Source organism: Geodermatophilus maliterrae, from assembly GCF_041018925.1.
Taxonomy (GTDB): Bacteria; Actinomycetota; Actinomycetes; order Mycobacteriales; family Geodermatophilaceae; genus Geodermatophilus; species Geodermatophilus maliterrae.
Genome location: NZ_JBFNXQ010000001.1, coordinates 1 through 56885, shown reverse-complemented (window position 1 = coordinate 56885; position 56885 = coordinate 1). Strand labels below are relative to the sequence as shown.

At 74.1% G+C, this 56885-nt stretch carries 55 protein-coding genes, 1 tRNA gene and 3 pseudogenes (1 of these 59 running past the window's edge); 37 read left to right on the top strand and 22 right to left on the bottom strand.

Translation table 11 applies throughout. The features are described from left to right. The 4 genes from ABQ292_RS00295 to ABQ292_RS00280 form a co-directional block, all read right to left on the bottom strand. Positions 1-2333: the 5' portion of a multifunctional oxoglutarate decarboxylase/oxoglutarate dehydrogenase thiamine pyrophosphate-binding subunit/dihydrolipoyllysine-residue succinyltransferase subunit gene (locus ABQ292_RS00295; RefSeq protein WP_369202040.1), read on the bottom strand. 1579 nt of this gene lie to the left of the window's left edge; only the first 2333 of its 3912 coding nucleotides appear in the window; it begins with the start codon at positions 2331-2333; its stop codon lies off the left edge, out of view. A gap of 150 nt (positions 2334-2483) precedes the next feature. After that, entirely contained in the window at positions 2484-3281 is a 798-nt protein-coding gene (locus ABQ292_RS00290) for an ankyrin repeat domain-containing protein (RefSeq protein ID WP_369202039.1), read from the bottom strand. A 66-nt stretch (positions 3282-3347) separates the two neighbouring features. Beyond that, positions 3348-4112 carry an ABC transporter permease gene (locus ABQ292_RS00285; RefSeq protein ID WP_369202037.1) on the bottom strand — a complete coding sequence of 255 codons (765 nt, stop codon included), beginning with the start codon at positions 4110-4112 and terminating at the stop codon, positions 3348-3350. After that, on the bottom strand, positions 4109-5050 hold the full coding sequence (locus ABQ292_RS00280) for an ABC transporter ATP-binding protein (protein WP_369202035.1): 942 nt from the start codon (positions 5048-5050) through the stop codon (positions 4109-4111). Before ABQ292_RS00280 ends, ABQ292_RS00285 begins: the two co-directional genes overlap by 4 nt. A 321-nt stretch (positions 5051-5371) precedes the next feature. Between ABQ292_RS00280 and ABQ292_RS00275 the strand changes: the two genes are divergently transcribed. Then, positions 5372-6523 (top strand): adenylate/guanylate cyclase domain-containing protein, encoded by a 1152-nt coding sequence (locus ABQ292_RS00275; RefSeq protein WP_369202033.1) that lies wholly within the window; start codon positions 5372-5374, stop codon positions 6521-6523. A gap of 82 nt (positions 6524-6605) precedes the next feature. Beyond that, positions 6606-8240, top strand: a complete 1635-nt coding sequence (locus tag ABQ292_RS00270; protein WP_369202031.1) for an ABC-F family ATP-binding cassette domain-containing protein — start codon at positions 6606-6608, stop codon at positions 8238-8240. Positions 8241-8270: 30 nt separating this feature from the next. On the opposite strand, the gene ABQ292_RS00265 is transcribed toward ABQ292_RS00270, so the two are convergent. Genes ABQ292_RS00265 through ABQ292_RS00255 form a run of 3 tightly spaced genes read right to left on the bottom strand, consistent with a single transcriptional unit; the run spans position 8271 to position 10289 of the window. Then, entirely contained in the window at positions 8271-8825 is a 555-nt protein-coding gene (locus ABQ292_RS00265) for a GNAT family N-acetyltransferase (protein ID WP_369202029.1), read from the bottom strand. 2 nt (positions 8826-8827) lie between these two features. Beyond that, on the bottom strand, positions 8828-9937 hold the full coding sequence (locus ABQ292_RS00260) for an alpha/beta fold hydrolase (protein ID WP_369202027.1): 1110 nt from the start codon (positions 9935-9937) through the stop codon (positions 8828-8830). Then, on the bottom strand, positions 9858-10289 hold the full coding sequence (locus ABQ292_RS00255; RefSeq protein ID WP_369202025.1) for a hypothetical protein: 432 nt from the start codon (positions 10287-10289) through the stop codon (positions 9858-9860). Before ABQ292_RS00255 ends, ABQ292_RS00260 begins: the two co-directional genes overlap by 80 nt. A gap of 130 nt (positions 10290-10419) precedes the next feature. Here ABQ292_RS00255 and ABQ292_RS00250 point away from each other — a divergent pair, with 130 nt between their 5' ends. Continuing rightward, positions 10420-11190: an SDR family NAD(P)-dependent oxidoreductase gene (locus ABQ292_RS00250; RefSeq protein ID WP_369202023.1), complete on the top strand. Its 771-nt coding sequence runs from the start codon at positions 10420-10422 to the stop codon at positions 11188-11190. A 41-nt stretch (positions 11191-11231) separates the two neighbouring features. Here ABQ292_RS00250 and ABQ292_RS00245 read toward each other — a convergent pair whose 3' ends face one another. From ABQ292_RS00245 to ABQ292_RS00225, 5 genes are all read right to left on the bottom strand, one after another. Continuing rightward, on the bottom strand, positions 11232-12125 hold the full coding sequence (locus ABQ292_RS00245) for an alpha/beta fold hydrolase (RefSeq protein WP_369202021.1): 894 nt from the start codon (positions 12123-12125) through the stop codon (positions 11232-11234). 91 nt (positions 12126-12216) lie between these two features. Next, entirely contained in the window at positions 12217-14409 is a 2193-nt protein-coding gene (locus tag ABQ292_RS00240) for an MMPL family transporter (RefSeq protein ID WP_369202019.1), read from the bottom strand. Positions 14410-14414: 5 nt separating this feature from the next. After that, a complete protein-coding gene (locus ABQ292_RS00235; protein ID WP_369202017.1) occupies positions 14415-15011 on the bottom strand; it encodes a TetR/AcrR family transcriptional regulator in 597 nt (198 codons plus the stop codon). A gap of 84 nt (positions 15012-15095) precedes the next feature. Continuing rightward, on the bottom strand, positions 15096-15656 hold the full coding sequence (locus ABQ292_RS00230; RefSeq protein WP_369202015.1) for a GNAT family N-acetyltransferase: 561 nt from the start codon (positions 15654-15656) through the stop codon (positions 15096-15098). 9 nt (positions 15657-15665) lie between these two features. Then, positions 15666-15908 carry a dihydrofolate reductase family protein gene (locus ABQ292_RS00225; protein ID WP_369202243.1) on the bottom strand — a complete coding sequence of 81 codons (243 nt, stop codon included), beginning with the start codon at positions 15906-15908 and terminating at the stop codon, positions 15666-15668. On the opposite strand from ABQ292_RS00225, the gene ABQ292_RS00220 reads away from it, so the two are divergent. The 4 genes and pseudogenes from ABQ292_RS00220 to ABQ292_RS00205 all read left to right on the top strand — a co-directional run. Continuing rightward, entirely contained in the window at positions 15819-16118 is a 300-nt protein-coding gene (locus ABQ292_RS00220) for a hypothetical protein (RefSeq protein ID WP_369202249.1), read from the top strand. The genes ABQ292_RS00225 and ABQ292_RS00220 overlap by 90 nt on opposite strands. A gap of 155 nt (positions 16119-16273) precedes the next feature. After that, on the top strand, positions 16274-17026 hold the full coding sequence (locus ABQ292_RS00215) for an AAA family ATPase (RefSeq protein ID WP_369202013.1): 753 nt from the start codon (positions 16274-16276) through the stop codon (positions 17024-17026). A 150-nt stretch (positions 17027-17176) separates the two neighbouring features. After that, positions 17177-18184: pseudogene (locus ABQ292_RS00210) on the top strand (multicopper oxidase family protein); the annotation flags it as partial. A 149-nt stretch (positions 18185-18333) separates the two neighbouring features. After that, a pseudogene (locus tag ABQ292_RS00205) lies at positions 18334-18711 on the top strand (multicopper oxidase domain-containing protein); the annotation flags it as partial. Positions 18712-19761: 1050 nt separating this feature from the next. Here ABQ292_RS00205 and ABQ292_RS00200 read toward each other — a convergent pair. Both ABQ292_RS00200 and ABQ292_RS00195 read right to left on the bottom strand, forming a co-directional pair. Further along, positions 19762-20154: a VOC family protein gene (locus ABQ292_RS00200; protein WP_369202011.1), complete on the bottom strand. Its 393-nt coding sequence runs from the start codon at positions 20152-20154 to the stop codon at positions 19762-19764. Between the two features lie 370 nt (positions 20155-20524). Beyond that, positions 20525-20869 (bottom strand): TfoX/Sxy family protein, encoded by a 345-nt coding sequence (locus tag ABQ292_RS00195; RefSeq protein ID WP_369202009.1) that lies wholly within the window; start codon positions 20867-20869, stop codon positions 20525-20527. 484 nt (positions 20870-21353) lie between these two features. On the opposite strand from ABQ292_RS00195, the pseudogene ABQ292_RS00190 reads away from it, so the two are divergent. Continuing rightward, a pseudogene (locus tag ABQ292_RS00190) lies at positions 21354-21539 on the top strand (hypothetical protein); the annotation flags it as partial. A gap of 167 nt (positions 21540-21706) precedes the next feature. Here the strand turns inward: ABQ292_RS00190 and ABQ292_RS00185 are convergent. The 3 genes from ABQ292_RS00185 to ABQ292_RS00175 form a co-directional block, all read right to left on the bottom strand. Continuing rightward, positions 21707-21778 (bottom strand) — tRNA-Arg (locus tag ABQ292_RS00185). Between the two features lie 58 nt (positions 21779-21836). Further along, positions 21837-22535 carry a DUF305 domain-containing protein gene (locus tag ABQ292_RS00180; protein WP_369202007.1) on the bottom strand — a complete coding sequence of 233 codons (699 nt, stop codon included), beginning with the start codon at positions 22533-22535 and terminating at the stop codon, positions 21837-21839. A 7-nt stretch (positions 22536-22542) separates the two neighbouring features. Then, a complete protein-coding gene (locus tag ABQ292_RS00175; protein WP_369202005.1) occupies positions 22543-23361 on the bottom strand; it encodes a thioredoxin-like domain-containing protein in 819 nt (272 codons plus the stop codon). A 219-nt stretch (positions 23362-23580) separates the two neighbouring features. Between ABQ292_RS00175 and argS the strand changes: the two genes are divergently transcribed. The 23 genes from argS (at position 23581) to ABQ292_RS00060 (ending at position 46288) form a co-directional block, all read left to right on the top strand. After that, positions 23581-25242 (top strand): arginine--tRNA ligase, encoded by a 1662-nt coding sequence (argS, locus tag ABQ292_RS00170; RefSeq protein ID WP_369202003.1) that lies wholly within the window; start codon positions 23581-23583, stop codon positions 25240-25242. Between the two features lie 32 nt (positions 25243-25274). After that, positions 25275-26729 (top strand): diaminopimelate decarboxylase, encoded by a 1455-nt coding sequence (gene lysA / locus ABQ292_RS00165; protein ID WP_369202001.1) that lies wholly within the window; start codon positions 25275-25277, stop codon positions 26727-26729. Then, positions 26726-28015 (top strand): homoserine dehydrogenase, encoded by a 1290-nt coding sequence (locus tag ABQ292_RS00160; protein ID WP_369201999.1) that lies wholly within the window; start codon positions 26726-26728, stop codon positions 28013-28015. The genes lysA and ABQ292_RS00160 overlap by 4 nt, the downstream gene beginning before the upstream one ends. Next, on the top strand, positions 28012-29091 hold the full coding sequence (thrC, locus tag ABQ292_RS00155) for a threonine synthase (RefSeq protein ID WP_369201997.1): 1080 nt from the start codon (positions 28012-28014) through the stop codon (positions 29089-29091). The genes ABQ292_RS00160 and thrC overlap by 4 nt, the downstream gene beginning before the upstream one ends. Positions 29092-29144: 53 nt before the next feature. Then, positions 29145-30065 (top strand): homoserine kinase, encoded by a 921-nt coding sequence (gene thrB / locus ABQ292_RS00150; protein ID WP_369201995.1) that lies wholly within the window; start codon positions 29145-29147, stop codon positions 30063-30065. Between the two features lie 246 nt (positions 30066-30311). Then, positions 30312-32489, top strand: coding sequence for a transcription termination factor Rho (gene rho, locus ABQ292_RS00145; RefSeq protein ID WP_438940553.1), 2178 nt, complete (start codon positions 30312-30314; stop codon positions 32487-32489). A gap of 198 nt (positions 32490-32687) precedes the next feature. Continuing rightward, positions 32688-32912 carry a 50S ribosomal protein L31 gene (gene rpmE / locus ABQ292_RS00140; protein ID WP_091327662.1) on the top strand — a complete coding sequence of 75 codons (225 nt, stop codon included), beginning with the start codon at positions 32688-32690 and terminating at the stop codon, positions 32910-32912. A gap of 112 nt (positions 32913-33024) precedes the next feature. Further along, a complete protein-coding gene (gene prfA / locus ABQ292_RS00135) occupies positions 33025-34104 on the top strand; it encodes a peptide chain release factor 1 (RefSeq protein ID WP_369201992.1) in 1080 nt (359 codons plus the stop codon). Then, positions 34101-34976, top strand: coding sequence for a peptide chain release factor N(5)-glutamine methyltransferase (gene prmC, locus ABQ292_RS00130; protein ID WP_369202239.1), 876 nt, complete (start codon positions 34101-34103; stop codon positions 34974-34976). The genes prfA and prmC overlap by 4 nt, the downstream gene beginning before the upstream one ends. 6 nt (positions 34977-34982) lie before the next feature. Further along, complete coding sequence (locus ABQ292_RS00125) at positions 34983-35624, top strand: L-threonylcarbamoyladenylate synthase (RefSeq protein WP_369201990.1); 642 nt, start codon at positions 34983-34985, stop codon at positions 35622-35624. Positions 35625-35863: 239 nt separating this feature from the next. Continuing rightward, the gene (locus tag ABQ292_RS00120; protein WP_369201988.1) at positions 35864-37138 is read left to right on the top strand and encodes a glycosyltransferase family 4 protein; all 1275 of its coding nucleotides are present in this window, start codon (positions 35864-35866) and stop codon (positions 37136-37138) included. Then, positions 37135-37608 (top strand): Cg1360 family ATP-synthase-associated protein, encoded by a 474-nt coding sequence (locus ABQ292_RS00115; RefSeq protein ID WP_369201986.1) that lies wholly within the window; start codon positions 37135-37137, stop codon positions 37606-37608. Before ABQ292_RS00120 ends, ABQ292_RS00115 begins: the two co-directional genes overlap by 4 nt. A gap of 13 nt (positions 37609-37621) precedes the next feature. Then, complete coding sequence (locus ABQ292_RS00110; protein WP_369201984.1) at positions 37622-37948, top strand: AtpZ/AtpI family protein; 327 nt, start codon at positions 37622-37624, stop codon at positions 37946-37948. Next, on the top strand, positions 37945-38775 hold the full coding sequence (atpB, locus tag ABQ292_RS00105) for a F0F1 ATP synthase subunit A (RefSeq protein ID WP_369201982.1): 831 nt from the start codon (positions 37945-37947) through the stop codon (positions 38773-38775). The genes ABQ292_RS00110 and atpB overlap by 4 nt, the downstream gene beginning before the upstream one ends. A 102-nt stretch (positions 38776-38877) precedes the next feature. Then, positions 38878-39105 carry an ATP synthase F0 subunit C gene (gene atpE, locus ABQ292_RS00100; RefSeq protein WP_204691266.1) on the top strand — a complete coding sequence of 76 codons (228 nt, stop codon included), beginning with the start codon at positions 38878-38880 and terminating at the stop codon, positions 39103-39105. 49 nt (positions 39106-39154) lie between these two features. Then, entirely contained in the window at positions 39155-39736 is a 582-nt protein-coding gene (locus ABQ292_RS00095) for a F0F1 ATP synthase subunit B (RefSeq protein ID WP_369201980.1), read from the top strand. Next, complete coding sequence (locus ABQ292_RS00090) at positions 39736-40554, top strand: F0F1 ATP synthase subunit delta (protein WP_369201978.1); 819 nt, start codon at positions 39736-39738, stop codon at positions 40552-40554. Before ABQ292_RS00095 ends, ABQ292_RS00090 begins: the two co-directional genes overlap by 1 nt. A 76-nt stretch (positions 40555-40630) precedes the next feature. Further along, positions 40631-42259, top strand: a complete 1629-nt coding sequence (gene atpA / locus ABQ292_RS00085; RefSeq protein WP_369201976.1) for a F0F1 ATP synthase subunit alpha — start codon at positions 40631-40633, stop codon at positions 42257-42259. Positions 42260-42263: 4 nt separating this feature from the next. Beyond that, the gene (locus ABQ292_RS00080; protein ID WP_369201974.1) at positions 42264-43226 is read left to right on the top strand and encodes a F0F1 ATP synthase subunit gamma; all 963 of its coding nucleotides are present in this window, start codon (positions 42264-42266) and stop codon (positions 43224-43226) included. Positions 43227-43307: 81 nt separating this feature from the next. Next, positions 43308-44753, top strand: coding sequence for a F0F1 ATP synthase subunit beta (gene atpD / locus ABQ292_RS00075; RefSeq protein ID WP_369201972.1), 1446 nt, complete (start codon positions 43308-43310; stop codon positions 44751-44753). 303 nt (positions 44754-45056) lie between these two features. Next, positions 45057-45272 (top strand): hypothetical protein, encoded by a 216-nt coding sequence (locus ABQ292_RS00070; protein WP_369201970.1) that lies wholly within the window; start codon positions 45057-45059, stop codon positions 45270-45272. A gap of 193 nt (positions 45273-45465) precedes the next feature. After that, positions 45466-45855: a F0F1 ATP synthase subunit epsilon gene (locus tag ABQ292_RS00065; protein WP_369201969.1), complete on the top strand. Its 390-nt coding sequence runs from the start codon at positions 45466-45468 to the stop codon at positions 45853-45855. Positions 45856-45886: 31 nt separating this feature from the next. Next, complete coding sequence (locus tag ABQ292_RS00060) at positions 45887-46288, top strand: DUF2550 domain-containing protein (RefSeq protein ID WP_369201967.1); 402 nt, start codon at positions 45887-45889, stop codon at positions 46286-46288. A gap of 59 nt (positions 46289-46347) precedes the next feature. Here ABQ292_RS00060 and ABQ292_RS00055 read toward each other — a convergent pair whose 3' ends face one another. Beyond that, positions 46348-46950 carry a cob(I)yrinic acid a,c-diamide adenosyltransferase gene (locus ABQ292_RS00055; protein ID WP_369201965.1) on the bottom strand — a complete coding sequence of 201 codons (603 nt, stop codon included), beginning with the start codon at positions 46948-46950 and terminating at the stop codon, positions 46348-46350. Between the two features lie 58 nt (positions 46951-47008). Between ABQ292_RS00055 and murA the strand changes: the two genes are divergently transcribed. Continuing rightward, positions 47009-48295: a UDP-N-acetylglucosamine 1-carboxyvinyltransferase gene (gene murA / locus ABQ292_RS00050; RefSeq protein WP_369201963.1), complete on the top strand. Its 1287-nt coding sequence runs from the start codon at positions 47009-47011 to the stop codon at positions 48293-48295. Here murA and ABQ292_RS00045 read toward each other — a convergent pair. Further along, the gene (locus ABQ292_RS00045; protein WP_369201961.1) at positions 48292-48621 is read right to left on the bottom strand and encodes a hypothetical protein; all 330 of its coding nucleotides are present in this window, start codon (positions 48619-48621) and stop codon (positions 48292-48294) included. The genes murA and ABQ292_RS00045 overlap by 4 nt on opposite strands. A gap of 129 nt (positions 48622-48750) precedes the next feature. Between ABQ292_RS00045 and ABQ292_RS00040 the strand changes: the two genes are divergently transcribed. Continuing rightward, positions 48751-50769: a protein meaA gene (locus tag ABQ292_RS00040; protein WP_369201959.1), complete on the top strand. Its 2019-nt coding sequence runs from the start codon at positions 48751-48753 to the stop codon at positions 50767-50769. 10 nt (positions 50770-50779) lie between these two features. On the opposite strand, the gene ABQ292_RS00035 is transcribed toward ABQ292_RS00040, so the two are convergent. Beyond that, positions 50780-51508, bottom strand: coding sequence for a YqjF family protein (locus ABQ292_RS00035; protein ID WP_369201957.1), 729 nt, complete (start codon positions 51506-51508; stop codon positions 50780-50782). A gap of 58 nt (positions 51509-51566) precedes the next feature. Between ABQ292_RS00035 and ABQ292_RS00030 the strand changes: the two genes are divergently transcribed. Beyond that, entirely contained in the window at positions 51567-52340 is a 774-nt protein-coding gene (locus tag ABQ292_RS00030) for an enoyl-CoA hydratase-related protein (RefSeq protein WP_369201955.1), read from the top strand. 11 nt (positions 52341-52351) lie between these two features. On the opposite strand, the gene ABQ292_RS00025 is transcribed toward ABQ292_RS00030, so the two are convergent. After that, complete coding sequence (locus ABQ292_RS00025; RefSeq protein WP_369201953.1) at positions 52352-53218, bottom strand: hypothetical protein; 867 nt, start codon at positions 53216-53218, stop codon at positions 52352-52354. Between the two features lie 72 nt (positions 53219-53290). Between ABQ292_RS00025 and nucS the strand changes: the two genes are divergently transcribed. The 3 genes from nucS (at position 53291) to ABQ292_RS00010 (ending at position 56162) form a co-directional block, all read left to right on the top strand. After that, positions 53291-53962 carry an endonuclease NucS gene (gene nucS / locus ABQ292_RS00020; RefSeq protein WP_369201951.1) on the top strand — a complete coding sequence of 224 codons (672 nt, stop codon included), beginning with the start codon at positions 53291-53293 and terminating at the stop codon, positions 53960-53962. 102 nt (positions 53963-54064) lie between these two features. Then, positions 54065-55846 carry a 3-hydroxyacyl-CoA dehydrogenase family protein gene (locus ABQ292_RS00015; RefSeq protein WP_369201949.1) on the top strand — a complete coding sequence of 594 codons (1782 nt, stop codon included), beginning with the start codon at positions 54065-54067 and terminating at the stop codon, positions 55844-55846. A 79-nt stretch (positions 55847-55925) separates the two neighbouring features. Then, complete coding sequence (locus ABQ292_RS00010; protein ID WP_369201947.1) at positions 55926-56162, top strand: Rv1322 family protein; 237 nt, start codon at positions 55926-55928, stop codon at positions 56160-56162. A 77-nt stretch (positions 56163-56239) separates the two neighbouring features. Here ABQ292_RS00010 and ABQ292_RS00005 read toward each other — a convergent pair. Continuing rightward, the coding region (locus ABQ292_RS00005) for a class F sortase (protein WP_369201945.1) at positions 56240-56885 on the bottom strand (646 nt) is incomplete at its 5' end.

Here is a 56885-nt window from a genome sequence, read left to right as displayed (position 1 = left end):
TACAGGCTCGAGCGGGCCGCGGCCGGGCTGGTGGTGAACCCGACCTGGTTGTTGACGACGACGTGCACGGTGCCACCGGTGCGGTAGCCGCGCAGCTGCGACAGGTTCAGCGTCTCCTGGACCACGCCCTGGCCGGCGAAGGCGGAGTCGCCGTGCAGCAGGACCGGCAGGACGGTGAAGCCGCCCTCGCCCTTGTCGATCATGTCCTGCTTGGCGCGGACCATCCCCTCGAGGACGGGGTTGACCGTCTCCAGGTGCGACGGGTTGCTGGCCAGCGAGACGGCGATCTCCGCGCCCGACCGGAACGGGTTGCGGAAGGTGCCCTCGGCGCCCAGGTGGTACTTGACGTCACCGGAGCCCTGGACCGTGCCGGGGTCGATGTTGCCCTCGAACTCCCCGAAGATCTTCGCGTAGCTCTTGCCGAGCACGTTGGCCAGCACGTTGAGCCGGCCGCGGTGCGCCATGCCGATCGCGACCTCGTCGAGGTCGTGGTCGGTGGAGGCGATGAGCACCTCGTCGAGCAGCGGGATGACCGACTCGCCGCCCTCGAGGCTGAACCGCTTCTGACCGACGTACTTCGTCTGCAGGAAGGTCTCGAACGCCTCGGCGGCGTTGAGCCGGCCGAGCACGTGCTTCTGCTTCTCGCGGTCCGGCGCGGCGTGCTTGACCTCGATGCGCTCCTGCAGCCACTGGCGCTCTTCGGGGTCGGTGATGTGCATGTACTCGACGCCGACGGTGCGGCAGTAGGAGTCGCGCAGGACGCCGAGGATGTCGCGCAGCGCCATGGTCCGCTCGCCGGCGAACCCACCGACCGGGAACTCGCGGTCGAGGTCCCACAGGGTCAGGCCGTGCTGGAGGATGTCCAGGTCGGGGTGGCTGCGGACCTTGAACTCGAGCGGGTCGGTGTCGGCCATGAGGTGGCCGTTGCGCCGGTAGGCCTCGATGACCTCGATGACCCGGGCTTCCTTGTCGATCTGCCCCTCGCGGCTGACCCGCACGTCGGGCATCCAGCGCACCGGCTCGTAGGGCAGGCGCAGGGAGCGGAAGACCTCGTCGTAGAAGCCGTCCTCGCCGAGCAGCAGCTGGTGCAGCCGGCGCAGGAAGTCGCCGGACTGCGCGCCCTGGATGATCCGGTGGTCGTAGGTGGAGGTCAGCGTGATGATCTTGCTGACCGCCATCTCGGTGAGCGCCTGGGGGCTCATCCCCTGGAACTCGGCCGGGTACTCCATGGCGCCGACGCCGATGATCGCGCCCTGGCCGGCCGTCAGCCGCGGCACCGAGTGGTTGGTGCCGACGGTGCCCGGGTTGGTCAGGCTGATCGTGGTGCCGGAGAAGTCCTCCAGCGTCAGCTTGCCGGCGCGGGCGCGGCGGATGACGTCCTCGTAGGCGCCCCAGAACCGGGCGAAGTCCATCGTCTCGGCCGCCTTGATCGAGGCGACGACGAGCGAGCGGCTGCCGTCGGACTTCGGCAGGTCGATGGCCAGGCCGAAGTTGACGTGCTCGGGCTGCACCAGGGTCGGCTTGCCGTCGACCTCGGTGAACGCGGCGTTCATCTCCGGGAAGTCGTCGAGCGCCCGGACCAGCGCGTAGCCGATCAGGTGCGTGAAGGAGACCTTGCCGCCGCGGGCCCGCTTGAGGTGGTTGTTGATGACGATGCGGTTGTCGGCCAGGAGCTTGGCCGGCACCGAGCGCACGCTGGTCGCCGTCGGCACGGTCAGCGACGCGTTCATGTTCTTGACGACGCTGGCGGCGGCGCCGCGCAGGGTCGTCTGCTTCGGCCCGTCGGCGGCCGGGGCCTTCGGTGTGGGGGCCTCCGGCGCGGGCGCGGCCTTGGCCTGCTGGGGCGCGCGCTCGGCGGCGCGGTCGACGACGGTGGCCTCGGTCCGCTCGGCCACGGGGGTGGACCGCGGCGTCGGCTCCGGCGCGGCCGGGGCGACGGCCGGGCTGCTGGGCCGGGTGGCCGATCCCTCGGCGTCGGCGACGGCGGGCCGCTGGGGGGAGGTGGCGGCCACCGCGGGGGCCGGCGCCTGCGGTGCCGGGGCGGCGGCCGCCGCCCCGTTCCCCGAGTTCTTCGCGGGGGTGGCGGGCGTCGGCGCGGCGGGGGCGGCGGCGGGCGCCGACGCGGCGGCGCCGTGCTCGCGGTCGTCGCTGGGGGCCACGGGGCTGCCCGGCCGGTAGTCGGCGAAGAACTCGTGCCAGGCCTGGTCCACGCTGGACGGGTCGGCGAGGAACTGCTGGTACATCTCCTCGACCAGCCACTCGTTGGTGCCGAATCCCGCCACCGCGGAGGAGGAGGTGGTGGCGGACGGCCGGGGTGAGTTGTCGCGTGACACGGGTCGAGTGCCTTCTTCGTCGTCGTCGGTGGACGTCTCTGGACCGGGGAGGCAGTCTACGCCCGCACCTGCACGCGGATGGGTTGCGAAGCGGCCCGGTCCAGGGCAGCGCCCCGAGCCCGCGAGGGGTGGGGAAGACGGGGTCCTCGCTCAGTCGGTGGCGCCGGCTCCGACCAGGAGGTCGACGAGCCCGTCGACGACGGAGGCCTGACCTGCGTCGACGCGCCGGGAGCGGGCCGCGGCGACCCGGCTGATGTCGAGGGCGCTGGCGCCGTCGTTGGTGGTGGCGTTGACGTCGGCCCCGGCGGCCAGCAGGACGCGCACCACCTCGGGCGCGTCGCCGCCCGTGCCGGTCGAGACGGCGTCGTGCAGGGGCGTGCGCCCGGTGTCGGGGTCGCGCCGGTCCACCGAGGCGCCCGCGTCGAGGAGCGCGCGCACCAGGTCGGCCCGCCGGGCCGTGGCCGCGGCGGCCAGTGCGCCGCCGTCGGGGTCGGCGCCGCGGGCGAGCAGCAGACGCAGCGTTCCGGCGGCACCGCCCGCGGCGGCGAGGACGAGCAGGTCCAGGCCGCTGACCGGGTCGGTGAGCGCGGCGCCGGCATCGAGCTCGCGGGTCAGCCGGTCGACGTCGTCGAGGTAGGCCGCGGCCGGCGCGTCGACCACGGCGCCCAGCTGGCACAGCACGCCGACCAGCGCGGGGGAGTGCTCGACCGCCACGTGCAGCGGCGTGCGCCCGGACTCGGTGCGCGCGGTGAGGTCGGCGCCGGCCGCGACCAGATCCCGGACGACGTCCTCCCGGCCCTCGGCGGCGGCCAGGTGCAGCGCCGTCCAGCCGCTCTCGCCGGCGTGCTCCACCGTGCCGGCCAGCAGCCGGGGCGCGCCGGCGACCGCCGCGCGCACCGCCGTGGCGTCGCCGTCGGCCACCAGCCGCGCCAGACGCGGCGTGGTCATGCGGGTCGTCATCCGGGGTCCCCTGTCCTCGGTGGTGTGCTGGTGCCCGCCCTCGGGACACGTTCCTCAGACCACGTCGCGGCGGACGGCGAACACCGTGCCGGCGAGGGCGAAGAGCAGACCGTAGCCGAGCAGCAACAGTGCGCCTTGCCAGGGCTCCAGGAGGTCCGGTGCCTGGAAGTCCGACGTGATCGCCTGCACCGCGCCGCCGGGCAGCCACTTGTAGGCGCCCTGCAGCACGCCGATCGAGGAGACGATCGGCTCGATGACGTACAGGTAGACCAGCGCGCCGACGATGGCGCCCACCTGGTTGCGCAGCAGCGCGCCGACGCCGACGCCGATCACGGTGAAGACGACGAGGACGAGCCCGGCCGCGCCGAGGGTCTGCAGGTTGTCGGCCGACAGTGACGGCGCGTCCCCGCGGGCGCCGGCGTAGAGCAGCACGACGACGACGTCGACGGCCAGCACGAGCAGGGCGAAGGGGACCGCCGCCAGCGCGTAGGCGACCAGCTTGGCGGCGACCACCCGGCCCCGGCGGGGTGTGGCGAGGAAGGTCGGCGTCGCCGTCCGGTGCCGGTACTCCTGGGTCATCCCGATGATGCCGAGGATCAGCAGCAGCACGCTGGCGTTGGCGGCGACGGAGAAGACGACCTCCTCGTACTGCGGCGTGCCGACCGGGGGCAGGCCCGGCCGCCCGTCCTGCTCGACGCCGGCGAGGCCGGTGAACAGCGCGGCGAAGCCGCCGGCCATCACGCAGGCGCCGAGCACCAGGCCGATCCAGATGCGCGTGGTGAACAGCTTGGTCCACTCGGCGCGGACGAGGGTGCTCATCGGGCCGCCACCCCGGTCGTCGGGGCGGGGGAGCCCGCGGCGAACTGCTCCTGGCCCGCGGTGAGCCGGAAGTAGAGGTCCTCCAGGCCGCTGGCCTCGGCCCGCAGCTCGTGCAGCTCGATGCCCTCCGCGAAGGCGCGGGCGCCGACACCGGCGGGCGTCGTCCCCGTCACGGTGACCGTGCCGTCGTCGCCCCGCTGCGCGGACAGGCCGGCCGAGACGAGCACCGCGGCCAGCCGGTCGGCCTCCGGGCTGCGCACGAGCACCGTGCCGGCACCCTGCGAGCCCGAGCGCAGCTCGGCGATCGAACCCTGTCGCACCAGCCGGCCGGCGCCGACGATGACGACGCGGTCGGCGGTCTGCTCCATCTCCGCCAGCAGGTGGCTGGAGACCAGGACCGTCCGGCCCTCCTCGTGGGCCAGGTGCCGCAGGAAGCCGCGCAGCCAGAGGATGCCCTCCGGGTCCAGGCCGTTGGCCGGCTCGTCGAGCACCAGCACCGGCGGGTCGCCCAGCAGGGCGGTGGCCAGGGCCAGCCGCTGCCGCATGCCCAGCGAGTAGCCACCGGCCCGCCGCCGGCCGGCCGTGGCCAGGCCGACCGCGGTGAGCACCTCGTCGGCGCGTGCGGTGGGCAGCCCCGCGGCGCGGCAGTATACCCGCAGGTGGTCGCGGCCGGAGCGGGCGGGGTGGAAGGCGGTCTCGAGGACGGCGCCGACGGTGCGCACCGGGTCCGGCAGCGCCGCGTAGGGGACGCCGTCGAAGGTGGCGGTGCCGGCGTCGGGGGTGATCAACCCGAGCACCATGCGCAGGGTCGTGGTCTTGCCCGCCCCGTTGGGCCCGAGGAAGCCGGTGACCGCGCCCGGCTCCACCGTGAAGCCGAGGTCGGTGACCGCCTGCACGGAGCCGAACCGCTTGGTCAGGCCGGACACCTCGACCCCCACGGGGCCACGGTGACCGGCCGGGTCGCTGGCCGTCGTCGCGATGACCTGTCCTCCTCGTCGTCCGCCCCCGTGCACCGGCCATCCTGGCCCACCCGGGTCCGCCGACGGCAGCCCACGTACGGCGACACGCGCCGTTCACCGCGTGTCGGCGCGCCGTCCCCGGGACCGCCGGGGCGCCACCCCCGTCGCGTGACCCGCGGCACGGAGAGGTCCTCCGGTGGTCACTACAGTGCCCGCCGTGAGCGCCCACCGGACGGTCGTCAGCGGGACGCACCCGTCGCCCGTCGTGCACACCACCGACTGACCCCGCCCCCGGCCGCCATGGACACCGCCGGACGGGACGACGCCGGGCGCGAGCGCGCCGGTCGGGACGCCGGCGGGCCGGAGCCGGGCGCCGACGTCCGGGACGCGCTCGAGCGCCTGCTGCTCGGCGGGCCGCGCCGGCTGACCCGGCTGCAGGTGACGGAGGCGGCGGGCATGCCGCCCGAGCGCACCCAGCGGCTGTGGCGGGCACTGGGCTTCCCCGACGCCGCCGACGACGACCTCGTCTTCACCGACGCCGACGTCGACGCCCTCGCACTGGTCTCGGCGCTCATCGACACCGGCTTCATCGACCCCGGCACCGAGGCCTCGATCGCGCGGGCCACCGGCCAGGCGCTGTCGCGGCTGGCCGACTGGCAGACCGACATGCTCGCCGGTGCGCTGACCCGTCAGGCGCGCGAGCACGGGTCGGCGGACGCCGTCGCCGCGGCCGAGGTGCTGCTGCCGCTGCTGACCCGGACGCAGGACTACGTCTGGCGGCGGCACCTGGCGGCCAACGTCGACCGGCTGCTGTCCTCCGGTGCGCCCGGGGACCGGCGGGAGCTGGCCGTGGGCTTCGCCGACCTGGTCGACTACACCTCGCGCTCGCGCGGCATGGACGGCCGCGAGCTCGGCGCGATGATCGAGGGGTTCGAGGCCACGGCCACCGAGGTGATCGCCCGCTCGCACGGCCGGGTGGTCAAGACCGTCGGCGACGGCGTCCTCTACACCGCCACCTCGGCCGTCGACGCCGTCGAGATCGCGCTGATCCTGCCCGACGTCTGGGAGTCCGACGACCGGCTGCCGCTGCGGGTGGGCGTGGCCTACGGCACGGTGCTCACCCGGCTGGGCGACGTCTACTCCCCGGTGGTCAACCTGGCCAGCCGGCTCACCTCGCTGGCCCGGCCGGGGACCGTGCTCGTCGACCGCGTGCTCGCCGGTCGCCTGCGCGGGCTGCACGGCTACCGGGTGCGGCCGCTGCGCCGGGTCTCGGTGCGCGGCTACGACCAGCTCCAGCCGTGGCTGGTCCAGCGCCGGCCGCCGGACGAGGAGGACAACGCCCTCGAGGAGATGCTCGACGAGCTGGCCGACGACGTGCTGGCCGCCGAGCCGGAGGACGAGGTGGACGGCCTCTTCGAGGGCGCCGACCCGGGGATCGACGAGGGCGGCTGAGCCGGTCGCGCGCTATCGTGGGCCCGTGCTGTGAGCCCCGGCGACGTCGACCCGATCCGACCGTCCTCCCGGGAGCACCTCCATGAGCGCCACCCTCGTCGCGCGCGGCCTGGCCGCCGGCCACGGCGCCCGCGTCCTCTTCTCCGACCTCGACCTCGTCGTCGCCCCCGGTGACGTCGTCGGGCTGGTCGGCGTCAACGGCGCCGGCAAGTCCACGCTGCTGCGCACCCTCGCCGGCGAGCTGCCGGCCGAGTCCGGCTCGATCTCGCTGAGCCCGCCGACGGCGACCGTCGGACACCTGCCGCAGGAGCGCGACCGGCGCGAGGGCGAGACCGTGACCGCCGCGCTGGCCCGCCGCACCGGCGTCGCCGCCGCGCAGGCCGCCCTCGACGCCGCCACCGAGGACCTGACCGCCGGCCGACCCGGTGCCGACGACGCCTACGCCGAGGCGCTGGAGCGGTGGCTGGCCCTGGGCGGTGCCGACCTCGACGAGCGGCTCGAGCAGGTCCTGGCCGAGGTCGCGCCCGGGGTCGCCGCCGACGCCCCGATGCTCTCGCTGTCGGGCGGTCAGGCGGCCCGGGTGGGGCTGGCCGCGCTGCTGCTGTCACGGCACGACGTGCTGCTGCTCGACGAGCCGACCAACGACCTCGACCTGACCGGCCTCGAGCAGCTGGAGTCCTTCGTCGCCGGCAACCGCGCGGGCGTCGTGCTGGTGAGCCACGACCGCGAGTTCCTGGCGCGCACGGTCACCCGCGTCGTCGAGCTCGACCTCGCCCAGCAGCTGGTGCGGGTGCACGACGGCGGCTACGAGTCCTACCTGGCCGAGCGCGAGGTAGCCCGCCGGCACGCGCGCGAGGAGTACGAGGAGTACGCCGGGACGAAGGCCGACCTCGAGGCCCGGGCGCGGATGCAACGCAACTGGCTGGCCAAGGGCGTCCGCGACGCGGTCAAGAAGCAGAAGGACCCCGACAAGTTCATCAAGGCGCACAACCGGGCGACCGCGGAGAAGCAGGGCGCCAAGGCCAAGCAGACCGAGCGGCGCATCGAGCGGCTGGAGGTGGTCGAGGAGCCCCGCAAGGAGTGGGAGCTGCGCATGACCATCGCCGCCGCCCCGCGCGCCGGGGCGGTCGTGGCCACGCTGCGCGACGCCGTCGTCCGCCGGGGCGGGTTCACCCTCGGCCCGGTGAGCCTGCAGGTGGACTGGGGCGACCGGCTGGCGATCACCGGCCCCAACGGCTCGGGCAAGACCACGCTGCTCGGCGCGCTGCTCGGCCGGGTGCCGCTGGACGAGGGGGCCGCCTCGCTCGGGCCGGCGGTGCGGCTGGGCGAGGTCGACCAGGCGCGCGGGCTCTTCGTCGGCGACCGCCGGCTGCTCGACGCGTTCGGCACCGAGGTGCCCGACTGGCCGACCGCCGAGGTCCGCACGCTGCTGGCCAAGTTCGGCCTGATGGCCGAGCACGTGCTCCGCCCCGCGGTCACGCTGTCGCCGGGCGAGCGCACCCGTGCGGCCCTGGCGCTGCTGCAGGCCCGCGGGGTCAACGTCCTGGTGCTCGACGAGCCGACCAACCACCTCGACCTGCCGGCGATCGAGCAGCTGGAGGAGGCGCTGGCCGCCTACCCCGGCACCCTGCTGCTGGTCACGCACGACCGCCGGATGCTCGAGGCGGTGGCCACCACCCGGCGCGTCACCGTCGAGGACGGCCGGGTCACCGCGTGAAGGAGCTCCTCACCCCTCCCACGCTCGAGCTCAGCTGAGGTCCGGGCCGAGCGCGTCCTCCAGGCCGACGGTGGCCATGCCGGCCCAGGTCTCGTCGACGTGGTGGGCCAGCACCATCAGGTCGCGCACGTGGCCCTCCCGGTCGCGGATGTGGTCGCGCAGCAGCGCCTCCCCGGTGAAGCCCAGGTCGGTGAACAGCGCCAGCGCCGCGCCCTGCTCGGCGACGACCTCGACGACCAGCTTGGACAGGCCGTCGCCGACCGCCGAGACGAGCGCCTGGCGGGCCAGCAGGCGGCCCAACCCCGATCCGCGCCGGGTGGGGGAGACGACCAGCCGCACCTCGCCGACGTGCGCCGACCAGCCCGGCAGCGGGCGGACGGCGACGTAGCCGGCCACCTCCTGTCCCTCGCCGTCGCCGTCGAGGACGACCCAGCGCCGGCCGCCGGAGCCCCCGGAGGTCCACGACCGGACGACGTCGGGGTCGGTGACCTCCTCCTCGATGAAGGTCAGGTCGCCCTCGGACAACCCGCCGAAGAAGCGCACCAGCGCGTCGCAGTGCGCCGCCTCCAGCTCGACGACGTCCACGCTCACCCCTCCTGTCCGACCGCGGGGCCGGGTGCGGTCTCGTCGCTGCGCGTGCGGATGAAGCCGATGATCTCCGGCACCGTCGTCTTCGCCGCCGTCCGGCCGACCACGAGGCCCATGTGGCCGGCGGGCAGCCGCAGCTCGTGCTTGTCCTCCGAGCCGACCAGGTCGATCAGCGGTGCGGTCGCGTCCGGCGGCACGATGTGGTCGCGGTCGGCGCGCACGGTGAGGAACGGCAGCCGGATGTCGCTCAGGTGCACCGGGTCGCCGCCCACGGTCAGCCGGTCGGTGACCATCCCGTTGTCGCGCACGAGCATCTGCACCGTCTCGCGCGCCGCCGCCCCGGGGAACGGGATGTGGTCGTCGGACCAGCCGGTCATCGCCTGGTAGGCCGACACGTACTCGTCGCTCCAGAGCTTCTCCCACAGCGTCACGTAGCGCGTGACCTCGGCGGTGGGGGTGAGGGTCTTGAAGCCCTGGACCACCACCCGCGGCGGTACGTTGCCGTCCTCGTCGAGGACGTCGTCGACCTCGAGGCCACCGCGGAATACGTCGGCCATCGGGCCCATCTTCGTGAAGTCGACCGGGGTCGCGAGCACGGTGAGGCTGCGGACCGGCGCGTCGGGGTGGTGGGCGGCGTAGAGCAGCGACAGGTCGCCGCCGAAGCAGTAACCGAAGAGGTTGACCTCGTCGGCGCCGGAGATGTCGCGCACCCGCTCCACGGCCGCGGGGATGTAGTCGTCGACGTAGTCCTCGAGCCGGTTCTGCGCGTCGCGGGCGTCGGGCTCGCCCCAGTCGACCATGTACACGTCGAAGCCGGCGTCGAGCAGCTGCTCGATGAAGCTGTTGCCCGGGATCAGGTCGAGGATGTAGCTGCGGCTGACCAGGCTGAAGACGACGAGCAGCGGCGGGGAGTACCGCACCTTGTCGCTGCGGTAGTGCCACAGCTGGGTGCGGCCGCGCTGCCAGACGACGTCCTTGGGCGTGAGCCCCACGCCGGGCCGGTCGACGCCGGCGACGAGCTTGATGCCGTTACGCGCCCGGAGGGCGTTGCGCTCGACGTCGCGCCGCACGCGGTCGAGGACTGCTTGCGGGCTGGGCACCGTCGGCATCGGGCTCCTCCGGGGTGGTCGTGTCGGCTGCGGCCCGGGGACGGCGCCGCTCGTTCTCCAGCTGGACGGTCAGCCGCCGGACCTCGCGGTCCAGGGCGCCGATCTGCGCGCGCAGGCGCGCCAGGTCCGAGCCGGCCGGCAGGTTGACGAGGTGCCACGCGCGGGCCGACACCCCCCGGGCGCTGTCCCGGGCGAGGTTCTGCGCACGCCGCAGCAGCGCGACGCCCGTCGCGAAACCCGGTGTCCGGACCAGGCTGTCCGCGTGCGGGGTGACGCGCCGCTCGGCGGCGTCGAACGCCTGCCGCCACAGCGGCGGCCCCTGTGGTGTCCCCGGTGTCGTCCCGGACGTCATCGACGGACCTCCTCCGTGCGCGGACCGGCTGTCTGCACGGGCTCCCTACCCGCCCGAGCGGTGGTACACCCCACACGCGGTTACGGTCCGGGGGCCGACAGGGGCGCGGGGACGACGGAGGGACTGCAGCGTGGCGGACAGGACTGTCCTGGACATGTTCCGGCTGGACGGCCGGGTGGCGATCGTGACGGGGGCGTCGTCGGGGCTGGGCGTCGTGTTCGCCCGGGCACTGGCCCAGGCCGGGGCCGACGTCGCCCTCGGGGCCCGGCGGGAGGACCGGATGGCGGCCACCCGGGAGGCGGTCGAGGCAGCCGGGCGCCGGGCGATCACGGTCCGCACGGACGTCGCGGAGGTGGCGGACTGCCAGGCGCTGGTGGACGCGACCATGGCGGAGTTCGGGCGGGTCGACGTCCTGGTCAACAACGCCGGCATCGGCACCGCCACCCCGGCCACCCGGGAGAAGCCCGAGGAGTTCCGGCAGGTCATCGACGTCAACCTCAACGGCTGCTACTGGATGGCCCAGGCCTGCGGGCGGGTGATGCAGCCGGGCAGCTCGATCGTGAACATCTCCAGCGTGCTGGGGCTGACCACCGCGGGGCTGCCGCAGGCGGCCTACGCGGCGAGCAAGGCCGGGCTGATCGGGCTGACCCGCGACCTCGCCCAGCAGTGGACCGGCCGCAAGGGCATCCGGGTCAACGCGCTGGCCCCGGGGTTCTTCGCCTCGGAGATGACCGACCAGTACCCCGAGGGCTACCTCGACCAGCAGATGAGCCGGGTCCTCGTCGGCCGCGCCGGCGACCCGATGGAGCTGGCCGCCGCGCTGGTGTTCCTCGTCAGCGAGGCCGGCGGCTACGTCACCGGGACGACGATCCCGGTCGAGGGCGGCATGCTCACCAGCTGAGCGCCGGTCCGGGGCCCCGCGCGTGCGGGGCCCCGGCCGGCTCAGCGGCCGTCGGCCCGTGCGACGAGCGCGCTGATCCGCTCGGCCAGCTGCGGCAGGACGGCGCGCGGCAGGTCGTGGCCCATGCCCTCGACGACGAGCAGCTCGGCGCCCGGCACCGCCGCCGCCGTCGCCCGGCCGCCGCTGACGTCCACCAGGGGGTCCTGTGCGCCGTGCACGACCAGCGTCGGGACCTCGACGCGGGCCAGGTCGGCGGTGCGGTCGGGGGTGGTGAGGACGGCGGCCAGCTGGCGGGAGACCCCGGCCGGGTCGTGCGCGCGGTCGAAGGCGAGCCCGGCCCGCTCGCGCACGCCCGCCTCGTCGAACTCGAAACCGGGGGAGCCGACGACCCGGAAGGCGGCGACGGCGCGCTGGACGGCCGACTCGCGGTCCGTGGCCGGCGGCGCGAGCAGGACGCCCACCGCGCTCGGTGCCGGGGCGCCGACCGCCGGGTCGCCGGTCGTCGACATGATCGAGGTGAGGCTGCGGACCCGCTGCGGGTGCCGGGTGGCCAGCAGCTGGGCGATCATCCCGCCCATGGAGGCGCCGACCACGTGCGCGTCGTCCAGACCCAGGGCGTCGAGCAGGCCGGCGGCGTCGTCGGCCATGTCGGCCAGGGCGTAGGGGACGCTCGAGCGGTCGCCGCCCATGACGGCGAGGACGTCGGGGACGCCGGCCGTGTGCAGGTGCGTGGACAGGCCGATGTCGCGGTTGTCGAACCGGATGACGTGCAGGCCGTGGTCGGCCAGCATCCGGCAGAGCTCCTCGGGCCAGCCGATCATCTGGGTGGCCAGGCCCATGACCAGCAGCAGCGGCGGGTCCTCCGCGGAGCCGAAGGTCTCGTAGGCGATCTCGACGTCCCCGACGCGGGCGGTCCGCACCCCGGTGTGCTCCATGCCGCGGACGCTAGCCGGGTGCCCGGGCGGCGATCCCGACGCCCCGGTCCCGACGCTCCGCGCGGGCCGGGTCCGGGGCAGCGGGGGACCCTCAGCGCTGGGCGGCGCCGACCAGGTCGGTGGGGTCCTCGTGCGCGTCGGGCCGCTCGAGGGCGGCACCCTCGACGTCGAGGACGGGCAGCCAGCGCAGCCAGCGGGGCAGCCACCAGGCCCGCCCGCCGAGCAGCGCCAGCGCCGCCGGCACCAGCACCATCCGGACGACGAAGGCGTCGACGAGGATGCCGGCGGCCAGCGCGAAGGCGATCGACTTGATCGTCGCCTCACCAGCGGGCACGAACCCGGCGAAGACGCTGAACATGATCAGCGCGGCCGCCACGACGACCGGGGCCGCCTGGCGGAACCCGGTGCGGATCGCCTCCAGCGGCGCGGCGCCGTGCGCGTGGGCCTCGTGCATCCGCGACACCAGGAAGATCTGGTAGTCCATCGCCAGGCCGAACAGGATGCCGATCACCAGGATCGGCGTGAGGCTGATCAGCGGCCCGGTGGCGTCGAGGTTGACCACGTCGGCCAGCCAGCCCCACTGGAACACCGCGACCGTGGCGCCGAGCGAGGCGCCGATGGTGAGCACGAAGCCCAGGACACCGACCAGCGGCACCAGCAGGGAGCGGAAGACCAGGACCAGGAGCACCAGCGCCAGGCCGACGACGAGGGCCAGGTAGACCGGCAGCGCCTCGTCCAGGCTCCGCGCCACGTCGACGCTGACCGCGGTCTGGCCGGTGACCGAGGCCTGCACCCCGTCGGTGCCGGCGAGCAGGTCGCGCAGGTCGGCGACGAGCTGCTCGGTGGCCGGGTCCGTGGGGCCGGACTGCGGGATGACCGTCAGCAGGGCCGCGGTGCCGTCGGGGTTCGGGACCGGGGGGGTGACGAGGGCGACGTCGTCCAGGCCGGTGACCGCGCCGCTGACCCCGGCCGCCGCCTGGGCCGCGCCGGCGCCCTCGAACAGCACGGTGATCGGGCCGTTGAACCCCTCGCCGAAGCCGTCGGCGAGCAGCTCCTGGGCGCGGGCCTGGGTGCTGTCGGTGGGCGGGGTCTGCACCAGCGTCGTCTGCATCGAGAAGAAGGGGACGGCGATCGTGCCCAGGGCCACCACCGCGAGGAGCAGCGTCACGACCCGGTGGCGGGTGACCGTGTCGACCCACCCGGTCAGGAACCCGCGGCGGGCGGCCACGTGTGCACCGTGCCGCAGGTGGTGGACCCCCGCGGGCCGCTGCCTCCTCGGCAGCGCGCGGTGCCGGAGGAAGCCGAGCACGGCGGGCACCAGGGTGAGGGCGATGAGGACGGCGACGACGATCGTCGCGGCCGCGGCCACGCCCATCTGGGTCAGGAACGGGATGCCGACGACCGACAGGCCGACCAGGGCGATGACCACGGTGAGGCCGGCGGTGACCACGGCCGAGCCGGCGGTGCCCGTGGCGACGGCGACCGCGGTGCCGACGTCGGCGCCCCGGCGCAGCTCCTGGCCGAACCGGGTGACGATGAACAGCGCGTAGTCGATGCCGACGGCCAGACCGAGCATCGCGGCCAGCGTCGGGGTGGTCGACGACAGGTCGGTGAACCCGGTGGCGATCGTGATGCCGAGGACGCCGATGCCCACGCCGACCAGCGCGGTGAGCAGGTTCAGGCCGGCCATCGCCAGCGTGCCGTAGGTGACGGCGAGGACCACCAGCGCGACGACGACGCCGATCGCCTCGGCCGGCCCCCCGACGTGCGGCGGCTCCTGCACGGCCTCGCCGCCGACCTCGACGGTCAGGCCGGTGGCACGGGCGTCGTCGACGGCGGCCAGCAGGGCGTCCTGCTGCTCGGGCGTGACCTCGCCCGGTGCGGCGTCGTAGGTGACGGTGCTGTAGCCGGTGGTCTGGTCGGCGTTGACCGCGGGCGCGGCGGGGTCCAGCGGGGTGGTGGCCGACGCGACGCCCGGCAGCTGCGTCAGCTCGCCGACCACCCCGGTGACCGCGGCGGCGTTCTCCGGCGTGGTCAGCGTCTGCCCGTCCGGGGCGACCAGGACGACCCGGGCGGACGCGCCGCCGCCGACGCCGAACTCCTCGCCGATCCGCTCCAGGGCGGTCGTCGACTCCTGCCCGGGGATGGAGAACGAGTTCGAGGTCTCGCCGGCCAGGGTGACCGCGCCGGCGCCGCCGCCCACCAGGACGACCAGCCAGACGAGGACGACGGACACCCGGTGCCGGTGCGAGAAGGCGCCGAGCCGGGACAACAACACAGCCATGCGGATCAGGCCTCCGCCTGGTGGGGGTCGGACAGGGCCGCGCCGGGCCGGCGGTGGCCCAGCGCATCGGTGCAGGTGTCGACGATGTGCGGCCGCCACTCGGTGGTCCGGTCCTCGGCGTGGGCGGCCAGGGTCAGGACGGCGAGCCCGGCCAGTGCCCCGACGACGCGGACCAGCCGCTGCGGCTCGGTCGACTCCGGGTCGACGCCGAACGCCTGCAGCACCAGCTCGGTCGTCGCCGTCCCCGGGGCGGCGTCCTCGCTGCCGAGCTGGGTGGCCGGCGCGAGCATGAGGGCGACCAGGCCGGGGTGGGCGAGGGCGACGTCGACCAGGATCTCGACGGCCCGGCGGTCCCGGTCCGCGCCGGGCGGCAGGTCGCGGACGTGGTCGAGGACCTGCTCGCCGATGGTGTCGGCCTGCGCGAGGACGGCCTCGTACAGCGCGTCCTTGCTGGGGAAGTGGTGCAGCAGCCCGGCCTTGGACAGGCCGACGGCGGCCGCGACGTCCTGCACGGAGGTCTTGGCGAAGCCGCGGCGGGCGAAGAGGGCGGCGGCGCGGTCGAGGATGCCCCCGTCCACCTGCTGCCGGAACGGTCGTGCCACGGCGACCACCGTACGGCTCACCGACCGATCCGGTCGGCTCACCGACCGATCCGGTCGGTGTCGTCGGCCACAGTACGGAGTGGGTCAGGCGATCCGGTACCGGCGGTGCGGGCGGCCCTCCGGGTCCCTCCGCACGTCCTCGAGCCGGCCGCCGCACCGGGTGATGACGGCGGCCGAGGCCGCGTTGCCGTCCTGACAGGTGACCAGGACCTCGTCCACGCCCTCGGCCCGGGCGATGACGAGCGCCTGGGCGAGGACGGCGGTGGCGTACCCGAGCCCGCGGTGTGCCGGCCGGATCGCGTAGCCGACGTGCCCGCCGAACTCGGCGAGGTACTCGTTCAGGCGGTGCCGGATCGAGACCCGGCCGACCAGGTCGCCGCCGACCTGCGCGACCAGGAACGTCTCCGGGACCCAGCCGTCGGGGACCTCCAGCCCCCGGCGTCGCTGGCCCAGCAGCCGCAGGTGCTCCGGCCAGGGCGCAGCGGGGTCCCAGGCGAGCAGGAAGGGGAAGTCGTCCGCGGCCAGCTCCGCGTGCGCCTGCCGGGCCTGGACCTCGTCCTCCTCACGCAGGGGCCGCAGCCTGACGGCCCCCCGGGCGAGGGACACCAGGTCCTCCGGGAGGTCGTGCCACGGTCGGGCTCCCACGGATCCACGCTAGGTGCACCGGTCAGCCCGCGGGTGGCGCCACCTGGAAACGCAGGCTGGTGCGCAGGCCGACCCCCTCGACGCCCAGCTCCTCCAGGGTGAGCGGGCTCGTCCCCTCGAACAGCCGAGGCCGGCGCCGAGCAGGACCGGCACGACGTCGACGTGCAGCTGGTCGACCAGACCCGCGTCGAGCAGCTGGCGGGTGAGGTCGGGACCACCCACGACCGTCTCGGCGCGTACGCCCGCCGCCACGGCCGCCCGCTCGACGGCGGCCCGGACCCGCCGGTGACGAACGTGACCGAGAGCCGCTCGTTGCGCTTCGGGGGGGACCACCGGCGGCGTGTGGGTGACGACGACGACCGGCACCTGGAACTGGTTGGTGTCGGCGTGGCTGTCGGGTCGACAGTCCGGGTGGAGCGCACCCGCGCTGCCCGCGGCGTCCTCATCGCCCACGAGCCCTGAGCGCCTGGGTTCCGTCGGTCACCGGTGCAGCAGGACGGTGATCGCTACGCCGCGCGGCTACGCGCGGGCTGACGGGGAGCAGGTGGGGTCGTGGCGACGGAGGCGTCGGGGACCGAGGTCAGGGAGTTCACTGCGGGGCTGAGGTCGCTGCTGGAGTGGCTGAACGTCCCAAATCAGGGCGCGGGCAACGAGGTCGTCGCCCTGGTGCAGGAGACGCTCGGCTCAGCCGGCCGGGAGCAGTCGGTGGTCGCGCGGGAGCTCCCGCCCTTCGAGCACGTCAACCTGCAGACCGCTCTCGCCGAGTTGGCCGCGACCTGCAGCCGGCCGTGGTGGTGCTCGAGGACGTCGACCTCGTCGCCATGGACCGGTCCTTCGGCCCCGACGGCAGTCCCGTGCTCTTCGACCTGCTCGACGCCATGGACGGCGCGGCTCCCGACGCGGACCTGCTGTTCGTCCTCACCAACGACCGGGCCGACCTGCTGGAGCCGGCGCTGGCCGCCCGGCCGGGCCGCATCGACGTCGCCGTGGACGTCGACCTGCCGGACGCCGCGGCCCGCCGGCGGCTGCTGGAGCTGTACGGCCGGGACGTGCCGCTGCGGCTGTCGGAGGACGATGTGACCCCGGCCGTCGACCGCACGGAGGGCGTGACCGCCTCGTTCCTCGGGGAGTCGCTGCGCCGGGCCGTCCTGGAGGCCCTGCACGAGCAGGACCCGGTCAGCGAGGTCACCTCCGAGCACCTCACCCGGGCACTCGACGACCTGCTCGACAGCAGCCAGCAGGTCACCCGCACCCCGCTCGGCGTGGGCGGTGACGCCGTCACCAAGGACGGCGCCGGTGCACGGCCCGGCCTCTCTCCGGCGAGCCTGCCGATAGCCACGTACCACCCCCGCCACCCCCGGCGGCACTGACCGCCGGAGTACGCCGCACGGGCCCCGGCGCACGGCCGCGAGCCCGTCCGTGTCCTCGGGCGCGGACGTCGGGGCGGTCCGGCGAGTACCGGGTGGGTCCGGCACGGGTTGACATCCACCGCGAGTGGTCGGGCATGATGCCGACGGAATATGACGCGCAACACAACCACTCACGATGTAGTGACGGACGACCTGATCAGGACGGGCCCCATGGCAGACCGCGATCTCACGCGCCGAACGGTCCTCAAGGCAACGGCGGTGAGCGCGGCGGCCCTCGCCCTGCCCTTCACCGTCGCCGCCGGCGCGGCCCGGGCATCGGAGCTGGCCGCCAGCAGGTTGCCGCGGCCCTACACGGCTCACGACCGGCTCGTGCAGCCACCAGTGCTGCGGGTGCCCGACGCTCCCGGCAGCCGGCCGGTCGTGCAGGTCGTCCAGGGCCCGGCGTCGCTGCGGCTACTGCCCCCGCCCGAGCCTGAGACGGCGATGTGGGTCTATGACGGTTCATATCCCGGCCCGACGATCAAGGTGCGACGCAACCAGCGGGTCACCGTCCGTCAGGTCAACCGCCTGCCCGCGACCCACCCGCTCTTCGGCTACGAGTTCCACACCTCCACGCACCTGCACGGGTCGCCGTCGCTGCCCCCGTTCGACGGCTACGCCAACGACCTGAGCGAGCCGGGCTTCCGCAAGGACTACGAGTACGACAACGAGGAGGACGCGCGGACCCTCTGGTACCACGACCACGCCGCGCACCACACCGCCCCGAACGTCTACACCGGGCTGGCCGCCCAGTACCACATCCTGCCCGAGGCAGGTGAGCCGACGTTCGGCCTCCCGGTGGACGACGAGTTCGACGTGCCGCTGACCATCAGCGACGTCGCCTTCCGTGCCGACGGCCAGCTGCTCATGGACCCGCACAGCGTCTCGGGAATCATGGGTGACGTGATCCTGGTCAACGGCGCACCGTGGCCGGAGGTGCCCGTCCGGCCACGCACGTACCGGTTCCGCCTGCTCAACGCCTCGGTCGCCCGCGGCTACCTGCTCCAGCTGACCCGCGGGCTGCCGATGACGGTGGTCGCCACCGACGGCGGGCTGGTCCGCCGCCCGGTCGACGTCGACCAGCTCAAGCTGGGCATGTCCGAGCGGTACGACGTCCTGGTCGACTTCGCACCCGCGGCCGGGCGGCAGGTCGAGCTGCGCAACCTCGGAGTGCCCAACGCGACCGACTACGAGCACACCGGCCAGGTGATGGCCTTCCGGGTCGGCACCGACCCGGGCGGTCCGGACGCCGTCCTGCGCGAGGACGAGTGGCCCGCCGTGGACCGGGCGGGAGTGCTCGCGATCGACCCCGCCGACGCGGTGACCACCCGCCGCCTCCGCTTCGACAGCCGGGGCGGGGTGATGACGATCAACGGCCTGACCTGGACCGACGTCGAGAACTCCGGGTTCCGGCAGGCCATTGCCGAGCCCCAGCGCGACACCGTCGAGGTCTGGGAGTTGGAGAACCCCTCCGCCGCTGGTTCCACCCGGTCCACCTGCACCTCGTCGACTTCCGGGTGCTCGATCGCAACGGTCGCCCCCCGGCCGGCTACGAGGACGGACCCAAGGACGCGGTCTACCTCGGGGAGAGCGAGCTGGTCCGCATCGCAGTCCGGTTCGGGCCGCACACCGGCCGGTACACGATCCACTGCCACAACTCCGGGCACGAGGACCACATGATGATGCACCAGTTCTGGGTCAAGGACGGCGCCGACGAGGGCCTGGACCCACTCGACCCCCGCTTCGCCCCCCGGTCGGCTCCCTAGGCCGCACCTGCGCAAGGTCGGGACCGCTGCTGCGGCGTCCCGGTCGGGGCCCGCGCTGGTCCTCGACCCGACGGGGCGATCGACGTCCAGCTCGTGGAGTCGGCCGACCCACCCACGCACCGGTCCCGCTTGGGTCGCCGAGCCGCTGGCCAGGTCTGGATGTGTGCCCCCGGCAGGACCCGAACCGGCGCACCCGCCTCCGGAGAGCGGGAAGACGAGGATCGACCGTCGTCGGCAGGTGGTGGTCGATGGGCCTTCTTGCAGGTCAGCGACCTGGCCGGGGTTGGCTGTCGGTGGCCGTCGATGGCGGTGGACGGACCTCGTGTTGCCCCAGTGTTGCCCGAGACGGCAGACCCGTGGCGAGACGCCAGTCATCTCGTGGTCGCGACGGCGACTGACCTCCGAGGGACGCGGAAGTCCGGCAGTGCGACGCCAAGCCCAGGTCGTCGGCGGAAGCAAGCCCGGCCGAAGCGGTCGACGTCGGGATGCCGGTGGTGATCACCGACGTCATCGGCAGCGCGGAGGTCGTGGTCGTGATCCACGGACGAACCGGAACGCTGGGTGCCCCGGGCAACGCGCGCCCGCCCTCGCCGCGGCGGTCGCCGAACCGCTCGCCGACCCGGAGCTGGGCCAGCGCTGCGTGAGCGCCGGCCGCCGCCGGTACGTCGAGCGGTTCACGACACGGCGGATGGCCGAGAGGACGATCCGGGTCCACCAGGACACCGGGGGCGGATCCACCGGCGGCGGCGAGAGCGGCGCACCGACCGTCGATAGGTCAGCGTCGGCGGGTGCGGGCTCGGTGAGTGGGCACTGTTCGGGCGGACGCGGCACCGGCAGGAGCGAGACCGCGGCGGTGACCAGCAGCGGCAGGCAGCGGTGAGGTCACCGGTGACCTCCCACCGACGCGGTCGAGCCTGGCCCATCCACCGCCTACCAGGAGACGCCGGGCTCGTAGGTCCCGAAGCTCCACTCCTGACCGCCGGGGTCCAGGACCCGGGCCCGCCGGGTGTGGAAGGGAGTGCTCTCCGGCGGGATCACCGGCTGGGCACCGGCGGCAACGGCCCGATCGAACACCCCGTCGACGTCCTCGACGCGCAGGTAGAGACCGCGTCCGGTGGACCGCCCGAGCAGCGGCGGCACCTGGTGGTCGGCGTCGTCACTGCTGACCATCAGGGCGACATCCCCCCAGCGGACCTCGGCGTGCGTCACCTGCCCGTCTGGCCCCTGCTGACGCCGCACCTCCGAGAAGCCGAGCGCGGCCAGCCAGTCGAGTGCGGCCGGGGCGTCGCGGTAGCTGAGGTAGGCGAACAACTGCGGAGTCACCCGGCCGAACCTAGGGGCTCCTGGCTGCTCCCACACGCGGCCCGAGCGGTGGCAGCAGCGAAGCGACCTGCTCGATCACCCACCACGACCTCAGCAGCCCCACCCGAAGGACGAAGCAGGCGCGCCGGACTCATGGTGGAACGATCCCTGAGTGAGTGGCGGATGCTGCGGAGGTCTCGCTCGGTGGGCACTCGCGCGGAGCTGACCGATGGGCAGTGGGCGGTGATCGAGCCGATGGTGACGGGGCGGTCGCGGCCGTACCGGATCACCGACAGGTGGTGGAGGGCACCGTGCACCGTCACCGTCACCGGTGCGGGCGCGCGGCGTGATCTGCCGGAACGGTTCGGGCTTGGTCGCTCGATCCGTTCGGTCAGCACTCTGCGGTCTTCTCGGCGTTGTACTCCAGGACGGCGTCGATCCAGAAGTGCAGATCTCCGTCCTCCGTGAGCGCATCCTCGTCGACGGTGATCCAACCCTCGCCCATCGACCTGCCCTTGCCCATCTCCGCTCGGCGGGCACCTTCCACCTTCAGGTACTCGGCATCGCGACTGCGGGACACGCGCACGAGAAGAGCGCCCCCGCCGCCCGAGACGCAGGCCATCATCTCCTCATCGACCATGAACGCGAGGCCACCGAACATCGTCACCTCACGAACGTTCTTCTCATCAGGAACAGCACGGCGAACGCGGCCTGCGAGCTCAGCATCGTGAGCCACTCGTCGTCTCCTTCCTGGCGAACCGAGAAGCGTCGATCCTCCGGTCGCTGACAGACCCGTCTACAGCTCACTTCGGGCTCGAGGCTCCTGCCCGTTCTCGATGGGGACCGGGTCAGGCCAGTCGGCCACGCAACGTCGACACACCGTCGCCGCTGAGGTGGCCGAGTGCGGTCGTGCGGCCGGTGATCGCCAGCAGGAGCGCCTCGGCGTTGCCGCTCACGGTGTCCGCAAGGTCATCTTGGCATGGGAACCAGGGTGTCTCTCGAGTGCGGGTCCAGGCGAGAACTGCGGCCAGGACGACGGCTCCGCGGTGGATGAGTGCGTGTTGTCGTAGCGGGTGGCCAGTGCGCGCCACTGCTCGAGCAGCGCGAAGGAGCCTTCGCCGACGGTGCGCTTCTCGTGGAGCTCGCGGTCGTAGCGGACCGGGCGTCCGCCCTTGCTGCCGCGGCGGGCGCGGTGGCCCTGCTGGTCTGGTCGGCTCCTGGTGTCCCCGGGAGCAGGTCCGGCGGGCTCAGCCGCCGCCGCGGCCGCCATCGGCCGAGCGGGGCTGCACCCCGACGGGGTACGGCACACCGCGGCGTCGCTGGCGATCGCCTCCGGCGCCGACGTCGAGGTCGAGGTCGTCCAGCAGGTGCTCGGCCACGCCTCGGCAGCGATGACGCTGAACCAGTACCGGCACCTGTTCGGCGACCGGTTGGACGAGGTGGCCGAGGCGAGCGCGGCCGCGCGCGCCGCTGCCGTTGCCGTTGCCCGAGTGTTGCCCGAGGCCGAGGTCATCGACCTCGACGACGCCCGGCGGAGCGGTGGATCACCGCTCCGAGCAGGCATTTCACGAAGTGCCCCCGGCAGGATTCGAACCTGCGCACCCGCCTCCGGAGGGCGGTGCTCTATCCCCTGAGCTACGGGGGCTCGCGGTGGGGCAGGGGAGAAGTTACCAGCCCGTCCCACACGCTCCGCCGACGGGCGGTCAGGGCGCGGGCAGCGGCGTCCCGCCCCGCGCGGTCAGCATGCCGACCATCGTGGTGACCTCGGCGGCCTGCGTGTCGGCGATGGAGCCGGCGAGGGTCCGCACGGCCGGCTCGCTCGCGTTCCCGGCGGCGTACTGCGCCATGTCGAAGCCGCCCTGGTGGTGGCGGGTCATCAGGCGGAGGAACTCGACGTCGAACGCCGTCCCCGTCAGCGACCGCAGGTCGGCCAGTTCCGCCTCGGTGGCCATGCCGGGCATGGGGGCGCCGGGGCCCGACGTCGCGGACGTGTCGTGCCCGGCGTGCGCGTCGCCCATCCAGGCCATGTGCTCGCCACCGGAGCGGGACAGGCCCCACAGCGACAGCCAGCCCTCCATCCGGCCGGCCTGGTTGGTCTGCGTGCTCGAGATGTCGAAGGCGAGCTGACGGACCTCCGCGTCCTCGCTGCGCTCGAGCGCCAGGTTGGCCATCTCCACGCCCTGCCGGTGGTGCAGCGCCATGTCGCGGGAGAACCCGGCGTCCACCGAGTCGGCGGCCGGCGTCCCCTCCTGGCCGATGCCCAGCCCCACCGCCAGCCCGCCCCCGAGCGCGACGAGCGCGACGGCGATGACGGCCAGGAGCGCGGCCCGCAGACCGCGCCCCCGTCGGCGTGGAGCCGGGGCCGGCGCGTCCTGGCCGGGACGGACGGCGGTGCCGGTCACCGGGACCTCACTGCGTGCTCGGCGCGCTCGAGCCCTCGGCGGCCGGGGTCGGCGTGGTCGGCGCGTCGGTGGGACCGACCTGCTCGCTCGGGTCGCCGGCCACCAGCGGGTTGGCGATGAAGTCGGGGTTCTCGCAGCTGGCACCGACCTCGGGGTAGGCGCCCTCCACCTCGCTGTTGAAGGTGAGGAAGTCGGCGAACTGCTCGATCCGCGGGTCGTCGGCGGAGTCGACCTTGAGCTGGTGGTTCCAGGACTGCAGGCTCACCGCCGAGTCCAGCCCCACGTAGGGCGACAGCAGCCGCCCGGAGACGCCGTCGACCAGTTCGGACAGCCGCTCGACGTCGCCGCCGGAGACCGCCTCCGGGTCGTACGCGATCCACACCGCGCCGTGCTCCATCGAGTGGACGGCGTTCTCGTGCCGGACGTCGACGTCGTAGACGGTGCCCGTGCAGTCGGCCCAGACGCCGTCGTGCGGGCCGCCGACCGGCGGGGACTGGTCGTACTCGACCGGAGTGGTCACGTGCTCCTGCCCGGCCGCGTAGTCGAAGCTCTCGATCCCGGCGATCTCGTCGATCGCGTCGACCTGCTGGGCGTCGGCCTGGCGCACCTGCACCACCGCGTAGGTGATGGCCGCGGCGGCGAAGACGACGACGGCGACGGCCGCGGCGATGAGGCCCCACGGCCGCTGGTGGGTCACCACCTGCGTCGGCGGTCGCGTGCGGCCCCGGCCGGTGGCCCGGCTCGCCCCCGCGGGGCGGGCGCCGGAGCCGGACCGGCTCGCCCCGCCCCCGGTCCGGCCGGCATCGGGCTTGCGGTCCTTGGCCACGGGCTCTCCTCGTCCTCGGCTCCGTCACCGCCCGGTGGCGGCGGTCGTGTCCACGTGCGCGGCGGCTGGGGTGGTGCTCCCGCGCGGGGCGGCCCAGGATGGGGGCCTCCGGCCCCGCGGCCGCTGCTCACCCGCGAGTCTAGGTCGGCTCCCCGAGGGCTCCCCGCCCGCGCGGGTGCGGCGGGCAGGCGCGTCGCGCCCGCTGCGTACGATCACGCGGTGACACCCGAGCAGTTGCGCGACCTCGTCCGGACCGCTGTCGGGGCGGTCGTCGAGCGCGGCACGCTCGCCGTCGCCGTCCCCGACGACGTCCTCGTCGAGCGTCCCAAGAACCCCGAGCACGGCGACTACGCCACCAACGTGGCCCTGCGCCTGGCCAAGCCGGCCGGCATGCCGCCGCGCGCCGTCGCCGACCTGCTGGCCGAGGAGCTGCGCGCCCAGCCGGGCGTGGCCCGTGTCGACGTCGCCGGCCCCGGCTTCCTCAACGTCACCCTGGCCCAGGGGGCGCTCGGGCAGATCGCGGTGCGGGCGGTGACCGCGGGCGAGGGCTACGGCCGCACCGACGTCCTCGCCGGGCAGCGGCTCAACCTCGAGTTCGTCTCGGCCAACCCCACCGGGCCGGTCACCCTCGGCTCGACCCGCTGGGCCGCCGTCGGCGACGCGCTGGCCCGGCTGCTGGAGAGCAGCGGCGCCGCGGTCAGCCGCGAGTACTACGTCAACGACGCCGGCGCGCAGATCGAGCGGTTCGCCCGCAGCCTGCAGGCCGCGGCACTCGGCCGGCCGGTGCCCGAGGACGGCTACCGGGGCGACTACGTCACCGACGTCGCCGCGCAGGTGGTCGCGGCCGAGCCGGGCCTGCTCGAGCGGCCGGAGGACGAGCAGGCCGCCGTCTTCGCCGCCCGCGGCATCGAGGCGATGGTCGCCGACATCCGGAGCACGCTGGCCGGCTTCGGCGTGCACTTCGACACGTTCTTCTCCGAGAGGACGCTGCACGAGTCCGGCGCGCTGGAGAAGGCGGTGGCCACGCTGCGCGGGCAGGGGCACGTCTACGAGGCCGACGGCGCCGTCTGGCTGCGGACGACGACCTTCGGCGACGACAAGGACCGCGTGCTGGTCAAGGCCGACGGCGAGCCCACCTACTTCGCCGCCGACTGCGCCTACTACCTCGACAAGCGGGCCCGCGGCTTCGACCGGGTCGTGATCATGCTGGGCGCCGACCACTCCGGTTACGTCGGCCGGTACAAGGCACTGGTGGCCGCGGCCGGCGACGACCCCGACACGCACCTCGAGATCCTCATCGGCCAGCTGGTCAACCTCGTGCGCAACGGGGAGCCGGTCCGGATGAGCAAGCGCAAGGGGAACTTCGTGCTGCTCACCGACCTGGTCGAGGCCGTCGGCCGCGACGCCGCCCGGTACGCCCTGGCGCGGGCCTCGGTCGACCAGCAGATCGACATCGACGCCGACCTGTGGAGCCGGCAGACCAACGACAGCCCGGTCTTCTCCGTGCAGTACGCGCACGCCCGGATCTCCTCGGTGCTGCGCAACGCCGCCGACCTCGGGCTGTCGCTGGGCGAGCCCGGGGACGTCGACGCCGGCCTGCTCGCGCACGAGCGGGAGAACGACCTGCTGCGGGCGCTGGGCGAGTTCCCGCGGGTCGTCTCCTCGGCCGCCGAGCTGCGCGCCCCGCACCGGGTGGCCCGCTACCTCGAGGAGCTGGCCGGCACCTACCACCGCTTCTACGACGCCTGCCGGGTGCTGCCCCGCGGCGACGAGGAGGCCGGCCCGCTGACCACCGCGCGGCTGTGGCTGTGCGCGGCCACCGCCGTGGTGCTGCGCAACGGCCTCGGTCTGCTGGGCGTCTCCGCCCCGGAGCGGATGTGAGAGCGCATCCTGCCGGCCCGCTGCACGGCGGCATGACCCCGCCGCCGTCGGTCGGGCTCCCGCCGGCCGACCTCGGCGCGCTCGACCCGCAGGTGTGGCCGCGCTCGGCGGAGCGGGTCGCCGGTGAGCTGCACCTGGGCGGCAAGCCGGTCACCGAGCTGGCGCGCACCCACGGCACCCCGCTGTTCGTCCTCGACGAGGACGACTTCCGCGGCCGCGCCGCCGACTTCGCCACCGCCTTCGCCGGCGCCGACGTCCACTACGCCTCCAAGGCCTTCCTGTGCGGCCAGGTGGCCCGCTGGATCGCCGACGACGGACTGCACCTCGACGCCTGCAGCGGCAACGAGCTCGCCGTCGCGCTGGCCGCCGGCTTCCCGGCCGAGCGGATCGCCCTGCACGGCAACAACAAGTCGCTCCGCGAGCTGCGGCTGGCCGTCGACGCCGGGATCGGCCACGTCGTCCTCGACTCCTTCGACGAGATCGACCGGCTGGTGACGATGGCCGCCGACCGGGTGGCCGCGGGCGGGCGTCCGGTGCCGGTGCTGATCCGCACCACCGTCGGCATCGAGGCGCACACCCACGAGTTCATCGCCACCGCGCACGAGGACCAGAAGTTCGGCTTCTCGCTGGCCACCGGCGACGCGCTGGCCGCCGCGGTCCGGGTGATCCGTGAGCCGGCCCTGCACCTGTCCGGGCTGCACAGCCACATCGGCTCGCAGATCTTCGACACCGCCGGGTTCGAGGCCGCCGCGCACCGGGTGGTCGGCCTGCTCGGCCAGGTGCGCCAGGCCACCGGCGAGGTGCTGGAGGAGCTCAACCTCGGCGGCGGCTTCGGCATCGCCTACCTGCCCGACGACGACCCGGTGAGCCCCGCCGACGTCGCCGCGCGGCTGCGGGCGGTCGTCGCGAGCGAGTGCGCGGCGCTGGACCTGCCGGTGCCGCGACTGGCCGTCGAGCCCGGGCGGGCCATCGCCGGCCCCGGCACGGTGACCCTCTACGAGATCGGCACGATCAAGCCGGTCCGCCTCGGCAGCGGCGGGCACGGCGCACCCCAGGTGCGCAACTACGTCTCCGTCGACGGCGGGATGAGCGACAACATCCGCACCGCCCTCTACGACGCGGACTACACCTGCGTGCTGGCCAACCGCACCTCCGACGCCCCGCCGGCGCTGTGCCGCGTCGTCGGCAAGCACTGCGAGAGCGGCGACGTGCTGGTCCGCGACCTGTGGCTGCCCTCCGACGTGCAGGCCGGCGACCTGCTCGCCGTCGCCGCGACCGGCGCGTACTGCTGGTCGATGGCCAGCAACTACAACTACCTGCTCAAGCCGCCGGTGGTCGCCGTCCGGGACGGCGCCGCCACCGAGGTCGTCCGGCGGCAGACACTGGCGGACGTGTTCGCCCTCGACGCCGTCCTCGCCGACACCCCGGCGCCGTCCCCGGCGATCGACCAGCCCGCCCCCGAGCACCCCGTGGGAGCACGATCGTGAAGCCGCTCAAGGTCGCCCTCCTCGGCTGCGGGACCGTCGGCAGCGCGGTGCTGCGGCTGGTCGAGGAGCAGGCCGAGGACCTCACCGCCCGGGTCGGCCGGCCCGTGGAGATCGTCGGCGTCGCCGTCCGCCGACCCGACCGGCACCCCGACGTGCCCGCCGGGCTGCTCACCACCGACGCCCTCGGCCTGGTCACCCGCGACGACGTCGACCTCGTCGTCGAGGTCATCGGCGGCCTCGAGCCGGCCCGCACGCTGCTGCTGGCCGCCTTCGAGGCGGGCAAGTCGGTGGTCAGCGCCAACAAGGCGCTGCTGGCCGAGGACGGCGTCGCGCTCCACGCAGCGGCGGTCAAGGCCGGCGTCGACCTGTACTACGAGGCCTCGGTGGCCGGGGCGATCCCGCTGCTGCGCCCGCTGCGCGAGTCACTGGCCGGCGACCAGATCCGCCGCGTGGTCGGCATCGTCAACGGCACGACCAACTACATCCTGTCCCGCATGGCCGAGACCGGCGCCGGGTTCACCGAGGCGCTGGCCGAGGCCACCGAGCTCGGTTACGCCGAGGCCGACCCCACCGCCGACGTCGACGGGTTCGACGCCGCCGCCAAGGGCGCGATCCTCGCCTCGCTGGCCTTCCACAGCGCCGTCACCGCCGCCGACGTGCACCGCGAGGGGATCTCCGCGGTCACCGCCACCGACGTCGCCCGCGCCGCGGAGATCGGCTGCACGGTCAAGCTGCTGGCCATCTGCGAGCGGGTGCCGGGGGAGGAGGGTGACTCGGTCGCCGTCCGCGTGCACCCGGCGATGATCCCGACCAGCCACCCGCTGGCCGCCGTCGGCGGGGCGTTCAACGCGGTGTTCGTCGAGGCCGAGGCGGCCGGGCAGCTGATGTTCTACGGGCAGGGCGCCGGCGGTGAGCCCACGGCCAGCGCCGTGCTCGGCGACCTGGTCGCCGTCGCGCGCAACCGGGTGTCCGGCGCCGCGGGGGCCGGGCCCACCGCCTACGCCGACCTGCCCGCTCGGCCGATCGCCGAGACGCCGACCCGCTACCACGTCAGCCTCGACGTCGCCGACGTCCCGGGTGTGCTGGCGACCGTGGCCACGGAGTTCGCCCGGCACGAGGTGAGCATCGCGACCGTCCGCCAGGACGGGCACGGCGACGCCGCCACACTGGTCATCGTGACGCACAGCGCCCCGGACGCGGCGCTGTCGGCGACGATCGCCGCACTGCGGGAGGTGCCCGCCGTCCGCGGGGTCACCAGCGTGCTGAGGGTGGAGGGTCTGTCATGACGGAGACGCTGCGCGGTGCCGTCTCGCCGGTCTGGCCGGGGCTGATCGAGGCCTACCGGTCGCGGCTGCCGGTCAGCGCCACGACGCCGGTGGTGACCCTGCACGAGGGGGCGACGCCGCTGGTGCCGGCGCTCGAGCTGTCCCGCCGCACCGGCTGCGAGGTGTTCCTCAAGGTCGAGGGCGCCAACCCGACCGGGTCGTTCAAGGACCGCGGCATGACCATGGCCATCACCAAGGCCGTGGAGGAGGGCGCGCAGGCGGTCATCTGCGCCTCGACCGGCAACACCAGCGCCAGCGCCGCCGCCTACGCCGCACGGGCCGGCATCGTCTGCGCCGTCCTCGTGCCCACGGGCAAGATCGCGCTGGGCAAGCTCGCCCAGGCGCTGGTGCACGGCGCCAAGCTGCTGCAGGTCGAGGGCAACTTCGACGACTGCCTTGCGCTGGCCAGCAAGCTGGCCATCGACTACCCGGTGAGCCTGGTCAACAGCGTCAACCAGTACCGCATCGAGGGCCAGAAGACCGCGTCGTTCGAGATCGTCGACGTGCTCGGCGACGCCCCCGACGTGCACTGCCTCCCGGTCGGCAACGCCGGCAACATCACCGCCTACTGGCAGGGCTACCGCGAGTACGCCGCCGACGGGACCGCCACCCGCACCCCGCGGATGTGGGGCTTCCAGGCCGCCGGTGCCGCGCCGATCGTCACCGGCCACGTGGTCGAGCAGCCGACCACCATCGCCACCGCCATCCGGATCGGCAACCCCGCGTCCTGGACCAAGGCGCTGGCCGCGCGCGACGAGTCGGGCGGGCGGATCGACGCGGTCACCGACCGCGAGATCCTCGCCGCCTACCGGCTGCTCGCACGCAGCGAGGCGGTCTTCGTCGAGCCGGCCTCGGCCGCCTCGGTGGCCGGCCTGCTCAAGGTGGCTGCCGCCGGGGAGCTCGCGCCGGGGCAGCGCGTCGTCTGCACCGTCACCGGCAACGGGCTCAAGGACCCCGAGTGGGCCATCTCCGGTGCCCCCGTCCCGGTGACCGTGCCGGTCGACGCCGCCACGGCCGCCGCGCAGCTGGGTCTCTGATGGGAGGACCACGTCCTCCCCTCCGCTCGCACGCTCGCGAGGGAACCCGGGACGTGGCCGGATCCACTGTGCGGGTCCGCGTCCCCGCGACCAGCGCCAACCTCGGTCCCGCGTTCGACTGCGCCGGCCTCGCGCTGACCCTGCACGACGTCGTCGGGTTCGCCGTCGCCGACGCCGGGCTCACCGTCGAGGTGTCCGGCGTCGGGGCGGGGGAGCTGCCCACCGACGGGTCGCACCTGGTCGTGCGGGCGTTCCGCGCCGCCTGCGACGTCCTCGGGTGGTGGCCGCCCGGCTTGCGGGTGGTGGCGGAGAACGGCATCCCGCAGGGGCGGGGGATGGGGTCGTCGGCCGCCGCGGTGGTCGCCGGGGTGGTCGGCGCCTTCGAGCTGTGCCCCGACGTCGACGTCCGCGACGACGACGCGGTGCTCCGGCTGGCCACGGAGCTCGAGGGCCACCCGGACAACGTCGCGCCCTGCCTGCTCGGCGGCGCCACGCTGTCGTGGATGACCGACGGCGCCGCGCGCGCGGCCCGGCTCGCGGTCCTCCCCGGCGTGCGGCCGGTGGTCCTGGTGCCGGAGGCCACGCTGCCCACGCACGTCGCCCGCGGGCTGCTGCCCGACACGGTCCCGCACGCCGACGCCGCCGCCACGGCCGGCCGGGCCGCGCTGCTGGTCCACGCGCTGACCCGGGAGCCCGGGCTGCTGCTCGAGGCCACCGAGGACCGGCTGCACCAGCGCCAGCGCGCTGCGGCGATGCCCGGGTCGCTCGACCTGCTCGACCGGCTGCGCGCCGCGGGGCACCCCGCGGTGGTCTCCGGCGCCGGCCCGAGCCTGCTGGTGCTCGCCACGGGGGACGACGACGCGGTGCGCGACGTGAGCTCGCTCACCCCGGACGGGTGGCGTCTCCACCCCCTCGGGGTGGACCCCGACGGAGCCTGCGTGCTGCCCGCTGCACCTGGGGTATCGTCTCGATAACGAGGAACACCCTGCAGCCCAGCGGTGTTGTCCCGTCCGTGGGGTGAGTCTAGTCTTCGGCTCAGCCGCCCCCTCGGGCGAGCCTCGCGCGGGACGTTGCAGACGTTCTCACCCGTCGGCGCTGATCCGCCCCGCACCCATTCGATCCGCCGTCTGTCCCGCTGTCCCGTCATCCGGCCGGACAGGCAGGCGCCGGGTCACCCCCTGCGCTGGTAGGCGCAGGTCACCGCAGGGAAGGACCTGTACGTGAGCGAAACCACCGACCTCGCCACCGTCGGTGCCCCCGAGGGCGCCGGAACGGGCGAGGCCCCCGCCGTCTCCGGGACGGCGGGCCGATCCCGCCGCCGCGGCAGCGGGCTGGCCGGGATGCTGCTCCCCGAGCTCCAGCGGCTCGCGGCCGAGCTGGGCATCTCCGGCACCGGCCGCATGCGCAAGGGCGACCTCGTCGCCGCCATCTCCGCCCGTCAGGTCGGCAGCGGGGCCCCGGGCGGCAGCCTCCCGGCGCCCAGTGCCCCGGCCGACGACTCGACCACCGGGGCGCCCGAGCCGCGCGGCGTCGCCGCGACCGCCGCGCCGGTCGAGGCCCCCGTCAGCGGGGGCGCCAACGGCGGTCCCCTGACCGCCCCGCCGACCACCGAGGGCACCGAGAGCGCGCCCCGCCGCCGCCGCGCGGCCAGCCGCCCCGCCGGTGCACCGACCGAGGGCGCCGCCGAGCCGACCGTGGCTCCCGAGCAGGCCACCGCCGCCGCGCCGGCCGCCCCGCCCGCGGAGCGCACCGAGGGTGAGCGCACTGACGGCCGGTCCGCCGACGGGCAGGGCGAGCGCACCGACGGCGAGCGCACCGACGGCGACCGTCCGGCCCGCCGGGACCGCAACCGCAACGGGCGCGACCGCGACGCCAACGGCCGCGACGGCGAGCGTGCCGAGCGCACCCGTGACGGCAACGGCCGCGACGGTGAGCGCCCCCGTGACGGCGAGCGTGCCGAGCGCCCCGGCAACGTCCGGGACCGCGACGCCAACGGCCGCGCCGACCGCGACGGCAACGGCACCGGCCGCGACGGCAACCGCGGCCCCGACCGCGGCGAGCGCAACGACCGCGGCGGCCGGCCGGACAACCGCAACGACAACCGCAACGAGCGCGGCAACGACCGGGCCAACGACCGCGACGAGGAGGACGACGACCTCGAGGGCGGCCGCGGCCGCCGCGGGCGCCGGTACCGCGACCGCAACCGCCGCGGCGGGCGCGAGCGCTTCGACCAGCCGAACGAGCCGACCGTCAGCGACGACGACGTCCTGCTGCCGGTCGCCGGCATCCTCGACGTCCTCGACAACTACGCGTTCGTCCGCACGTCGGGCTACCTGACCGGCCCGAACGACGTCTACGTCTCGCTGTCGCAGGTGCGCCGGCACGGCCTGCGCCGCGGTGACGCCATCACCGGCGCCGTCCGCCAGCCGCGGGAGGGGGAGCGCAAGGACAAGTACAACGCGCTCGTCCGCCTCGACACCGTCAACGGCCTGGACCCCGAGCAGGCGCGCAACCGGCCGGAGTTCACCAAGCTGACGCCGCTCTACCCGCAGGAGCGCCTGCGGCTGGAGACCGAGCCGCACCAGCTGACCACCCGGGTCATCGACCTGGTCATGCCGATCGGCAAGGGGCAGCGCGCGCTGATCGTCAGCCCGCCCAAGGCCGGCAAGACGATGGTGCTGCAGTCGCTGGCCAACGCGATCACGACGAACAACCCCGAGTGCCACCTCATGGTCGTCCTCGTCGACGAGCGGCCCGAGGAGGTCACCGACATGCAGCGCTCGGTGAAGGGCGAGGTCATCGCCTCGACCTTCGACCGGCCGCCGTCGGACCACACCACGGTCGCGGAGCTGTCCATCGAGCGGGCCAAGCGCCTGGTCGAGATGGGCCACGACGTCGTCGTCCTGCTGGACTCGATCACCCGCCTGGGCCGCGCCTACAACCTGGCGGCCCCCGCCAGCGGGCGCATCCTCTCCGGTGGTGTCGACTCCACGGCGCTCTACCCGCCCAAGCGCTTCCTCGGCGCCGCCCGCAACATCGAGAACGGCGGCTCGCTGACCATCATCGCCTCGGCGCTGGTGGAGACCGGTTCCACGATGGACACGGTCATCTTCGAGGAGTTCAAGGGCACCGGTAACGCGGAGATCAAGCTCGACCGCCGGCTGGCGGACAAGCGGGTCTTCCCGGCCGTCGACGTCAACGCGTCGGGCACACGCAAGGAGGAGATCCTCATGTCGCCCGACGAGCTGGCCATCGTCATCAAGCTGCGCCGCGTGCTCGGGGCGCTCGAGCCCCAGCAGGCGCTGGAGCTGCTGCTCGACAAGCTGCGCAAGACGCGCAACAACGTCGAGTTCCTGATGCAGATCCAGAAGACGACGCTCGGCCCCGGGAACGACTGAGGAAGGACCCTCCTGTCCCCCACCCCTCGGGCTCGGGGTGGGGACAGGCGGGCCGCTCCAGCACGGCACCAGGCCACCCGCCGGCGGGCCCGGCCGATCAGGGATACTGGTCGGCCGAGCCCGCGCCGCGCGGCCGGAATGACCGGCCGGCCCTCGGCGTTCGACCACCTGAACGGCACAGACCCCGGAAGAGGCGATATGAAGCCCGGCATCCACCCCGAGTACCACACCACCACGGTGACCTGTGGTTGCGGGAACACCTTCACCACCCGCAGCACGGCGCCCGGCGGTCAGCTGACCGTCGAGACCTGCTCCGCCTGCCACCCCTTCTACACCGGCAAGCAGCGCATCCTCGACACCGGCGGCCGCGTGGCTCGCTTCGAGAAGCGCTTCGGCAAGCGCGGCGCGAACGCCGGCAAGTAGCACCCCCGACGGCGCCCGTCCCACCTCGTGTGGGACGGGCGCCGTCGTCGTGTCCAGCCCCTGTCCCGCCCGTGCGCTCCCGCGGGAGTCACACCCGCCAGAGAGGTCCCCGATGAGCAGCCCCACCGACGCCGCACCCGACCGGCTGCGCGGGCTGCTCGACGAGCACGCCGCCCTGGAGACCGAGCTGGCCGACCCGGCCGTGCACACCGACGCCGCCCGCGCCCGCCGGCTGGGCCGCCGCTACGCCCAGCTCGCCCCGCTGGTGGAGACCGCGCGGGCGCTCGACGCCGCCCGCGACGACCTGTCCGCCGCCCGCGAGCTGGCCGCGGAGGACCCGTCCTTCGCCGAGGAGGCCCGCGGGCTCGAGGTGCGCATCGAGGAGCTGACCGACCGGCTGCGCTCCCAGCTGCTGCCCGAGGACCCCGACGACGACAAGGACGTCATCCTCGAGATCAAGGCGGGTGAGGGCGGCGCGGAGTCGGCCCTGTTCGCCGGCGACCTGCTGCGCATGTACCTGCGCTACGCCGAGCGGCGCGGCTGGGCCACCGAGGTGCTCGACGCCGTCCCCGCGGACCTGGGCGGCTACAAGGACGTCGCGATCGCGGTGAAGTCCCGCACCGACGAGGGCATCTGGTCCCGGCTGAAGTTCGAGGGCGGTGTCCACCGCGTGCAGCGGGTGCCGGTCACCGAGTCGCAGGGCCGCATCCACACCTCCGCCGTCGGCGTCCTCGTCCTGCCCGAGGCCGAGGAGGTCGACGTCACCGTCGACCCGAACGACCTGCGCATCGACGTCTTCCGCTCCTCGGGCCCCGGCGGGCAGAGCGTGAACACCACCGACTCCGCCGTCCGCATCACCCACCTGCCCACCGGCATCGTGGTCAGCTCGCAGAACGAGAAGAGCCAGCTGCAGAACCGCGAGTCGGCGCTGCGCGTGCTGCGCTCCCGGCTGCTGGCCGCGGCCCGCGACGAGGCCGCCGCCACCGCCAGCGACCAGCGCCGCAGCCAGGTCCGCACCGTCGACCGCAGCGAGCGGGTGCGCACCTACAACTTCCCGGAGAGCCGCCTCTCCGACCACCGCGTGGGGTTCAAGGCGCACAACCTCGACCAGGTGCTCGACGGCGAGCTCGACCCGGTCATCGACGCCCTGACCCGGGCGCACACCGCCGAGCTCCTGGCGGCCGGCTCCTGAGCCCGCGTCCGCTGCTCGCCGACGCCGCCCGCCGGCTGGCCGAGGCAGGCGTCGAGTCGCCCCGGGTGGACGCCGAGCTGCTGCTCGCCCACGTCCTCGACGTGCCGCGCGCCCGCCTGCTGACCCTCGACGACGTGCCGGACGGCGCCGCGGCCCGCTTCACCGCGCTGCTCGACCAGCGCGCCGCCCGCGTGCCGCTGCAGCACCTCACCGGCCGGGCGCCGTTCCGTCACCTCCAGCTGGCCGTCGGGCCCGGCGTCTTCGTGCCGCGGCCGGAGACCGAGCAACTCGTCGAGTGGGCGCTGGTCTGCCTGGCCGACGTCCCCGAGCCGGACGTCGTCGACCTCGGCAGCGGATCGGGCGCCATCGCGCTGTCGATCGCCGCCGAGCACCCCGGCGCGCGGGTCACCGCCGTCGAGCGCGACCCCGGCGCGATCGAGTGGACCCGGCACAACGCCGCGCTGAGGTCCGCCGCCGGTGACCGGCCGGTCACCGTGCTGGCCGGCGACATGACCGACCCGGCGCTGCTGACCGACCTCGACGGCACCGTCGACCTCGTCGTCTCCAACCCGCCCTACGTCCCCGACGGCGCCCGCGTGCCGCGGGAGGTCGCCGACCACGACCCGCCGCTGGCGCTGTGGGGCGGCCCCGACGGCCTCGACGTCGTCCGCGGGCTGCTGCGGACCGCCGCCCGGCTGCTGCGTCCCGGCGGTGCGCTGGGCATCGAGCACGCCGACCAGCAGGGCGGGGCACTACCGGCCCTGGTGCGGTCGGCCGGCGGCTGGACCGACGTCGCCGACCACCCCGACCTGGCCGGGCGCCCGCGTTTCACCACCGCCCGGCGGGCGGCGGGACCGGCTGGGGGAGACTGACCGCCCGTGGCCGATCTCTACGACTGCACCGACCCCGAGGCGCGCGCCGCCGGGCTGGACGCCGCCGCCGCGGCGATCAGCCGCGGCGAGCTGGTCCTGCTGCCCACCGACACCGTCTACGGCGTCGGGGCGGACGCCTTCTCGCCCGCCGCCGTCACCGGCCTGCTCGCCGCGAAGAACCGCGGCCGCGCGATGCCGGTGCCCGTGCTCGTCGGGGAGGCCTCCACCCTGGCCGGCCTCGTGATGACCGTGCCGCCGGTCGCCTCCCGGCTGGCCGAGGCCTTCTGGCCCGGCGGGCTGACCCTCGTGGTCGAGCACGCGCCGTCCCTGGCCTGGGACCTCGGGGACGCCGAGGGCACGGTCGCCGTCCGGCTCCCCGACGACGACGTCGCGCGCGACCTGCTCCGCCGCACCGGTCCGCTCGCCGTCTCCAGTGCCAACCGCTCCGGCCGGCCCGCCGCGACGACGGCGCAGGAGGCGGTCGACCAGTTGGGCGAGCACGCCGCGGTCGTCCTCGACGGCGGTCCGCGGACCGGGTCGGCGGCCAGCACGATCGTCGACTGCACCGGTCCCGTGCCGCGGGTGCTGCGGATCGGCGCGGTGCCCGTGGCGGCGCTGCGGGAGGTCGTCCCGGAGACCACCGACTGAGAAAGGACCCCCCTGCCCCCCACCGCTCGCACGCTCGGGGACGCCCTGGAGGGGCCGGGTCTCTGCTCCCGCTCGGTCACAGGTGGGAGCGCTACCGTGGGTCGACCGGCCCGTCGTCCCGCACCGGCCCCGCCTCGCCGTACCGCCCTGTCGTCTCGCCCCCGGGAGCCACCGTCGCGATGAGCACGCCAGCCGCGCGCCCGGCCGGGCTCCCGAGCGGTCCTCGTCGAGGCTGAGCCGTGCGCGAGTACGCCGTCGTCCTGCTGACCGCTGCGTTGGTGACCTTCCTGGCCACCCCCGTCGTGCGGGTCGCCGCGATCCGGCTGCGGATGATGGCCGCCCCCCGCGAGCGGGACGTGCACGTCATCCCGACCCCGCGCGGCGGGGGAGTGGCGATGTACCTCGGTGTCGCCGCCGCGGTGCTCGTGGCCACCCGGCTGCCGGCGCTGCAGCGCACCTTCGACGACTCGCAGACCATCGCGGTGCTCGTCGCCGGCGGGTTGATCTGCCTACTCGGCGTCCTCGACGACAAGTTCGGCCTCGACGCGCTCACCAAGCTGACCGGCCAGATCGCCGCCGCCGGTGTCATGGTGCTCATCGGGGTGCAGCTGGCGTACCTGTTCCTGCCGGTGGCCGACATCGGGACCCTGGTCCTCGGCTCCCAGGTCGGCGTGCCGGCGACCATCCTGCTGACCGTCGTCACGGTCAACGCGCTGAACTTCATCGACGGCCTCGACGGGCTGGCCGCCGGGGTCTCGGCGATCGCCGCGCTGGCCTTCTTCGCCTACAGCTACAACCTCAGCCGGGTCGGCTACGACGACGTCGCCAGCGCCCCGGCCCTGATCACCGCCGTGCTGGCCGGCGCCTGCCTGGGTTTCCTGCCGCACAACTTCAGCCCGGCGCGCATCTTCATGGGCGACTCGGGATCGATGCTCGTCGGGCTGATGCTGTCGGCGGCCGCGGTCTCCGCGACCGGGCAGACCGATTCGCAGACGCTGGGCTCCGCGGCGAACCTCCTGCCGCTGACCCTGCCCCTGCTCGTGCCGATCGCGGTGCTCTTCATCCCGTTCGTCGACCTGCTCCTGGCCGTCGTGCGGCGGACCCGGCGTGGCCAGTCGCCGTTCTCGCCCGACAAGATGCACCTGCACCACCGGCTCCTGGCCATCGGCCACTCGCACCGCCGGGCGGTGCTGACCATGTACTTCTGGGCGGCTCTCCTGTCCTTCGGCGCGGTGGCCCTGTCCATCACCGGCGGCCAGGCGGAGCTGCTCGTCGTGATCGGGGTGCTGCTCGCCGTGGGAGTCGTCGTCGTCCTCAGCCCGCACGCCCGGCGCGCGGCCCGGGAGGCCCGGGCCGCCGAGATCGCCGCGCAGCGACGCCGCAGCCGCGCCGCCCACCCGACGGCGCGCACCCCCCGCGCGGTCGCCCCGCCGCCCGGCCCGGCCGGTGCCGCGGACCGCCCGGACACCGCACCCGCCGTGCGTCGGACCAGTGCCGGGCAGGTGATCCCGTGACCCGCCTCCCGCAGGAACGACCCGGCTGGGACCTGTCCTTCCTCCGCGTCGGCGTCCTCGTGACCGCGGCGGTCGCCGCCGTCGCCGCGCTGGTCGTCGGGTTGGTGGGCGGCTGGGCCGACGCCGCCGGCGTGCTGGTGGGCGCGGCGGTGGTGACGTCCTTCTTCGTCGTCTCGGGCGTGGTGATCGCCTGGGCCGGGCGGATCGACGACACCCTCACCCTGCCGGCGGCGCTGGGCACCTTCTTCGTCAAGGCGCTGGTCCTCTTCGCGGTCCTCAACGCGCTGCCCGAGGACGGCTGGCTCGACCGGCTCACCATGGCCTGGTCGGTGATCGTCGGCGCGCTGCTGTGGAGCGGGGTGCAGCTGCGCTGGGTCTGGACCAGGCCCCTCTACTACGTGACGCCGCCCGCACCACCCGGTCAGGCGACGGCCCCCCCGGCACCGGAGAGGCCCACGACACGCGGCTGATAGTGTCCCGGCGATGGCCGAGGACGACCCCACCCGTGGGGAGAACCGGCCTCGACCTGCGCGAGAGGCCCCGCGGGGCAGCGGTGCCGAGACCGGCTGGGCCGTCACGGGGACGCTGATCTCCGGGCTGATCGTGTGGGGCGGGGCCGGCTGGTTGCTCGACCGGTGGCTCGACACGCGTGTGTTCGCGCCGGTCGGCATCATCCTCGGCATGGCGGTCGCCATCTACCTGGTGGTCGCCAGGTACGGCGCGCTTCCCCCGTCATCAGGGGCGCCGACCACCGGCAAGGACCAGGGCGGACGACGGAGCCGGCCCAGGACGCAGAAGGGACGACGGTGACCTCCAGCGCCCTCGCGCTCGTAGACGTGCTCGCGGTCGAGGAGAGTGGTGGTGGGGACGGCTTCCAGGCCCCTGGCCTGAGCGAGTTCTACCCCGAGCCGATCGCCGAGTTCTCGCTGCTCGGTGTCGACTTCGCCATCACCCGCATCACGCTCGGCTTGTGGATCGCCACCCTGGCGATGCTCGTGTTCATGGTCCTGACGGTGCGCAAGCCGCAGATCGTCCCCGGCAAGCTGCAGTTCGTGGGTGAGAGCGGCTACTCGCTCGTCCGCGACGGCATCGCCCGCGACGTCGTCGGCCCCAGGGGTCTGCCCTTCGCGCCGTTCCTGGCCGCGCTGTTCTTCTTCATCCTCGCGAACAACCTGATGGCGATCATCCCCTTCGCGCAGATCTCGCCGATGTCGAAGTTCGCCTTCCCGCTGGTGCTGGCCGCGATCTGCTGGGTCATCTACATCTACATCGGCATCCGCGAGCAGGGCGCCGGCCGCTACTTCAAGGACATCCTGTTCCTGCCGGGCGTGCCCAAGCCGATGTACGTCCTGGTGACGCCGATCGAGATCCTGCAGAACTTCGTCGTGCGGCCCTTCACCCTCGCGGTCCGGCTCTTCGCCAACATGTTCGCCGGCCACATGCTGCTGGTCGTCTTCTCCCTCGGCGCGGTCTACCTGTTGAGCCGCGACAACTTCTCGATCGTCTTCGGGCCGATCTCGGCGCTGATGGCGATCGTGATGACCTTCTTCGAGCTGCTGGTCATCTTCCTGCAGGCCTACGTCTTCACCGTGCTGATGGGGACCTACCTCAACGGCTCGATCGAGGCCGAGCACTGAGCCCCGGGCTCGGCCGCACCGCTCCACCCGGACCGCACCACCCGCACGACCCCCGCCAGCCGCCCGGAGACCCGGGCGACGACACAGGAGGAACACCCCTTCATGGACACTCTCGCTGAGCTGACCGGCAGCATCGGCTCCGTGGGCTACGGCCTCGCCGCGATCGGCCCGGGCATCGGTGTCGGCATCGTGTGGGCCGCCTACATCCAGGCCACCGCCCGCCAGCCCGAGTCGGCCGGCCTGACCCGCACCTACGCCTTCCTCGGGTTCGCCCTCTCCGAGGCCCTGGCGCTGATCGGCTTCGTCGTCCCCTTCGTCTTCGGCACCTGATCCGTACCTCCGGGTACGGGCACCGACACCAGACAGGGACACTGAGACCATGAGCATCCACGCTGCGGAGAGCGCCAACCCGCTCATCCCGCCGCTCGGCGAGATCGTCATCGGCCTGATCGCGTTCGCGATCGTGCTGGTGGTCTTCTTCAAGCTCATCGCGCCGCGCTTCGAGCAGGTCTTCCGGGCACGTCGGGAGGCCATCGAGGGCGGGATCGAGCGCGCCGAGGCGATGCAGGCCGAGGCCAAGGCGGCGCTGGAGCGGTACCGCGCCCAGCTGGCCGAGGCGCGCACCGAGGCCGCGCAGATCCGGGACCAGGCGCGCGCCGAGGGGCAGCAGATCCTCGAGGAGCTGCGGGCCCAGGCGCAGGAGGAGTCGGCGCGCATCGTCGCCCGCGGCGAGGAGCAGCTGGCCAGCTCCCGCCAGTCGGTGGTCAACGAGCTGCGCGGTCAGATCGGCGCCCTCGCCGTCGACCTGGCCGGCCGTGTGGTGGGCGAGTCCCTCGAGGACGACGCCCGCCGTCGCGGCACCGTGGACCGCTTCCTCGACCAGCTCGACGGCATGGCCGCCGGCGGTCCGTCCGACGGGCGGACCGGCAGCACCGTGTTCGTGCCCGGCGGCGACCGCTGATGGACGCCTCCAGCCGGGAGGCGATCGCGCTCTCGCGCGAGCGCCTGGCGGAGATCACCCGTGGGGCCGCGGCTCCGGGGGTGCTCGCCCTGGCCGAGGAGCTGTTCGCCGTCGCGCGGCTGCTCGAGGGCAACGTGACGCTGCGGCGGGCTCTGTCCGACCCGTCCGGCAAGCCCGCCGACCGGGCCGCCCTGGCCGGCCGCATCCTCGACGGCCGGGTGTCGGAGGCGACCGTCGACCTGGTCCAGACCGTCGCCCGGCAGCGCTGGTCGCGGCCGCTGGACCTCGTCGAGGCCGTCGAGACCCTCGCCACCGAGGCCTCGCTGGACGCCGCGGAGTCCCGCGGTGAGCTCGAGGGCGTCGAGGACGAGCTGTTCCGGTTCGGCCGGATCGTCGTCGGCAACCGCGAGCTGACCCGGATCCTCTCCGACGACCGCGGTTCCGTGGAGGGCAAGACGGCGCTCCTGGACCGGCTGCTGTCCGGCCGGGTCAGCCCGGTCACCGAGCAGCTGCTGCGGAACTCGCTGACCTCCCGGCACGTGGGTACCGCGGGGAACCGGGTCGAGCGTCTCTCCGAGGCCGCCTCCGCCCGGCGCGGCCGGTCGGTCGCCCACGTGATCACCGCCCAGCCGCTGAGCGCGACGCAGGAGCAGCGGCTGCGGGACGTGCTCGGCCGGATCTACGGGCGGGCGATCGGCCTGCAGGTGACCGTCGACCCCGACGTCCTCGGCGGCCTGGTCGTCCGGGTCGGCGACGAGGTCATCGACGGCAGCGTCGCCCACCGGCTCGAGGCCGCGGGCCGCCGGCTCACCGGCTGACGTCGCGGGTACCCGCTCACCCGAACCACCCGACAGCACCCAGCACCACCACCCAGCAGGGAAGAGGACGCGAGCCATGGCCGAGCTGACGATCTCCGCGGACGAGATCCGCAGTGCCATCCAGAACTACGTCACCGAGTACTCCCCGGACGTCTCCCGGGAAGAGGTCGGGACCGTCACCGAGGCCGGCGACGGCATCGCCCGTGTCGAGGGTCTGCCCTCGGTCATGACCAACGAGCTGCTCGAGTTCGAGAGCGGCGTCCGCGGCCTGGCCCTCAACCTCGACGTCCGCGAGGTCGGCGTGGTCGTCCTCGGTGACTTCGCCGGCATCGAGGAGGGCCAGCAGGTCCGCCGCACCGGCGAGGTCCTCTCGGTGCCGGTCGGCGACGGCTACCTCGGCCGCGTCGTCGACCCACTGGGCAACCCCATCGACGGCGCCGGCCCGATCCAGACCACCGGCCGCCGCGCCCTCGAGCTGCAGGCGCCCTCCGTGGTGCAGCGCCAGTCGGTCAAGGAGCCCCTGCAGACCGGGATCAAGGCCATCGACGCCATGACCCCGATCGGCCGCGGCCAGCGCCAGCTGGTCATCGGCGACCGGCAGACCGGCAAGACCGCCATCGTCACCGACACGATCATCAACCAGCGCGAGGCCTGGGCCACCGGTGACCCGGCGCAGCAGGTCCGCTGCATCTACGTCGCCGTCGGCCAGAAGGGCTCGACGATCGCCGCCATCCGCTCCTCCCTCGAGGAGGCCGGCGCGATGGAGTACACGACCATCGTGGCCGCTCCGGCGTCGGAGTCGGCCGGCTTCAAGTACATCGCCCCCTACACCGGCTCGGCCATCGGCCAGCACTGGATGTACGAGGGCAAGCACGTCCTCATCGTCTTCGACGACCTGTCCAAGCAGGCCGAGGCCTACCGCGCCGTCTCCCTGCTGCTGCGCCGCCCGCCGGGCCGCGAGGCCTACCCCGGGGACGTCTTCTACCTCCACTCCCGCCTGCTGGAGCGCTGCGCGAAGCTCTCCGACGACCTGGGCGCGGGCTCCATGACCGGGCTGCCGCTCATCGAGACCAAGGGCAACGACGTGTCGGCCTACATCCCGACCAACGTCATCTCGATCACCGACGGGCAGATCTTCCTCGAGACCGGTCTGTTCAACTCCGGTGTCCGCCCGGCGATCAACGTCGGCATCTCCGTCTCCCGGGTCGGTGGCTCCGCGCAGATCAAGGCGATGCGCTCGGTCGCCGGCCGGCTGCGGCTCGACCTCGCCCAGTACCGCGAGCTCGAGGCGTTCGCCTCCTTCTCGTCGGACCTGGACGCCTCCAGCCGCGCCACCCTGGACCGCGGGCAGCGCCTGGTCGAGCTGCTCAAGCAGGGCCAGTACCAGCCCTACCCGGTCGAGCGCGAGGTGGTCTCCCTGTGGCTGGGCACCACCGGCAAGCTCGACCGCGTCCCGGTCGGTGACGTCCGCCGCTTCGAGTCGGAGTTCCTCGACCACATCGGCCGCAACGAGACCGGGGTCTACGACGAGATCCGCACCTCCAGGCTGCTCGGTGACGACGCGGTGCAGAGCCTCGAGCGGGCGGTCGAGGCCTTCTACGGCACCTTCACGACGTCGGACGGCAGCTCGCTGAACGAGCCGGAGGCCGAGGCCATGGACGCGTCCGAGCGTGGCCAGGAGCGCGTCCAGGTCAAGAAGGGCTGAGGCGATGGCCGGTTCGCTCCGCGCGCTGCGGCGTCGCATCCGCTCCACCCAGTCGACGAAGAAGATCTTCTCGGCCCAGGAGCTGATCGCCGGCGCCCGCATCGTGCGCGCCCAGGCCCGGGTCGAGGCCTCCAAGCCCTACGCCCGGGAGATCACCCGCGTGCTGTCCGCGCTGGCGTCGTCGGCGTCGCTGGAGCACCCGCTGCTCACCGAGCGGCAGGACGCCCGCCGCGCGGCGGTCCTGGTGATCACGTCCGACCGCGGGTTCGCCGGCTCGTACAACGTCAACGTGCTCCGGCGCACCGAGGAACTGCTGTCACTGCTGCGGCAGGAGGGCAAGGAACCGGTCCTCTACGTCGTCGGCCGCAAGGGGGAGACCTACTACTCCTTCCGCGACCGCCCCATGGAGGAGACGTTCACCGGCTTCTCCGAGCAACCCGGCTACGCCGACGCGCAGGCAGTCGGCGGCGTCCTCATCGATGCGTTCACCGCAGGTGAGGGCGACGACGAGGCCGCCGGCCCCGGCGGCGGGGTGGACGAGCTGCACATCGTCTACACCGAGTTCCGCTCACTGCTGGCGCAGGTCCCGGTCGCGAAGCGGATGGCCCCGCTGGAGGTCGAGGAGGTCGAGGAGTTCGACTACGAGCGTGAGGACCGCGAGGCCGGCCGCACCGGCGACAGCGGCGTCCCGACCTCCTACGAGTTCGAGCCCTCCGCCGAGGCGCTCCTCGACGCACTGCTGCCCAAGTACGTCACCACCCGCATCTACGCGGCGATGCTCGAGGCGGCCGCCTCGGAGTCGGCGTCGCGCCGGCGGGCGATGAAGTCGGCGTCCGACAACGCCGAGGAGCTGGCGAAGAACCTGTCCCGCCAGGCCAACCAGGCCCGGCAGGCGGAGATCACGCAGGAGATCAGCGAGATCGTCGGCGGCGCTGACGCGCTGGTCACGGCGGGCGCCGACGACTGACCGACCGTTCCCGCCGTCGCCACGGACGGGGACACTGGAACTGAGACACCACCGAAGCCCGAGGGCAGGAGAGCACTCCCCATGACCGTCACCGAGGACCGTCTCAACACCCAGTCGACGCAGGGCACCGGCCGCGTCGTGCGGGTCACGGGGCCGGTCGTCGACGTCGAGTTCCCGCGCGACGCGATGCCGGACCTGTTCAACGCCCTGAAGGTGGAGGTCACCCTCGCCGACCTGGGCAAGATCCTGACCCTCGAGGTCGCCCAGCACCTGGGTGACAACGTGGTGCGCACGATCTCCATGGCCCCGACGGACGGCCTGGTCCGCGGTGCCGCCGTCACCGACACCGGGTCCGCGATCTCCGTGCCTGTCGGCGAGGCCGTGACCGGCCACGTCTTCAACGCGCTCGGCGAGTGCCTGGACACGCCGGGCTACGGCGAGGACGTCCTGCACTGGTCGATCCACCGGCACGCGCCGCGGTTCGACCAGCTCGAGGGCCGCACGGAGCTCCTCGAGACCGGCATCAAGGTCATCGACCTGCTGACCCCGTACGTGGCCGGCGGGAAGATCGGCCTGTTCGGTGGTGCCGGCGTGGGCAAGACCGTGCTGATCCAGGAGATGATCCGCCGGGTCGCGCAGGAGTTCGGTGGCGTGTCGGTGTTCGCCGGCGTCGGCGAGCGCACCCGTGAGGGCAACGACCTCATCACCGAGATGACCGAGTCCGGCGTCATCAACTCGACCGCGCTGGTCTTCGGCCAGATGGACGAGCCGCCGGGCACCCGGCTTCGGGTGGCGCTCTCGGCGCTGACGATGGCGGAGTACTTCCGCGACGAGCAGAACCAGGACGTGCTGCTCTTCATCGACAACATCTTCCGGTTCACCCAGGCCGGCTCCGAGGTCTCCACGCTGCTCGGCCGCATGCCGTCGGCGGTGGGCTACCAGCCGACCCTGGCCGACGAGATGGGCGAGCTGCAGGAGCGGATCACCTCGACGCGGGGTCACTCGATCACCTCCCTGCAGGCGATCTACGTGCCCGCCGACGACATCACCGACCCGGCGCCGCACACCACCTTCGCCCACCTCGACGCGACGACGGTGCTCTCGCGGCCGATCTCGGAGAAGGGCATCTACCCGGCCGTCGACCCGCTGGACTCCACCAGCCGGATCCTCGACCCGCAGTACGTCGGGCAGGAGCACTACCAGGTCGCCCAGACGGTCAAGCAGATCCTCCAGCGCTACCAGGAGCTGCAGGACATCATCGCGATCCTCGGCATCGACGAGCTCTCCGAGGAGGACAAGGTCACCGTGCAGCGCGCACGGCGGATCGAGCGCTTCCTCTCGCAGAACATGTTCGTGGCCGAGGCCTTCACCGGTCAGCCCGGCTCGTTCGTGCCGCTGTCGGAGACCCTCGAGGCCTTCAAGGCGCTCACCGAGGGCAACTACGACCACGTGCCCGAGCAGGCCTTTTTCATGTGCGGTGGCCTCGAGGACCTCGAGCGCAACGCGGAGAAGCTCAAGCGCGGCTGAAGAAGGACCCCCTGCCCCCCGCCGCTCGCGAGCTCGCGGCGGGACCCTGCAGGGGGCCACGCAGGACGGCCGGGTCCCCTCGCGGGGGACCCGGCCGTCCTGCGTTCCGGCGCCGGTCGGAAAGCGCGGTGGTACCGGCATCCTCACGGTGGGTCGGGACGCACCGCGCGCCCGGTACGACGTGGTTGCCCGGCGGCCTCGGTGGGAAGAGGCGTGGCGGCCGCGCCTCAAGCCGGGGAGCTCCTCTGCCGATCGAGCAGGTGGCGGCCGGAGAGACCGGACGCGGGGGCACGGGAGACGACGATGGACTGGCTGGACGGCACGAGCACGGACGGCACGCAGCTGCGGCTGCCCGGTGCCGGCGCACTCGACCCGGGCTGGACCTGGCCGCCGTCGGCACCGGTGCCGCACGTCGACGCCACCCGCTTCGACACCGAGGACTGGGCTCCGGCCTCGACGGTCCGCCACCCGTGGGTGCGGGTCGGGCGCTGGACCCTGCTCTACCGCCGGGCGGCCTGAAGAAGAGGCCCCTGCCTCCACCACTCGCAGGCTCGCGACGGGACCCTGCAGGAGGGCCGCCCGCCCGGCCGGGTGAGCCCCGGACGACCCGCGCCGGACACGCCCGGGCCCGCCGCTAGAGTGAGCTCGACCGTCGCCGTGCCCGTCCGGCCGGCGTCCCAGCACCGCTCGTCGGTGGACCCGGAGGAGTGTCGTGGCGACCCTGCAGGTCGAGTTGGTGGCCGTCGAGCGGACGATCTGGTCCGGTGAGGCGAGCATGGTCATCGCCCGCACGACCGAGGGCGAGATCGGCGTGCTGCCGAACCACGCCCCCCTGCTCGGTGAGCTCGCCCCCGGCGGCGTCGTGACGATCCGCACCGTCGAGGGCGAGGACCTCGTCGTCGCCGCGCACGGTGGCTTCCTGTCGGTGACCTCCCAGGGGGTCTCCATCCTCGCCGAGACCGCTGAGATCTCCTCCGAGATCGACGTGGAGCGCGCCCGCGAGGCCCTGCGGCGTGCCGAGGGGGACGGGGACGACCCCGAGGCCCTCGCTGCCGCCCGCCGCGCCCAGTCGCGGTTGCGGGCCGCCGGCCAGGCCGACTGACCCGACCGGCCCCACCCGCACGACCCCGCCGGTGACCACCTTCCTGATCGTCCTGGCCGTGACGCTGGTCGTCACGCTGGTGGTCGCCTTCCTGCTCCGCCGCCGCCTGCTGCTCACCGGGCTCGGCGCGGTCACCATGTGGCTGCGGCCCCCCGGCAGCTCCCGCTGGTCGGTCGGGGTGGCCTGGTACGGCGGGGACGCGCTGCTCTGGTACCGCGGCCTGTCCCTCTCGGTCCGCCCGCAGCAGCGCCTGTGCCGGAGCGAGGTGCGCATCGAGAGCCGCCGCGGAGCCGGCCGCGACGACGTGGCCCTGCCCGACGACGTCGTCGTCCTGTCCTGTGCCACCGGCAGCGGCCGCAAGGAGCTGGCCATGGAGCCCTCGACGGTCACCGGCTTCCTGTCCTGGGTGGAGTCGGCGCCCCCGGGACGCTAGCGGCCCCGTCCCGAGGCTCGCGCCGAGCGTGCTCGGCGTGAGGAGGACGGGGTCCTCCCTCAGCCCCGGGCCGCGCGCTGGGCGTGCACGCCGCTGTGCGCGCCGGGCTCCCACAGCACGTCGCCGCCCGGGTTGGCCTCCCGGGCGAGGATGAACAGCAGGTCCGAGAGCCGGTTCAGGTAGCGCGCGGTCTCGGCGTTGGTGCGCTCGCCGTCGGCCTCGAGCAGCGCCCAGACGCTGCGCTCGGCCCGCCGGGCGACGACACGGGCCTGGTGCAGCAGCGCGGCCAGCGGCGTCCCGCCCGGGAGGATGAAGCTGGCCAGCGCCGGGAGCGCCTCGTTGTGCTCGTCGCAGGCCGCCTCGAGCCGCTCGGTGTACGCGGGGGTCACCCGCAGCGGCGGGTACTGCGGATCGGGCACCACCGGGGTGGACAGGTCGGCCCCGACGTCGAAGAGGTCGTTCTGGACGCTGCGGAGCAGCTCGGTCAGCTCCGGGGACGGCGCGCCGAGCGCCAGGGCGACGCCGAGCACGGTGTTGGCCTCGTCGACGTCGGCGTAGGCGACCAGCCGCGGGTCGGTCTTGGCCACGCGGCTCATGTCGCCGAGGTGCGTCTGGCCGGCGTCACCGGTCTTCGTGTAGATGCGGGTGAGCCGGATGGTCATGGCTCCTGAGACTAGGCGGTGGGGAGGGCCTGCAGCGGCGCCGCCGTAGGGTGTGCCGGTGCAGTGCTTCGAGGTGACCGGCGGCACGGCCCTGACCGGCCGGGTGCGCGTCACGGGGGCGAAGAACAGCGCCCTCAAGCTCATGGCCGCCGCGTTGCTGGCCTCCGGGCGGACCACCGTGGAGGAGGTCCCCGACATCCTCGACGTCTCGATCATGAGCGAGGTGCTCCGCCGGCTCGGCTGCGGCGTCACGTACGAGCGGTCGGGGCAGCACGGCGGGGGCGGGCGCGTGGTCGTCGACGTCCCCGAGGCCCCCGCGACCGAGACCGACTACGACCTCGTCCGCAAGATGCGCGCCTCGATCAGCGTGCTGGGCCCGCTGGTCGCCCGCTGCGGCAGCGCCCGCGTCGCCCTGCCCGGTGGCGACGCCATCGGCTCGCGCGGCCTGGACATGCACATCTCCGGTCTCGAGCGGCTCGGCGCCTCGATCCACAGCGAGCACGGCTTCCTCGTGGCCAGCGCGCCGCGGCTGCTCGGCACCTCGATCTGGCTGGACTTCCCGTCGGTCGGCGCCACCGAGAACCTGCTCATGGCCGCGGTGCTCGCCGAGGGCACGACCGTCATCGACAACGCCGCCCGCGAGCCGGAGATCGTCGACATCTGCTCGATGCTCACCGCGATGGGCGCGCGGATCGACGGCGCCGGCACCTCCACGCTGACCGTCGAGGGCGTCACGCACCTCGAGCCGGTCACCTACTCGACCGTGCCCGACCGGATCGTCGCCGGCACCTGGGCCATCGGCGCGGTGATGACCCGCGGCGACGTCGTCGTCGAGCGGGCCGTGGCCGAGCACCTCGCCGTCCCGCTGGACAAGCTGACCAGCGCCGGCGCCACGGTGGAGGTCGTGCCCGACGGCGTCCGGGTCGCGATGGAGGACCGGCCGCGTGGGGTCGACGTCGTGACGCTGCCCTTCCCGGGCTTCCCGACCGACCTGCAGCCGATGGCGGTCGCGCTGGCGGCCGTGTCGACCGGCTCGGCGCTCATCACCGAGAACGTGTTCGAGGGCCGGTTCATGTTCGTCAACGAGCTGGTCCGGCTGGGCGCCGACGTCCGCATCGACGGCCACCACGCCGTCGTCCGCGGCCGGGAGCGGCTCTCCAGCGCCCCCGTGCTGGCCACCGACATCCGTGCCGGGGCCGGGCTGGTGCTGGCCGGGCTGGTCAGCGACGGCGTCACCGAGGTGCAGGACGTGCACCACGTCGACCGCGGCTACCCCGACTTCGTCGAGCAGCTGCGGGGCCTCGGCGCCCGGGTGCAGCGGACCACCCGCACCGACGGGAGCTAAGCGGCCGGGAAGGAGGCGGCCAGCTCGCGGGCGCGGGCGGCGTCCTCCGGGAAGACCAGGACGTCGGCCCGGTGTGCCGCGGGGAAGCGGACCGTCGAGCGGATGCCGGCGTCGGAGAGCACCGCGCGCAGCGCCAGGGCCGACTCCCGGCGCGACAGGGTGGCCACGCGGGTGAGCAGGCCGTCGTCCGACGGCGCCGGTCGCCGGCGTGCGCTGCCGGTGCCCCCGGTGCCGAAGGCCCACCGCATGAACAGGGCCAGCAGGACCATCACCACGACCGCGACGACCGGTCCGGCGATGTAGCTGAGGCTGCCCGGCTGGAGCACCCCGTCCCCTCTCGGCCACGCCGGTCGGGGCCCTGGTCGGCCCGGCCGTGCACGATCGAGTGTGCCACCGCCGACGTCCCCCCACCGGGTCTGCTACTCGCCGGTAGGTGAGCCCTACACTCCGCGGGCATGCCGTTCCCTTCATCGCCGAAGGAGCGCGACCGCCCCTGGGTCATGCGCACCTACGCCGGCCACTCCTCGCCGGCCGAGTCCAACGCGCTCTACCGCCGCAACCTGGCGAAGGGGCAGACCGGACTGTCGGTCGCCTTCGACCTGCCGACCCAGACCGGGTACGACCCGGACGACGAGCTCGCCGTCGGGGAGGTCGGCAAGGTCGGGGTCCCGGTGACGCACATCGGCGACGTGCGCGCGCTCTTCGACGGCATCCCGCTCGACGAGATGAACACGTCGATGACGATCAACGCGACCGCGATGTGGCTGCTGGCGCTCTACCAGGCCGTCGCCGAGGAGAACGGCCACGACGTCGCGCAGCTGGCGGGGACGACGCAGAACGACATCATCAAGGAGTACCTGTCGCGCGGGACGTACGTGTTCCCGCCCGGGCCCTCGATGCGGCTGATCACCGACATGGTCGCCTACACGGTGACGGCGATGCCCCGGTGGAACCCGATCAACATCTGCAGCTACCACCTGCAGGAGGCCGGCGCGACGCCGGTGCAGGAGATCGCCTACGCGATGAGCACCGCGATCGCCGTCCTGGACTCGGTGCGCGACTCCGGCCAGGTGCCGCCGGAGCGCTTCGGCGAGGTCGTCGCGCGGATCTCCTTCTTCGTCAACGCGGGCGTCCGCTTCGTCGAGGAGATGTGCAAGATGCGGGCGTTCACCCAGCTCTGGGACGAGCTGACCCGGGAGCGCTACGGGGTGGAGGACCCGGCGCACCGCCGGTTCCGCTACGGCGTGCAGGTGAACTCGCTGGGCCTGACCGAGGCGCAGCCGGAGAACAACGTCCAGCGGATCGTGCTGGAGATGCTCGCGGTCACCCTGTCCCGCGACGCCCGCGCCCGTGCCGTGCAGCTGCCGGCCTGGAACGAGGCGCTGGGCCTGCCGCGCCCGTGGGACCAGCAGTGGTCGCTGCGGCTGCAGCAGGTGCTGGCCTACGAGACCGACCTGCTGGAGTACGAGGACCTCTTCACCGGGTCGGTCGTCGTCGAGCGGAAGGTCGCCGAGATCGTCGAGGGTGCCCGCGCGGAGATCGCCCGGGTGCAGGGGCTGGGCGGGGCGGTCGCCGCCGTCGAGTCCGGCTACATGAAGGGCCAGCTGGTCGCCTCGCTGGCCCGGCGCCGGCGGAGGATGGAGAGCGGGGACGACGTCGTCGTCGGCGTGAACCGGTTCGGGACCACCGAGCCCAACCCGCTGACCGCCGACCTGGACACCGCGATCATGGTCGTCGACCCCGCCGTCGAGGCCGCTGCCCAGGAGGCGGTGCAGAAGTGGCGGGCCGAGCGGGACCCCGAGCCGGTCCAGCGGGCGCTGGCGGCGCTGCGCGAGGCCGCCGGCAGCGACGTCAACCTGGTGCCGGCCACCCTCGACTGCGCCCGCGCGGGCGTGACGACGGGGGAGTGGGCCGGCGTCCTGCGCGAGGTGTTCGGCGAGTACCGCGCCCCCACCGGGGTCGCCGCCGCCACCGGGGGCGGGGAGGCCGACGAGTCGCTGACCGCCGTCCGCGAGCGGGTGCGGGCCACCGGTGACGAGCTGGGCGGCCGGCTGCGCTTCCTGGTCGGCAAGCCGGGCCTGGACGGGCACTCCAACGGGGCCGAGCAGATCGCCGTCCGCGCCCGCGACGCCGGGTTCGAGGTCGTCTACCAGGGCATCCGGCTCACGCCGGCGCAGATCGTCTCGGCCGCCGTCGAGGAGGACGTCGACGTCGTGGGACTGTCGGTGCTGTCCGGCTCGCACCTGCAGGTGGTCCCGGCGGTCCTGCGCGGCCTGCGCGAGGCGGGCCTGGACGACGTCCCGGTGGTCGTCGGCGGGATCATCCCCGACGGCGACGCCCGCCGGCTGCGCGAGCAGGGGGTGGCCCGCGTCTTCACGCCCAAGGACTTCGGTCTCACCGACATCATGGGGCAGGTCGTCGACGTGGTCCGCGAGGCCCGCGGCCTCGACGAGCGGGTGCCCGCTCCCGCCTAGATCGGGGGAGTCAGACCCGGGGGCCGAAGCGGACGTCGACGCCGGGGGAGAACAGCACGCTGTCCGGCGGGCCGCCGATGCCGGGCAGCCCCGCCGCGGCGAGCAGGTCGCCGTCGCAGGTCAGGAGCTCGGCGCGGTGCAGCGGCCAGGCCGGGTGCTCGTTGGGCCAGTAGCGCGTGCGGCCGAAGGCGGTCTGGTGCAGCCCCCAGCGCCCGGTGAGGAAGCGCTCGAGCGGCCCCGGGTCGGTCAGCCGCGGTCCCACCTGGAGCTCGACCCGGCTGCCGGCGCCGCGCGGGCCGGGCCAGCGGCGGCGGGAGGTGTAGGTCAGCCGGTCGCCGTCGTGGGTGAACCGCATCCGCGCCCACAGGTAGGGCAGCCCCGCGGCCCGGGCGACGAGCACCGGCAGCAGCCGGTCGGCGTCGAGCGAGCGGAACACCACCCCGCGGCGGCCCTGCCCGTCGACGGAGTACAGCCGGACGTTGGTCTCGAGGAAGCTGCCCGCCCACGGCAGTCCGGGAGAGCCGAGCACGCCGATGCGGCGCATGCGGAAGGGCACCAGTCCCACCCAGGTGCGCCCGTCGTGGACGTCGGGACGGGTGCCCGGCGGCAGCAGCGGCGCGACGTCGGCGGGGTCGGCCGCCCAGTGCAGGAACGCGACGTCGCGCCAGCCCTGGGTGAACAGTGTCCGCCCGGCGGCGCGCGGCGCGGTGTCGGTGACCTCCTCGGGCGCGGGTTGCACGTCCCCAGCCTCCCAGCTCCGTTGCCGGGTGGCGCCCGGTCGTGGTGAGGTCGCTCACATGACTGCAGAGGGCGCTCCCCGGGTCGAGCGCGACGGTGACGTCGTCCGCATCACCCTGTGCCGGCCGAAGCGGCGCAACGCGCTGTCCCGCGAGCACCTGGGGCAGCTCCTGGCCGCCGTCACCGAGGTGGGCCACTCCGACGCCGCCGGCATCGTGCTGGCCGCCGAGGGGCCGGTCTTCAGCGCCGGGCACGACTTCACGGACGTCCTCGACGCACCACTGCCGGAGGTGCGCAGCCTGCTGGCGCTGTGCACCGAGCTCATGGAGACCATCCAGTCGGTGCCGCAGGTCGTCCTCGCGCGGGTGCACGCCCTGGCCACCGCGGCCGGCTGCCAGCTGGTCGCCTCCTGCGACCTCGCCGTCGCGGCGGAGTCGGCCGGCTTCGCCGCCCCGGGCGGCAAGGGTGGCTGGTTCTGCCACACGCCCATGGTGGCCATCGCCCGCAACGTCGGCCGCAAGCGGGCGATGGAGATGGCCCTGACCGGCGACGTGGTCGACGCCCGGACGGCGCTGGACTGGGGTCTGGTCAACCGGGTGGTGCCCGACGGCGAGCTCGACGCCGCCGTCGACGACCTGATGGGCCGCGCGATCCGCGGGTCGCGGGCCAGCAAGGCGTGGGGCAAGCAGACGATGTACGCCCAGCTCGACCGGCCGGAGCGTGACGCCTACGCGACCGCGATCGAGGTCATGGCCGCCGCCAGCCAGATCGACGGCGCCCGCGAGGGCATGCGGTCGTTCCTGGAGAAGCGCCCGCCGGTCTGGACCGATTGAGGGGAGCCGAGTCACCGGACGGTGAGGTCGGCGCAGCCGCTCTCGTGCGGCAGCACCGGCCGGAACGCGACCGACCAGCGGCTGCCGTCGGCGGCCACCCACGGCGTGAGCGTGTTCGCCGGGGCCGCGGCGGCCAGCAGGTCGGCCGCCTGCTGCCCGGTCGCGCTCACGCAGGTCAGGTCCGCCCCGAGCGGCGCGCCGGGCAGCTCCGGACCGGGCCAGGGCACCTCGGGCTGGGGGAGCTCGGGGTCCCCGCCGGAGTAGGGGTGGACGACCGCCGCCACCGTCTGCGGCACGAACGGCTCCGTCGTCCCGGGCAGGCCGGTCAGCTCGTCGAGCAGGTCGCGCAGCCGCCCGCGGGCCCCCCGCTGCTCCGCGGTCAGTGCGTCGTCGGCGGTCTCGGCCAGGGCGTACGCCTCGCGGACGGCGGTGCCCTCGTCGGTGACGAGCGTGAAGCGGGTCGTCGTCGCGTCGGCCAGCGGGGGCTGCCCGAGGTCGCCGGTCTCCGTCACGCCCGCGGCCACCGCCCGGTCGACCAGGTCGCGCACCGTGGCCGCGTCGACCTCCTGCACCTGCACGCTCGGCAGCGCCGGTGCCGGCCAGACGGCGATCTGCGGACCCTGCGTGAGCACCCGGCCGTCGGCGTACACGGTGACCAGCGGCAGGCGGGTGGCCAGCTCCTCCGGCGTGGTGAAGCCGCCCGTCGCCGCGACCTGGAGGACCAGGCCGGACGGCAGCGGCGACGGACCCGACGCCGACGTCGCGCCGGCGTCCCCGGGCACCCCGCCGGAGCCGCCCTGGGCGCAGGCCGTCAGCACCAGGAGGAGGGCCAGCGCGGCGACGCGGCCCGGGGTCCTCGACGTGGCGGTCCTCGTCACGGTCCTCCGACGCCCGGGCGACCGCTCCGGTTCCCGACACCCGGGTGGACCGGACCGGTACCGTCGGCGCCCGTGCGTCTGGTCATCGCCCGCTGCTCGGTCGACTACATCGGGCGGCTGACCGCCCACCTGCCTCCCGCCTCCCGGCTGCTGCTGGTCAAGGCCGACGGCTCGGTCTCGGTGCACGCCGACGACCGCGCCTACAAGCCGCTGAACTGGATGACGCCGCCGTGCTCGTTCAAGGACGAGCTGGTCGACGGCGCAGGCACCTGGACGGTGACCAACAAGGCCGGCGAGCAGCTGGTCATCACCATCGAGTCGGTGGAGCACGACTCCTCGCACGAGCTGGGAGTCGACCCAGGCCTGCAGAAGGACGGCGTCGAGGCCGAGCTGCAGCGGCTGCTGGCCCTGCACGTGGAGACCTTCGGGCCCGGCTGGCAGCTGGTCCGCCGCGAGTACCCGACGGCGATCGGCCCGGTGGACCTGCTCTGCCGCGACGCCGACGGCGCCACGGTGGCGGTGGAGGTCAAGCGGCGCGGGGAGATCGACGGCGTCGAGCAACTGACCCGCTACCTGGAGCTGCTCAACCGCGACCCGCTGCTGGCGCCGGTGAAGGGCGTGTTCGCCGCGCAGGAGATCAAGCCGCAGGCGCGGGTGCTGGCCACCGACCGCGGCATCGACTGCGTGACCGTCGACTACGCCGTCCTCAAGGGCACCGACGACCCCACCCAGCGGCTCTTCTGAGGCCGCTACCCGCCGCTGCGGGGAGGCCGGAGAGGCCAGGAATACCGGCGAGTAGGCCGGGTGGGACACTGCCCCGGTCAAGGCACGGGAGGAGATGGCAGCGTGGCCAGAGAACTGACCGAGGTCGGCGTGGTGGGCCTGGGCACCATGGGTGCGGGCATCGTCGAGGTCATGGCCCGTGCGGGCCTGTCGGTGACCGCCGTCGAGGTCAACGACGACGCGCTGGCCCGCGGCCGGGCGCACATCGAGACCTCGACCCAGCGGGCGGTCACCCGCGGCAAGCTCGAGGAGGCCGAGCGCGAGGCCATCCTCGGGCGCGTCCGGTTCACCACCTCGCTGGAGGACCTGTCCTCGGCCGAGCTGGTCGTCGAGGCGGTCCCGGAGCGGATGGAGCTCAAGACCGAGCTGTTCGCCCAGCTGGACAAGATCTGCCCGCCCGACACCATCCTCGCGACCAACACCTCGAGCCTGTCGGTGACCGAGCTGTCCGTGGCCACCGGCCGGCCCAGCAAGGTCATCGGGATGCACTTCTTCAACCCGGCACCGGTCATGAAGCTGGTCGAGATCGTGCGCACCGTCGTCACCGAACCCTCCGTCGTCGAGGACGTCGAGGCGCTGGCCGCCCGGCTGGGCAAGGTCGACGTCACCATCGGCGACAAGGCCGGGTTCATCGCCAACGCGCTGCTGTTCGGCTACCTCAACCACGCGGTCGCCATGTACGAGAACCGCTACGCCAGCCGCGAGGACATCGACGCGGCCATGCGGCTGGGCTGCGGCCTGCCCATGGGCCCGCTGGCGCTCATGGACCTCATCGGCATCGACACCGCCTACGAGATCCTCGACACGATGTACAAGCAGTCGCGCGACCGGCTGCACGCACCCAGCCCGATCATCAAGCAGATGACGACCGCGGGTCTGCTGGGCCGGAAGTCCGGCCGCGGCTTCTACACCTACGCCGCGCCGGGCTCGGCCGAGGTCGTCCCCGACGAGGCCACGCCCGCGCCGGGCAGTGCCGCCGAGGGGGCCCGCCCGGTCTCGACCGTGGGCGTCGTCGGCTCCGGGACGATGGCCACCGGGATCGTCGAGGTCGTCGCCAAGGGCGGCTACGACGTGCTGTTCCAGGCCCGCTCGGCGGAGAAGGTCGACGCCGTCGCGACCGCGCTGCGGAAGTCGCTCGACAAGCAGGTGCTCCGCGGGCGGCTGGACGAGGCCGGCCGCGACGAGGTGCTGGCCCGCGTCCGGGGGACGACGTCCCTCGACGACCTCGCCGACCGCGACCTGGTGATCGAGGCCGTCGTCGAGTCGCTGCCGGTCAAGAAGGCGCTGTTCGCCGCCCTCGGCGAGATCGCCAAGCCCGGCGCCGTCCTCGCGACGACGACCTCCAGCCTGCCGGTCATCGAGTGCGCCAAGGCCAGCGAGCGCCCGGGCGACGTCGTCGGCCTGCACTTCTTCAACCCCGCGCCGGTGATGAAGCTGGTCGAGGTCGTCAGCACCATCGCCACCGCGCCCGACGTCGCGGCGACCGCGCACGCCGTCTGCACGCAGCTCGGCAAGCACGCGGTCTCCTGCGCCGACCGCGCCGGCTTCGTCGTCAACGCGCTGCTGTTCCCCTACCTCAACGACGCGGTGAAGATGCTCGAGGCCCACTACGCCACGGCCGACGACATCGACGCCGCCATGAAGGTCGGCTGCGGCTACCCGATGGGGCCCTTCGAGCTGCTCGACGTCGTGGGCCTGGACGTGTCGCTGGCCATCGAGCGCGAGCTCTACACCGAGTTCCGCGAGCCCGGCTTCGCCCCGGCGCCGCTGCTCGAGCACCTCGTCACCGCCGGGTACCTCGGCCGCAAGACCGGCCGCGGGTTCCGGGACCACTCCCGGCACTGAGGCGCCCGTGCCCCGCCGGGGACGACCGCGTAGCGGGGGGCGGCCCACCGGCCGCCCCCCGCTGCGTCGTCCCGACCCCGTGGAGGAGGCTGGCGACGGCGACTGGGTGGTCCGTGCCGTCACCGGGTCGGCGACCGGCAAGACCTACCGCTGCCCGGGCTGCGACCAGGAGGTCCGCCCCGGGACACCGCACCTGGTGACCTGGCCGGCCTACGCGCGCGACTCCGACCTCGAGCCGTGGGACACCGACTCCGCCGCGGACTGGCGGCGGCACTGGCACACCGCCTGCTGGCGGGCGCGGGACCGCCGCCGGTGATCGAAGGACCTCCCTGCCCCCCACCACTCGCAGGCTCGCGGTGGGCCCCTGCAGGGAGGCCGCACTGACCGGAGGGCCTAGGCAAGCCGCGCGAACGCCACCACGTTGTCCTCGTAGCTGCCCACCGAGCGGTCGAAGTCGCCGCCACAGGTGACCAGCCGGAGCTGGGCGTCCGCCGTCGGCCCGTAGACGGCGCGGGTCGGGAAGGCGTCCTTGGGGTGCCGCTCCACGCGGGTGACGGTGAAGCGGGCCGTCGTCCCGTCGGCGCGGTCGACGAGCACCTCGTCCCCGGCGGTGAGGTCGCGGAGCCGGTGGAAGACCGCGGGTCCGTCGGCGGAGTCCACGTGACCGGTGACCACCGCCGGCCCGACGGCGCCCGGGACGGTCCCCCCGGCGTACCACCCGGCGGTGTCGGGCTCGGCCGGGACCTCCAGCGCCCCGGCGGCGTCCAGCCCGAGGTCGGCCAGCCCGCTGTCCACCCCGATGGCCGGCACCCGCACCCGCGTGGGCGCGGCGGGGGTGGCCTCCGGCCGCTGCGCGAGGACGACCGGTGCCGTCGCGGTGCCGGCCGTCGCGGTGCCGGCCGGGGCCGTGGGGGTGAGCAGGGCGAGCGCGCCGGCGCCCAGGGCGAGGACGACCAGGACCAGCCGGAGCGTGGCCGGCCCGCGCCAGCGGGACGCGCGGTGCTGCGCCTGCCGGACGGGGGCGCGGTGGCGCGGCCGG

Bases quoted from the DNA above. Each gene is read 5' to 3' on its own strand.
- ABQ292_RS00260 (WP_369202027.1), bottom strand. From the start codon at position 9,937: ATGCCGACGGTGCCCAGCCCGCAAGCAGTCCTCGACCGCGTGCGGCGC.
- ABQ292_RS00255 (WP_369202025.1), bottom strand. From the start codon at position 10,289: ATGACGTCCGGGACGACACCGGGGACACCACAGGGGCCGCCGCTGTGG.
- ABQ292_RS00030 (WP_369201955.1), top strand. From the start codon at position 51,567: ATGACTGCAGAGGGCGCTCCCCGGGTCGAGCGCGACGGTGACGTCGTC.
- prfA (WP_369201992.1), top strand. From the start codon at position 33,025: ATGAGCAGCCCCACCGACGCCGCACCCGACCGGCTGCGCGGGCTGCTC.
- ABQ292_RS00240 (WP_369202019.1), bottom strand. From the start codon at position 14,409: ATGGCTGTGTTGTTGTCCCGGCTCGGCGCCTTCTCGCACCGGCACCGG.
- rpmE (WP_091327662.1), top strand. From the start codon at position 32,688: ATGAAGCCCGGCATCCACCCCGAGTACCACACCACCACGGTGACCTGT.
- ABQ292_RS00290 (WP_369202039.1), bottom strand. From the start codon at position 3,281: ATGACCACGCCGCGTCTGGCGCGGCTGGTGGCCGACGGCGACGCCACG.
- thrC (WP_369201997.1), top strand. From the start codon at position 28,012: ATGACGGAGACGCTGCGCGGTGCCGTCTCGCCGGTCTGGCCGGGGCTG.
- ABQ292_RS00270 (WP_369202031.1), top strand. From the start codon at position 6,606: ATGAGCGCCACCCTCGTCGCGCGCGGCCTGGCCGCCGGCCACGGCGCC.
- ABQ292_RS00275 (WP_369202033.1), top strand. From the start codon at position 5,372: ATGGACACCGCCGGACGGGACGACGCCGGGCGCGAGCGCGCCGGTCGG.
- ABQ292_RS00080 (WP_369201974.1), top strand. From the start codon at position 42,264: ATGGCCGGTTCGCTCCGCGCGCTGCGGCGTCGCATCCGCTCCACCCAG.
- atpD (WP_369201972.1), top strand. From the start codon at position 43,308: ATGACCGTCACCGAGGACCGTCTCAACACCCAGTCGACGCAGGGCACC.
- ABQ292_RS00090 (WP_369201978.1), top strand. From the start codon at position 39,736: ATGGACGCCTCCAGCCGGGAGGCGATCGCGCTCTCGCGCGAGCGCCTG.
- atpE (WP_204691266.1), top strand. From the start codon at position 38,878: ATGGACACTCTCGCTGAGCTGACCGGCAGCATCGGCTCCGTGGGCTAC.
- ABQ292_RS00110 (WP_369201984.1), top strand. From the start codon at position 37,622: ATGGCCGAGGACGACCCCACCCGTGGGGAGAACCGGCCTCGACCTGCG.
- ABQ292_RS00055 (WP_369201965.1), bottom strand. From the start codon at position 46,950: ATGACCATCCGGCTCACCCGCATCTACACGAAGACCGGTGACGCCGGC.
- ABQ292_RS00095 (WP_369201980.1), top strand. From the start codon at position 39,155: ATGAGCATCCACGCTGCGGAGAGCGCCAACCCGCTCATCCCGCCGCTC.
- ABQ292_RS00285 (WP_369202037.1), bottom strand. From the start codon at position 4,112: ATGAGCACCCTCGTCCGCGCCGAGTGGACCAAGCTGTTCACCACGCGC.
- ABQ292_RS00040 (WP_369201959.1), top strand. From the start codon at position 48,751: ATGCCGTTCCCTTCATCGCCGAAGGAGCGCGACCGCCCCTGGGTCATG.
- lysA (WP_369202001.1), top strand. From the start codon at position 25,275: ATGACCCCGCCGCCGTCGGTCGGGCTCCCGCCGGCCGACCTCGGCGCG.
- ABQ292_RS00070 (WP_369201970.1), top strand. From the start codon at position 45,057: ATGGACTGGCTGGACGGCACGAGCACGGACGGCACGCAGCTGCGGCTG.
- ABQ292_RS00245 (WP_369202021.1), bottom strand. From the start codon at position 12,125: ATGGAGCACACCGGGGTGCGGACCGCCCGCGTCGGGGACGTCGAGATC.
- atpA (WP_369201976.1), top strand. From the start codon at position 40,631: ATGGCCGAGCTGACGATCTCCGCGGACGAGATCCGCAGTGCCATCCAG.